The sequence below is a fragment of the Telluria sp. LT2P80 genome, assembly GCF_059685955.1.
In genome coordinates, this window is sequence record NZ_JCASIO010000014.1 from 1 (window position 1) to 46769 (window position 46769).

Sequence of the window (46769 nt, forward strand, 5' to 3'; positions counted from 1 at the left end):
TTCGGCGCTGGGCTATAAATCGCCGCGAATGTTTAGAAAAGAGCGACCGTGTCAGGCTCTGGAAACTGACGCTAACTAAGCATCAGACTGTGTCCGGGAATAGCGGGGCAAGATCAGTATCAGCATCATGGCAGCGCCGGCCTCGTTCGTCAGCGCGGCCGCTACACTTTTGAGTTGAAGCTTGAAGTGCTGCACCGCCTCGCCGCTGAAAACCTGTCCTGTCGCGAGCTGGCGGCTATGTACAATATCGGCAATCCACATAGCATTACGAGGTGGCAGCAACAGCATGAGCGTGAAGAACTTCATCCGCCGCAACGTATTCACCCATTGGATAATTCGGTGCCAACAAAGAAAAAGACCCCGCCTCGGTCATCAGAGCCTGAGCCGCCAGAGCAGGCAGAGTCCTTACAGCGCGAGAATCAACGGCTGCGCGCGGAGGTTGCGTACTTAAAAAAAGTCAGTGCCTTGGTTCTAGCAAAGAAATTAGCGCAGCAGAAAGGGCGCAAATAGTGCTAGAGCTGAGGCGTGAGTTCGCCTTGCCCGACTTGCTGCATGCTGCGCAACTGCCGCGTAGTACGTTTTACTATCAGGTGAAGGCATTGGCTATGCCCGATAAGCATGATGAGCTCAAAGCATCGATTCGGGCTGTCTATGCGGAACATCGCGGCTTGTACGGCTATCGTCGCGTCACGGCGGCTATCCGTCGCGGTGGCCGGGTGGTCAACCACAAGACCGTACAGCGGCTCATGAGCGACATGGGAATGAAGTCGCGTGTGCGCCCGAAAAAGTTTCGATCCTATAGGGGCGAACTCGGTCAGGCCGTTCCTAACTGCCTTAATCGCGGGTTTACGGCATCGCAAGCGAACCAGAAGTGGGTCACCGACGTAACCGAGTTCAGTGTCGCCGGGAAGAAGCTATACCTGTCTCCCGTCATGGACCTCTACAACGGAGAAATCGTAGCTTACGAGATCAGTCGTCGGCCTGATTTCTCCCTGGTGATGAGCATGCTAAAGAAAGCCGCAAGGAAATGCAGCGGGATGGACGGACCTCTGCTCCATTCCGACCAGGGCTGGCACTACCGAATGCAGCCGTATAGGGCAGCCTTGGCTCGCTACGGGATGAAGCAAAGTATGTCGAGAAAAGGAAATTGCTTCGACAATGCGGCGATGGAGAGCTTCTTTGCGACCCTGAAAGCCGAGTATTTCCATCTCTCTGCGTTCAAGGATGTCGAGCAACTGGATGCCGGGCTAAAGAGTTATATCGACTACTACAACCGACATCGCATCAAATTGAAGCTTAGGGGCATGAGTCCGGTGGAATATCGACTTCAGGCAGCATGCAACTAAAATTAACCGTCCAACTCTCGGGGGTCAGTTCAAACCCGGGGCGATTCAACTTCGTCAGCAGCTTTGCCGAGCACACGAGCCGCGCCGCTACCGTGTATAGCGACGAGGTCCCCCTTCTCTCCGCACGGTTGAGCGCAATGCGCGACGCGGATAAGTTTTGCCTTCCCATGACCGTCTACCGCAACGAAACCTCCTACGGGTGGACATACACAAACTCGCTGGCCCCCCTGCTCCGCAAGGCTGAGGTCTTCGTCACGATCCTCCCAGCTCGCTTCTTCCAATAACCAGGAGAACCACAATGAAAGAACCATCGCCGGCGCCGGAAGGCGGACAGGATAAACCGAGCCGCTGTGCAAAATCGCTTTCCCGGGTTTTGAACTCGACTTCCAGCCGCCTGCAGGATTCGAAGACACGTCCTGGCATCACAACGAAACGCCCTCGTTCGACAAGGTGCAGCCGGACGGCACGGTCTTACGGCTGAGGGTCGACTATGTCGACAGGGCACTGTCGCGCGTCACAGAAGAGGTGCCGTACTTCCGCTTTGCGCTTGCGCGGTATACCGGGGATGACGAGTGGATTGCGAATCTCGGCTTTGCGCAAACCCCAGAAGAGGCGTTGAGATTGATTAACGACTATGACCTTATGGCGCAAAAACCTCAAGACGTAGTGTGAACACAAAGTATTTGCACTCGGAACGCAAATAAATTGCTTTTTGTGTCAGCGGCAAGATTTTCGACACCATGCGTTGCTATACGCTACTAAGAGGTGATGGACGATGCACCGACACCCCGAACAAGAAGCCGCTCCCACAACTTAATCCTGAAAGAAAAAGATGGAAAAACTTGAAAATCCCGATAACGCATCGTCCCCGAAAAACTACACGACCGACGTGAAGATAGTTGCATGGGCCTACGTTATTACCGCCCTACTCTACTTACTTGCAGGCGGGCCGCCAATGCTCCAGGAGCTGTACTTGGTGATGACCTTCGTGGCTGGCGCTGCAATCTTCCTGACGTCAGATCGGTCTGAACAAGTGGCGATTTCGTACGTGATGGTTGCTTTCCTGCTCCTAAATGCCTTCTCTATGGCGTTTGGGGATTCTGGACGTCCGCAGCCTGCAGAGAATCTCGTTGTAGGCCTGTGGATAGTTAACAAGCTCCTCTATGTGTTCGGCCTGGCACTATTCTTCCCCCCTCTGGTCAACCCGTGGGTGGAAAAGAACATCCATCGGCCGATTAAGGCAATCGTCATCGCGTTCTCCATGCAGTTTGTGCTCGTTGTGTTCATGTTTTACGAACGCCAGCATGCGAGCGGCGCCGCAATTGAATGTGGGTCCGTCGTCGGGATGATGTGCACGCCGAAACAGGCTCCGAATGAAGCTTGGTACACCTCTGCAACCGCCATGGAAGACTTGATGTTCGGCCTTCAGGTAGCACTGTTGATGGCTGCGTTCAATTGGAAAAAGGCGGAAGAACAGGTCGTGTCTGCCGAAGTTCAAAGTTAGTCCCAACTCATTGACCGGCCGCCCTCTGGCGGCCGGTTTTTTTTGTCTCTTGTCTGCTCATAAGCCAAAACAAATGACCTCAACTGGGACATATCAGGACAAAGGCAGGAAGGAAAGCTGAGTATCTGAAGAACATACCGTCCTCGTTAGACCTCATATGGGACTAAAAGGACCATATGAGGCTTGCACGCTATATTGCGTTGATGTAAAGTAACTAGTGCAGCGAACCGAGCTGAGTCGCTGGAGCCAAGCAGCGAACAACATCATCTAACAAGGGATCGAGATGGGTATGAATGAACAGCCAAAGACGTTACCGGTAGTCGGATGCGACGACGGACACGATACGAACAAAACGTGCCTTGGGTGGGATGCCTCCACAGGCCGTTTTAAATATGGGTATCACAAGTCCCGCGCAGTCCAGGGGCTGGAGCAGGTCATGGCTGTAAGCCGTAATGGAAGCGCCGGCGGTGCTTACGCCACTGATGAGCATCGTTTCACCATCGCCGACGGTCAGAGCCTGCTGCGCTCCCTCGACACCCGCATGGACAACTACGCACTCTCCCCGCTGAACCGCACCTTGGTCAACCATGCGCTGGCCGACTGTGGACTCGCAGACACGCCGATCTATTTAGTGACTGGGTTGCCAGTCGACCAGTATTACCAAAACGGGGCGCCGAACACCAAAATGATCGACGCGAAAATCGACAACTTGTCCAAGCCTGTCCATCGGATCGGCACTGGCCCAGGGCTGGCGACGATCGTCAAACAGGGAGTGGTAAGCGAAGCTATCGCTGCTTTTTACGATGCGTTGATTCAGCCCGATTGGTCGTACGATGCCGAGGTAGAAAAGTTAATTGCGCGACGGCCGGTCGGCGTCGTCGACATGGGGGGCAAGACCCTCGACATCGTGGTAATCGCAGAGAACGTGCGGTCCGTGTACAGCGCCCGCAGCGGCACCGCAAACATTGGGGTGCTCGAGCTGCTGGATAAGGTTGGTGAGCGTATCAAGTCGGAATTCCAGCTCAACACGAACCCTCCGACTCCTTATGTCGAGGAAGCGTGCCGCACGAAGAAGTACGAGCTGTTCGGTGAGGAAAAAGACGTGAGTTCGATCGTCGAAGCAGCGTGCCGCGACTACCTTGCACAGGTCCAGAACTACTTCGTCTCCAAGGTCGGCGACGGATCGGATTTGGGCGCTATTTTGTTTGTTGGCGGCGGAACAGCCCTAATTCAGTCGGCGCTTGGCATGGAAGCATTTGCCAGCGTCTACAAGGGACGGCGGCTGATCGCGCCAGAGCCCGAGTATGCCAACGCGAGAGGAATGTGGAAATATGGTACCTTCGTCGTTTCCGCAGATGAGCGCAGTGTTCCGAAGGCCGAGCCGGTCAAGGCGGGCCGCAGTAGCTCGGTAGCGCTGACAGCATAGGGGTAGGAAGCGATGACGAAGGACACACAGGCTCGGGCCTCTAGACAGGAGAAGGTAACGCTTCGTGCGACGCCAGTCGGAGCGCGGGTAATTGAGCGTCTGTCGCTTCCGAACATAGACAAGAGCGCCGAGCTGCGTCGCCTTATCGAGTTAGGCTTTGCATGTGAGCAGGCGGGATTCATCCTTGATGGCGAAGTTCTGCGCCAAGCGGGTCGTGCATGGGACATGCAACCTGACTTCGATAGCACTACAAGTACCGCACCGGCCGCATCCGCGGGCTCCAACTCTGCACCCGCGCTGGTTTCGGAAGAAGCGATAACGCAACCGGTACGAGCATCCAGTTCCGAACTGATGAAGGACAGTGACCCAGCGCACGACAGTAAAGGTGAAGCGAAAACCGGCGAGTCGCCACTACTGGCTAACCTGCGTAGCTTGTCCGGCTAGGCGAAACCTGCGAGTGATCCTAACGGCCTTCGGGCCGTTTTTTTTTGACTAGCCCGAAGCTAACCGCAAAAAAATTCAGAATCTGAATTTTTATCCATTCGCCGTTCGATCAACTGTACGAGTCGCGAGCTGGTCGTAGTTCAAAATCAGAACGCGCATGCCTGTTCTACATGTCAAGCTGAGGCCTCAAAAAAAATTCAGAATCTGAATTTTCGTGGAGCGCACCTAGGACAAGGAGGTGCCAACCACCTGGCCTACAGTACTGAATAGGAATAACCGAGGATGTCGATGTCGAAAAATTCAGAATCTGAATTTTTTGCCAGTATGCATCCAGAACCTCACGCCAACGGAATCGGCCCCGCCGGTTAGCCAGGAGCGGGCGGAGGCAAACAGGCCGAAAAATTCAGAATCTGAATTATCCATCACGACTCCGTGGACAGGCGAAAGGCTACCTGCCTGGGCTCGTCAAGCATCATCATGGCCTACAGGGGCACAGCTTTATCGCGCCGGCCGGATACGCAAGGCGGTGGATAAATCCTGCCGAAGTCGTTTATCCGCTAGTCGAATGCCTCTACAAGGTTGCCCGCAGCAATTCCACGGTAGATCCCTTCCATTTGGGTTTCATCGTAGGAGGAACGTACAGAGCCATGAACCACGTCTGCAGTGTCCTCGTAGATCCGAACGATCATGTCCTTCTTGATGTGCCTGAAGCGCTTAAAACGGCTCTTGACGGCGATTGCACGCAGATCCTCCTGGGTGATCTCACGACCGTTAGGAGGCGATTTCACCTGCTGTTGACCGTTCCGTGCACGTGGACTTCCGTTCGACGCTCCTGGGCCCGCAAAACGCGTCCTAGCGAGATATGCGAAGTCATCGCCTGAACGCAGTAAGGCTTTTAGATAATTGACGGCACGACCACCAGTCATGCCAGAGCCGGTAAGTAGATGGTTTTTGCATTGCCATACGTCTTGGAGGCGCTGTCCCATTTCCTTAGCCAGACGCATCAGCGCACACATGCCTCTGTGTTCAATGCCCAGTGCGCGTTGTAGCGGTCGCAGGTCAGCAGGCAACCCGGCTGGTTTTTCTGCTTCCTTGTTAAAAGAAGCTTCTTTTTTTAAAAGGCAGTTGTTAACACCTATTAGGCCGTGCGACATTTCTGCCGCGCTTCCAGGGTCGTCAGAAGGCATCTCATCTGGCGGACTAGTGCCGGTCGATTCTGCCGGTTTGTTCGACGCTCCTACCGTCTTTTTCAATGGCAGGCCCACCAGGTCGCGGAGGTTTGAGCTGATGACGTACTGTTGCGCGGCGAAGCGGCCGCGCCGATTACGACCATCGTATCCAGGGTTTGGATGCAGCCATCCAAGGTTGAAGAAGGTCGAGATCGCCCTGGTTACGGTGCGACGGTCCACGGACAGCTCGTTGGCGACTCGCTCGAGCTTCACCTTGATCTCCTTGTCAGGGTTCCTTATGCCGGCCCGGCTCACCAGATCGATCAAGATACGTAAGTGAGATTTGGAGAGAATCTCGCGGATTCGCGGATGCGTATCCGCACGTAGAAGGTAAGGGCGAATGGCTTTCGGATATGACTCGTATGCACTCAGGGTGTCATTGTAGGTAAGCTCAGGCATCCTGACCTCCTTCAACAAGCAAGGAAAGGGACCCAATAGACAACAAGGTGACCTCTGGCTTAGCCGGATATGTAAATTTTGCGCGCACAGCAGCTCCTGGGTGCTCACGCACCTCAAAAGTGTTTGACTACCGTGCTAGAGGGGGCTAAGATGAGGTTTCCTAGACATCACCTGTAGGTCCGCTCCTAACACGGGACTGAAAAGAAAAAACCCAGCTTGCAGGCTGGGTTTTTTTGTTTAGCTCGTCACATCTTGAGCTCCCTCATCATTGTTCGGTCCGAAAATCGGTAATCTGAACCGGGCAGCGGTTCGCGTGAAGCCAATTCCTTGGTTAGTTTCGCGAAGATAATTCAGATTCTGAATTACTTGCGTCGTCCTGGATGCTTTCCCCAAAAATTCAGATTCTGAACTTTCTGTGGCAGAAAACAGGCCCAAGTCAAAAAAATTCAGATTCTTAATCTTGGCGCGAGCATTTGGCCCGAGCATGAAAAATTCAGAATCTGAATTTTCTTCGCCGCGTCTGGCTGGAGAAGAAAAAACATTGGCGCTCGTATTAGTATTATCGCGCGAACAAGAGAACACGCATGGCGACGTTGCCTGGGAGGGCAGGGGGGTGCTAGCCACCATCATGTACTCTGCAGTGTTCATTTCTTGGCGCCTGTGGCTTCTGGGCTGGAGTCGTCCGGCAGATCAGGGCTTAACACCTGTGCGCGCTCATCCAACCATGCCTGTAAGTCCTTCTCCAGCGCGGCAAGATCCATATCCGGGAGCTTGCAGTTGACCAGGATGGCACGCTTGTCGGCGTTCACTTTCGTCGTGAACACCAAGCGACGGCCGCGAGTGATCAGGTTTGGTTCAGCGCCCGCACTCGACTCTTGACCTTTGATTGCTTGAAGAACCCAGGCCTTGAGTGACCCCTGTGTCGCACCTTCTGTAAGCCGTTGAACGCCGCGTTCGATTTCCGCGAGCTTATCTGGATACTCTGCGTACAGTTTCTTTATAACGACAGCGGTTTCATACCCAAACAGCTTAGGGCGGGCGTCGAGAAAGCGCACGATACTGCGGGGCAGCTTAAGCATGTCCAGGCAACCGTTAACCTTCGTCGTGCCGAAGCCAAAGTAACTTGCAACAGCGCGCTGGTTCTTGCACAGCTTGTCCTCGATCGCAGTGTTGAACATCTTGGCTAGCTCGTAATCGGACAGCGAGACACTGCCGACGGCAAGTACCATCGTCTTCGCTTGCGCTTCGACGTCACTCAACACCTCGACATAAGAAGCGATATGGGTCCAGCCCAGGATACGAGCTGCCCGCACACGACGGTGGCCAGAGATAAGCTCGTACTTCCCGTTCTTCATACGGACGCGAATCGGCTCACCCTGAGTTGCCTCACGCATCGTTTCAGCGAGCTGATCGATTTCCTCGGGGTCGTACTGGAGACGCGGCTGATACGGCGAATCCACGACCATCGACAGTGGAACACTCACCACATTGCTCGCGCTGGCGCGCGTTGTAATTGATGCTGGCGTATCGGAGCCGTTGGCGTCCGAGTGGCCCTGCTCAGCCGCTGCAGGAACATCTGGACCATGCGTATCGCTTGCGGTTGCAGACGCTGCGTCTTCGGCCCCGGCTTGATGCGGTTTCGTAGAAGCGTCGTCGCTGACCTCGTGCGGAGCACCCCCAGCTGGAGCTGGGGGCGCTGAGTGGTCGAGCGTTACATCCGACTGCGGCGCGGATTCGTTGACTGGCGCCGGTGCCGGGTCACCTATCTCCCGAACCTGCACCCGTCCTGATGCCACCAGGCCGCTTACTTTAAAACCAGCCTTCCTGTTGCTTCCACCGCTCATGCAGCTCTCCCTACGCTAGCCAATGGTGCAAGGCTATTTACGTCAGCTAATTTGATACCGAACATCCGAATAAGTGACTTGGTCAGGTCGAGCACGTCGCGTGCGCCGACAGAATTCGGCTCCTTTTCAAGGACCGGCCCATTGTTTTTTTCGTCAAATGAGTCGGTCTGCCGCACGAAACCGATGAAGTCGCGGATGATCGTGTCGTTAAGCTGGTTCGGGTATTTCGACACCAGGCGGGACAGCTCATCGTTATGCGGCTTCTTCGTCTGGTTGTAGCGATTCACGATCACATGAAAGTCCAGATTGAGACCTTGCTTCACGAACGCGTTGTTCAGTTCTTGGATATTCGAGTCGAGGATTTCCAGCGCCTTGGTACTTGGGCCCTCCGGCACCACGACAGCAAGCAGCTTTTTGCAGGCAGTCATCAAGGTGTTCGTGAGCAGCGAAGTCGAAGGCGCGGAGTCAACCACGATTACGTCGTATTCGGCGAAGAACTCGACGTGCTTTTCCAGTAGGCGCTGGAACACAAATTCGCGGTTGGTCGAACCCATCAGCCACGAATCGGTGTCAGCGAGCGTAATGTCCGAAGGAATGATATCGAGCATGCTGCCCTGGTAGATCGGCCACACTGCAGCTTTCAGATCAACCGGCTCTTTACGTTCGCTACGACGCATCAGCTCGCCAATATGGACAATGTTTTCCGTGACCCAGTCGATACCGAACAGTCCGGTCAACGAGGCCTGGGGATCGCCGTCGATCATCAAGACCTTATGGCCCATCATCGCTAATGCAGAGGCGATATTTCCGCTGATCGTCGTCTTGCCAGTGCCCCCTTTGGCCATCCTAAAGTTGAGGATAGGTGGGAGTGTTTTGGCGCGCACCGTGTCGAGAGGAAGCGAGAGCATCATCATACGAATGCGACGAATGTCTTCAGGCGTATAAATGCGGTGGTACTGCCCTTGGTTCGCAACGGCGAAGCGCTCGCGGAAAGCTTTCGGCGACCCGGAGAAGCCACACAGCTCCTGCGCCATGCGCGCTTTCATACCGGTAAATTCGCGGGTCGACATAATGCCTCCATGTGTAATGTTGAGGCATCATACAATCGACTAGGGAACATTGCAACGAAAAATCAGTGAAAATCTACCCTGATCGTAAAGATGTTGCGCTGAATGATCTAGCGAGCGGACGCCAGCTAATGTCGGGTAGAACTTCTACACGACGAAGTGCGAAAGCACGGAGGAAGGACTGTAGCATCAAGATTTATGCCTGTGGCATTGATTCCTGCCGAAAAATCGCACGCATTCACATAATGCCCGGCACGCGTGCAGCGGAGCGCACCGAATGGCAGAGGTCGCGCGACGGAGTCGCATTTATCGTACGGCGGTCATCTGGGCCATGCGGTCGACCATGGCGCGAATGTCATCGATGCGCAAATGCTGCTCGTTCCGAAGAAGCTGCTTATAGATCAGCGAGACAATCTGGAGAGAATCAACCGCACGCACCTGGACCGCCACGGCGGGCCGGCCGCGCTGGATCAGCCGGAAATAGTAGTGCGAGTCTTGAAACTCGATCTGGAGCGATTTGTCGTGCTCGCGCCCGTGACCGTCGAAGCGAAGCGACCGGATCTTGTTCTCCAGCAGAGCCAGCACCTGGTAGGCTTCCTGCACGGTGAGCTGGACCACAATCTTGTTCGGCCAGTCGAACGTCTTGCGGGCGCCGCCGCCGGCGAGCGCCACGGCGCCCTCGATGTTGATCGTGTGCTTGCGCTCGGCCCTGGTGGTGGCCTCTGCGATGCAGAGCGCCGCTGTCGACGAAAATATTTTAAAGCTGTAGTACGGTGGATCCGCCACTGGTGCCGGCGTATGGTCGGACACCGCAGCTGCTGCGCCCAGTCCGGCCAGATAATTTTGGGCGGCCGCGGCCCGTGGCGTGCGCATGGCGATCGCGTCGATCGCGTCGAAGAACCGACGCTGCTCCTTGCACGCGAGCGTGACGAGCTGGTCGATCGGCAGCTGGCCACCGATGCGCTGCATGGTCGACCGGGTCTTCGCATCGAGCACGCGCACGGTCGCCTCGAGCTCGTCGCGCTGCTGGCGATCGCCGGCGCCGAAAGCGATGAGCGCCGCTTCAAACCGTTTGCCCCCGCCTGAGCCTGCCAGCTCGAGCAGCTGGTCGCGAGAGAGCGCCGGCAACCCGGCCGTAGCCAGGATGCTGGTGATTTCAGAGAGCTTCATCGGACTTTTTCTTCCTTGGCTTGGCGGTTTCGTAGATTTCGGCTGATCGTTCCAGCGCCAGGCCGAGATAGCCTATGACGTCGTTTTTCGTGCGGCCGTGCTCCTTCAATTGTTGCGCGGCGAACGTGTTTCGCAAGGTGCGGCCGCCGCTCCGGTTGACGTCGATGCCGGCCCGGGCGAACGTCGCCTTCACTTGCCGCCAGAGCGTTACCTTGGACATCGGCTTGCCCTCGGCGTCGCCGGGGAATACCAGGTCCCCTTTGATCAGGCGCTGGCCCTTGCAGTCCTCGGCCAGCCGTTCGATGAGCCAGTAGCGCAGGGCGTCCGCGCCGTAGCCGTGCACGATGGTTTCGTGCTCGTAGCTGGTGGCATGTTTGTCTTCTGGATTGATTTTCAGCCGGATCGGTAGAGGGGCGAACGAATCTTCCACCTCGCCCAGGTGCAGCCCGATCGCTTCGGCTACCTTCAGGCCTCCGAACAGCAGCGTCGCCTGTACGGCGTGGTCGCGCCGGCGCTTCCACGCTTTGGGTAGTCGTCCCGGCCGATTCGGGCCTGGCGGCTCGCGCGGGGGCAGGGCGGCTACAAACGCGTCGACCTGCTCCGGGTCGAGTGCTTCGGTGCCGACGTTCTGAGCGAGATAGTGGTTCTCCGTGGCGAGCTTGGTGGCCAACGTTGCCGGGTTCGGCGTGATCTGCAGGTGGCTGAAGCAGCGTTCGAGAAGACGCAGATACCGTTCGGTGATCCCGCTGTTTTGCTCGCCGCGCCGGCGCAGCTGGCTGATGAAGCGCACCAGGTCGCGTTCCTCGACTTGCGAGAAGCGGCGGTTCTGGCCAGCGAGCCAGGCCGTGAACTTGCGGAACATGAAAATGTAGATCTCGGCCGACTTCGTGGAGATAGCCTCGGGCTCGGCCTCGCCAAGTCGCCGGCTGGTGCTGGCGAAAGCTGGTGTCGTGACGAAGGCCGTGAAGGCGGCAAGGGGATCGTCGTCCCACGATTTCAGATTAGGCATAGGCACCTTGTTATTTGCGCTCACCGCGGCGGCCGGACGGAGGGCGCCGAAGGCGCGAACCGTCATGGTTTTTTCGGTGTGGAGTTCGCCAAGTATACCATAACTGAAACTAACAGACAGACAAGTTGCTTGACCCCAAGGAGACGCGAATGCCGGTGGCTTCGGCCCGTGGCCGAGGGGGCTCTCTGGATTCTCTTTGTTCTTTTTGTTCTCTTCACTTTTTTAGCACCTGACGAGGGGCGAGCAGGCGAACGGCTGAGCTTGAATAGTCCGTAGCGTGTCTGGAGGGATGCTTTGATCCAACTTCTTCTGTGCGTTAGTTTCAAATGCGGCTGACGCTCGAGGTGTGTCTGGAGGGGAACAAATACGGTTTCTAACGGTGGGTTTATTACTTTTCATGCTGCCTTCTCACCCGTCTGCGGTGATGGCAACCGAATTTTACTCCGATTATCTCCACACGCGCTGGTTGAAAGCTGGCCAACATTAGACCGAATTTGAGTTAGTCGTTGCTTTTCAGCAAGATATATCGTTAGATGTTGGCAGGTCTCGTTTTGTTGCAACGGCCAGAACAACCGGCACGGTATCCACCTTGCGCGGCATCTCTCGCAACCTCACCGCGAATATGATCCCTACTGGAATCAGGAAATCTGAAATGAAGTTGTTCCTCAAGAGCGTCCATCTAAATTTCTACTTCGGCGTCGGCACACTCATTGCCATCCCGAGGCGCATTCGATCTGCAAAAAGGGACCGCTTTCGCCCACGTCGAAGGCCTTATCAGGGGCATTACCGGCAGCGTCATAGATAGCTATTTGCTCTTCTGTGCCCTAGTGATCAACCACGGCGACGTCACGTTGCTCGAAACTCGGAAGGTCCAGCGAATTGGCTTCTCCGTCCTGGCTATTTTTTCCGCCGGCTTCCTGTCCGATATATCAACGACACTACAACTAGCTTTGTAAGCCGGACTGAACCGGCCAAAGGGTGAAAGTCCCATCGCTCTGATCTCACACGATGGACACAGTGTCCATCATTGCCACCGGCTAAGTCGTTGTTAACGCAAGAATCACGGGGACACGTGCAGCAAAAACGGGGTCGAGTTTTAGCTGCTCGTGATATTCCACAACGACATGCTAGATAGGTCAAGAAAGTTGCTTAAATTAACGCTGTCGGCATCCGGCATTTTTGTACCCGCTACCGCTTCTCTATGTACGCATAGACAAGTGACGCCCCAGTCACCGACTCCTTTTTTAACCCGCTACTCGGAATTTATTAGGAGTAGTGCATGTTCCAGTGGCACGCGGGGGCCGGCGCCCGAAGTACAGTAAGGCGGCGATCCTAGTTCTGCTTGGCGACGATCAAGGGCTTGTTCAACTTGGCCCTGCGCCAGGCGATGGGCATGGCGCAAAGCCTGTTCAAGCTTGCTGGCCTGGACCGGCAGGTACCCGACTTCAGTACCATTAGCCGGCGCCAGAAGTATCTTTCGGTGACGGTCGGAGTGCAGCCGACGACAACGGGATTGCACCTCCTGATCGACAGCCGGGCATCAAGATGCTGGGGGAAGGCGAGTGGAAGACCAAAAAGCATGGGGCCGACTATCGTCGCCAGTGGCGCAAGGTCCACCTTCGTAATGAAAAACGCCCGGATAACTCCGGGCGTTTTCTTTTGTTGCTGCCGCTCTACCTGGCTATTTGCGCGTCGTGCAAAGATTCACTCATGAACGAGTCGTGAATTTCCACTCTTTGTTAACTACCACGTTGTTGACGCGGCCTGAGAATTTGGCGGTATAAACCGTGCCTGCTTTCAGCGGCGATTTAGCGATTAAAAACGCGACGTTTGACGACAGATAGCGGTTAGGATCGTTGTCCTTGGTCACGATACGAGCATCCATTGGCTCGGCCGCGCCAGCCTCCGTGAGCGTGAAGGTGACGACTTCAACAGTCGCTCCTTCTTTGCCAAGGACGCTAACTGGATAACCTGTTTTGGTCGGAAAGTCGGCATTGGCCGTCGACAGCTCTGGGAATGGGTTCGGAGTTTCGACGCCCGCATGCAGTCCGACGGCAGTTTGGTTTGCTGCAGGGCACAAGCCGACGAAATCGCCCGCTTGCCTCTGCGCCTTAGTGGTGCCTATTTCCATCACTACCGTTTGCGAACGGTCTTTACCAACAGCGACGCCGATATCATTGACGCTTTGCATCATGAGTCCTGCGCGGTGATACACGGTCGAAGCGAGTCCATCAAAAGCTACTTGGGCTCCCCTACCGCCGGCGAAGGCAAGTTCCTCGCCAACATAGGAGCCGGCGTAACCAGCGAACTTTGCACGATCGAGTTCCTGAATACCAGTGAACAGCAGTTTGTCTCCCTGCTCGATGTGGAACATTGACCGACCAGTTGCTGCGTCATTGGTACGCATGTTGACAGTGCCGCCGTTCAGAATGTCATTCTTAAGAACGTAGTCCAAGTGCTTCGCCGCTACGGTATCCAGCAACGTGTTTTGCGCCAACAAGCCTAGGCCGATATCAGAGCGGAATTCGTTGAGCGCGGTGACGAAAACGTACTCCTCGCTTGCAACTGCATAGGAAAAAGCCGGGACACTGGTTTGAATGTCCGAAGGCGTAACCGTCGGAACCGGCGCTGGCGCAGGCGTCCACACAGGAGGGATCACCGCAACCGGAGGAGTCACAGGAGCGTTGCTTCCACCGCCGCCACCGCACGCAACGAGGGTCAGAGCGATAGCGACAGCGGTAACGGAAGTTTTGAATTTCATCATGGTCTTGCCTTTAGTGAGAAGTTGAGTACGTTTCTTTGATGAAACTTATAACCATGATATGGCAGCTTCCGATACATGCAAGCCGACAATTGAGCCGGAAATCCCATCGATTTCTGAGCCGCTTTCATGAACTGAGAAACCTTCGATATTGGGACAGTGCAGCATATCCTCTCCGATTGGAGTGTCCTGATGAGCCGTACCATCATTTCAACCGCAACCCGATGAGCTGCCATTGCAGCAGCTGTTACAACCGCTTTGGCAGTCTCCGCGCGTGGTGGTGGCAGCGGTAACACAGTCAACGAAAAACCTGGAGTCGCCCTGTTCACGGATGCGGGTTCCGCGGTGACGGTAACGCTCGGAACGATTGCGGAATTCAGCATCGGCGGTGGCGCACAAAAATTCTTCAGCTACAGTGATGCGAACGGTACTTCCGTGAACATCCTCGTCGAAGTGCGTTAATCCAGCTGTACCAAGGCCTGCGCCGAAACGCGCAGGCCTTTTTTTATTGAGAGATTCCGAGTATGCGTATGCCCCTTTTGTATAGCGTGTCGGCAGTGGCCATGTTGATCGGCAGCGTAGCTACGGTCTTCCCCGCGCACGCAGCGCCTGGTACGCTAACCCAGCAGCTCGCTCCTAAGCTAGAACCAATTCTTGGACCCAAGATGGTCGAGAAGGTCATGCCTTCTGCTCACGCAGGACTATACGAAGTGCTTACGCACCCAGGCATTGTCTACACCGACAAAACGGCTTCGTTCGTGAGCTTCGGTCTAATTGTGGCCACTGCCACAAAAGTCAACCTGACCGAAAAGCGACTACAGGAATTCAGCAAGTTTGTTTTTAAGGGCCTGCCTTTCAAGACATCATCAAGATGGTCAAGGGTAACGGGTCGCGTGTAATCGCCACGTTTGAAGACCCCAACTGCAGTTTCTGCCGCAAGCAGATGACCGAGGTGGAAAAGCTGGACAACGTGACGATATACACTTTCCTGATCCCGATCCTGGAGTCCGATTCGATGGTTAAGTCCACTGCGATTTGGTGCGCGAAGGACCAGTCTGCTGCTTGCAATGGTTTCATGACCGGTAAGGCGCCGCTACCGGCAGCGCCGGCAGGGCGTTGCGAAACCCCATTCGAGCGCAACACCGCGCTGCAAGAGAAGCAGCGCATTACTGGCACACCGGCCGTTTTCTTCCCGGACAACAGCAAGACACCTGGCTACGTCACGGCCAACGTCATCTAGGCCAAGTCAAGAAATAACGCATTAAGCTCCCGCCCGAAGAAGCAATGCTCTCCGACCGCAACATACATCCAACGTTCACCGCCGGTGCCGCCCTGGTGTTGGCGCTTCTTGCCCCGATCCCTGCGGCGGCCGACTCTTTCGACGACGCAGCCCGGTTTTACAATGTCAACCCGTGGATTCTTCGCGCGATTGCTGCAGTCGAATCCAATTTCAATCCAGCCGCCAAGCACCCGCGCAATATAGACGGGTTGGTAGACGAAGGCATGATGGGAATTAACAGCGTGCACGGGCCAGACCTTGCTCGGTACGACGTTAGCACCGGCGACATGCGCGATGGTTGCAAGTTTGTATTTTTGGGAGCTTGGCACCTACGAAACAGGATCAATGAACGGGGTAATGACTGGCAGGGGATCGGAACCTATCACAGAAAGACCCCGAGCAAACGTGATGCTTATGCTGCAAAGATCCAGCACATTATCAACTTCTGGATTGAGCGGGGCATCATTCCCCGGTAGGCAAATACTACGACGAAAAAAGGGAAGACAGCGTGTTTTCCGTTCTGTATTCCTACACGCGCTCTAGCGTTTCATCTCTCGCAGTACCGAATTATAGGCAGCTACAAGCACACCTTTCTCCTCGATATCTGCAGCTGCTCTCGCTACCGACTGCGCAAAACCGAGTCTGGAAAGAGTCAGCGCATGGTAAAGGCGATGGAATGAAATCATCGCAAGTTCAAGCGTAGCGCCCGGCACTGTGGCCATGTAGACCGAGCTGTATAGGTTCCACCAGGTAGCGCGGAGATCACCCGTACCAGCAAGGTATGCCTGAACCAAGCGTGGGTTTATCTTAGCGACGTCGGCGCCCCAACCGCTCGAGGTAGTGGCTGGCGCCTCCGGCGCACAGCCAGCGTGTAGGGAACTGAGCAAGGTGGCGCGGTCGCGGCGGGCCAAATCATGCTGGTGGATGTCGGCGTTGTTGGACTTCCGGTTAAACATGCTGTACTCCTTCGGTGGTTAAGCCAAGAGTAGCAACGGAAAGTGGCGGCCCAAGTCGGGTTTGCGACGCCAGGGTTATCCAGCTCTCTTCCTCAGATGTTCCATCAAATGCTCGCGTAGCTTTGGATCAAGTGACGGGACGACACGCGAGAATGCCCGGCCTACTGCCGCCTCTTCAGAGCGGGCTGTTCCCTGATCAATTCCAATCTTCCACGCTGCCGCCAGCGCCACCGCTCCAATCAACGCACCGACAACCGCATACCACGCAGGAACGTATCGGAGGACGGCAGGACCCGACATGCTAGCGTTCGCGAGTTTCACACTCTTAGATACCTGAGCGTCGATGGCCTTCAACAAATGGGCTCGCTCAGCCGTTTGGAGTTCGAGCTGCACCGCTGCAGCGCGTGCTGCGGCATCCGCTCTCGCAGCGACCGCAAGTGATTCGGAAGCGCAGCGCTCGCCGGCCTGGGTGAGAACCAGCGAGGCATTACGTCCGGCTTCATCCACTGCGGCAGCTGCGAGCCTACCAGCCGATTGCATTTCCTCCGCCGACAGGCGGGCAACCTCATTAAGCTTGTGGGAAAAAAGGATTGCCCCCGTGACGATGGGATCGTCTTCTGGAATGCTTTCGCCAGTCGCTGTGAACAGCTCTAGGACGATCGCTTTGCGGATCGCGAGATCACCCATCGTTACAGATCGATCTTGTCGAGTTGGCCATCGATATCGCGACGCATGATCTTCAGGCGGTTACGTTGCATCGTCATAAATCCGTCGTCCTCATCTGCTTCGTTCCAAGTCAATCGGCGGGCATGCATCGAACGCAAATCGGCTTCCGCAGTTTTGTGATCTTTCTTCTCCAGTAACACTACGCCAAGCACACGGCTTTTAAACTGCTCGTACCCGGTAGTTTGGAGGAAGCGCTTCCCGTTCAAGGCAACAGGGCCAAAAAATTCATTTTCCCAAACCACGATCGGACAATCGCTCATTTGCAGGAGTGCCTTTAGTCCGCTGACGGTCTCATGCATTGCAACGCCACCAACAAGTGGCGAGTGAATTACGACGCGGCGGCCCGACTCGACCAGGAATGAGAACACTTCGTTCGCGGCAAGGTAATTCACCAGCGGCAAAAACGTAGGTGCGCCAGTGTCGATTACCCAATCCGTGTCCGACTTCAAAATATTTTCCATCAAGACATCGAAACGAGTTGGGTCAATATTGGCTTCGTTGTCGGCAATGCTGATGTGCTCGACATTAAGAGCGCCGAACTGCTTGAAGGTTGGACTGGTCGGATCGAGGTCGACGCAATTCAAAGGACGTTCTAGCTTAGCCAAATACTGCGCCAACGTCACGGCGATTAGTGACTTACCGACGCCGCCTTTGCCCATCATTACGAAGTGAATAGTATTCATTGCTCATCCTTATGAAAAAAAATCGTCTATCGGCCCGAGTAAAATCTTTTGCGCTTTACTCATTGGCGCGGCGATGGTTGGTACTACTTTGACGGACCCTACGGCACCCTTAACCTGCTTCGATCTATAGAGTGGTAGAGGAACTTCTACAGTTATATTCTTCACATCGCGTCTCCGTCTGATCCGGTGTATTGTATTTTTGTAATATCCAAATGTAAGGTCGAGTCCTATCGTATTTTTGATGTTTTCGAAAATTGCTGTATGGCTGTGCCCAGCCGAGAGGGCTGCCTCAATCTCCGGGAGCAGATCGGTGATTTCTGCAGATTTTGATTTCACCTTCGGCAATGGTTTAGTTAGAGAAATGGAAAGACGTGTCATTATTTGATGCCGTTAAGCTGCTTGATTTGAACGATGACGTTGTGGGGCACAGAATTGAAAATGCTATCTCAATGCTACCCCAATGCTCCCAAGATGCCATACCGACGCTATCGCATTGCTACCTTAGTGCTATATACGGATTGGTTGCTACTTTACACAGCGAACGATATGACTTTACGACGAAAGCGCCATGTTTTTCGCAAGGATTAGCTTGCACTTTCGTCGCCGCTACCTATAGAATTCCTTTCGTCGCTATGCGGCATTGTTGTAAACCTCCCCTTTTCCGTTCTGTTGAATCGAAAAGCACCAATTAGTACGCCGCCTTAGCGGCACATCTCCTGACCAGGGAAGTTCGGCCTGGCACTAATAAGGCAATCCCTCCATATCCTTGTACGCCCGTGGCTCTCTTGCCACTTTTTTTTGGCACAGTGCAGGAAATACGGTGGAACACAGAGTGTCGACGAAAGCTAGGCTACATCAGCGTTTCGAGACATTTAGGAACACAGATTTCCCACAGATTGGAACTGCCACTCACTTGGGAGGCACATTTCAAGGGTTCTCAGTGTTCTAGCAACAGCAGCTCGACAGCAGCTGCGCCCATGGTCCGGGTCTGGACCGCATCAATATCAAGAGACGAAGAAAGGCGGATATCGGGAATGCTCCCCGACGCATGAATCGCTGGCCCTGTGGCCGGTGCTAATGCAGCCTCCGCGGCACCTACGGGTGTGAGTAAGACCATCGGGTGCGAGCGCCACCACAGACCTGCCTACGGGCGGGAAGCGCTACGTGAGAAACCACGTGAGAGTTCAGGGCCTGGCAGCAGCAAGTCAGGCGATCGGTAACCGAAAGGTGCCGGCGTATTGTCTCTTTGCCAAGAGGGGAGACAAGGCGAAATCAAGGTTCTTACGTTTGGGTCCCTCTCCCCGGCAATAATTAATAATTAGTATTTTGTTAATATTCCGTATCTCCTTGTGCGTAGCGAAATGCGCAATGAGATGCGGCTTCCCGAACGCATCTTTTTCTTAGACTGGAGATATCAATGGACTCGCTCAAAACACAACTGGACGCTATTCTGGCGAAGCATGCTGGGACGCGCGTAAATGGCTCGGTCGCCAGCGATCGAACAAGCGAAGCTGCCCGTGATTCATTGCATGCGAGTTTCGCCCGCTTGGTCAAACTTGGGTTTCGCCTCCAAAACCCGGAAAACTTAGGGGAGAAGCACATTCAGGCGCTGTGCAATTTTTGGCACGAGAATGGATACAAGCCAAAGACACTCCAAGGGAACCTGTCTCAGCTGCGCATCTTCTGCCGCTGGATCGGAAAAGGCGAAATGGTGAAGGATGCGGCGCATTACCTGCCTGATGTCCCTCGGGAAGAATTGCGTGTGAAGACCACCGCGGAGAAAAGCAAAAGCTGGGCTGCCAATGGAATTGACGTAGCCGAGAAGGTACGCGAGGCCGATGCCATAGATTGGCGATTCGGGGTGATGCTTAGAATGGCAGTCGCATTTGGTCTGCGCCGTATGGAAGTCGTTCAATGCGTTCCATGGAAGGTAGATCGCGTGAACAAGTTTGCGGCCTATAAAACTAAGGGTGGCCGCCCACGCGATATTTATATCGATACCAACGAACAGCGAAAAGTGCTCGACCATGTCAAGGCTTTGCTAAAGCCGAACGAACGAATGGGTTGGCTCACGCAATGCGATGGCAGTAAAGCCAGTCTGAAATATTCACTTGCGAAATGGAATAAGATGCTGGCCAAAATCGGAATAACAAAGCAGGCAAGCAATTGCACAGGTCATGGACTGCGCGCGCAGTATGCTGAGAACGCTGCTCTAATTGCCGACATGATTCCGCCTACGCTGGGCGGGTCGGGCGGACAGATGCCCAGAGAGGTTCTAGACGTCAAACGAGTCCAGGTGAGCGAATTGCTTGGCCACTCCCGAAAGAGCGTAACCGGTGCTTATTACGGCACTTTCGGGCGAGACAATGGTCATGACGCTCCAGGCCGTACTAAGGATGCTATCTCGGCTGCCGTCCCATTGATTCCTGCGGAGAAGCTGAAAAGCGTTCCGCAGGATCGGATGAATGATTGCATTCGTCTTACCGCGGAACTGATGACGGCCAGCGCATTTGTCGAGCCGAGTGTGACGCAAGCGCTGTGGGAGCATCACAGCAGCCGGCATTGCACGAATTGGCTGGTGCCGGGAGTGCATAACATCGCGGCTCTCGAAGCGGCCGCCAATCATTTCGCTACCGCTCGTTAAGGCCTCAAGCAAAAATGCCTGGGGTTGACCAGGCATTTTTCTTCTTGCTTGATTCAGTTACAGTCACTCAGTAGGGTATGAGAGGTTAGCCGGTCGGTCGTGGCGCTCTGCGCGTCCTTGAGGCTGATTTGCGCGTTGGTCAGCATTCGCTAGCCGGGGTTGACTAGGGCCTTCATGCTTCAAGGCTACCAGTCCCATTTATTTGTGACTGTAGCGCCTGAAATGCGCGGATACCATTGAAATATTGAAGCTGCGGCACGGCAGGGTGCTTGGAACTGGCGCCGGTATGCTCGCGATAGTCGCCCATCAGAGCCCGCAACTGGCGCAGGGACAGGGGCAGCGGCAGGGGCAGGCCAGTCTCCTCGTGCATACTAATAAGCAAGGCCGGCGCCACGGAAAGCCGACACTTCCGGACCTTGCAAATTTGCTAGGGATTAACGTCAAGTCTCGTCGCGAGCTGCCGATCGTTACGGGCACCCAGCAGTTGCATGAGGGTATCCAGAAGTAGTGTGGGATTGTAGTGCGGATTGTCTGGTTGCACCGCCTCGTGAGTGAACATATACATATCAGCTCTTATAGCGAGTTTTCTTGCTCTCGCGCTTCGACGCAGAGTGTCGTCGTTGGACAGATGAGTAGGCGGCCAACGCCGATCATCTCGCCTGTTTCGGCGCACCATCCAAACTCGTCAGCCTCGATCCGCTTGAGCGCTGCGCGAACGTCGAGCAGCTGCGCCGCGTCACGAACCCGCGCAGCAATCGCGAGTTGGTGCTCTTCCTCGGCGCTTGCACGATCGATCGGATCCGCACCCGCGTTGCTGTCCCTGATCTCGGCCGCGGACAACTTGGCCCTGGACTGTAGCGACTCTTCAAGGGCCATCAGCAATCCGTGGAAGCATCGCTTCTGCGCCTCGCACAGCTGGCAATCCGTATTGAAAACAGCCTACGACCGCGCAGATTTGCGCTGCGGATGCAAGGGAAAAGGTTCGAGGCGCCTAACGGTGAAATATCACGAGGGGAGTGATCTATTCTCGCTCGCACGATTCAGTCTGATCGGAGGGCAGCATGCTGCTGATTGCCAGTACTACGCGCGAATCCTGCGCAGAGTCGCGGAGGCGTGGATAACTTCGGAGTAATCGATCAGCAACCCGATGGCTCAGTCAAGATCCGCCTGGAAATCGGGATGCTCGAGCGTGGTGATGCTGCCGGGCCGGCCGGACCCACCGGGGCGCCAACGGACAGCGTTCCTTCGGTCAAGCAGTCGTCAATGAAGCTGCTCGGGTTGCTCTACTATCTGTGGGAAGAAGCCGGCCTGAACTAGTGGAAGCCAGCGTTCGCGGGAAAGCGAAGGGCCTCGCTGTCCTACAGGTGGATCAACAATGCAGCCGACAATGTCTGGGGGGGCAGGTAAAGCTGGTCGACCAGTTGCTGTTGCCGGCATTTGGTGCGGATGCACGTGAGGCGGAGCGCAATCGCACGCGCGCTGCTTTGGCGTTGCAGGCCAAACATCGAATGCTTGTAATCGCACCGCTGGCCAGTTTCACGCAGGAGCACTTTGATGCAATGGCTCGACAGTTGAAGATTGGAGGCTTCCACGGGATTCCTATGACGTTCATGCAGAATGGCCTGTGGGACAGCACTGTCCGACGGTTCCCGAATGCAATAGCGGCGTGGCGCGGCGGACGTGGACCAGTTGCGATCGCGCAGGTAGAACTGAGACAGGGCGGAAAGGGCGTGTATGCCTTCGTTATCGACATGGCGCTCATGAGTATTACGGCCGAGTTCTTTCCAGTAGAGTCGAGTTGTGAACGCATAGTGGCCGATTTCCTGGTGATGCAGGGCCGCTCATTCATGAAACCACTGTGCTACCAGGCCAGCACCGACCTGGTGCTGCCGGACTTTATTTTGACGGATACGCTTCGGGAAGTACCAATGGAGGTCTTTGGTCGTGACGACGCGCGGTACCTCCAGCGCAAAGAAGAGAAGAGCGCGCACTACGACGAACAATACGGAAAATCAGGGTGGTGGATTTGGGATGCGGCTTCCCATGGCGGCAACGTGTCGAACGTGCCCTCATTCCCACCTGCGCGTGGATCAAGTGGGAAATACGGCGACAAGGCTGATTAGCAGCGCCAGGGAAGCAACTGCAATAGAATCTGGAAAACGAAGCCCGGTTCCTTGCCCGACTACTTGCAAGTTACTCCCAAGATGCGATACACCCCCATGATCCGTCTTTTCAACTATTGGCCTCGTGCACACATAGAAAAAAGCCCGACACTGCGGACTTATACCCTAAACATACATAGGATTTAAGCAAAGAAGCGTAAAGCGCTGTTAGAGCTGACTTTTATTGATGATGCATTATTATGTAAAATACATCGTAATGCATCGTAATGCATCGTAACTCCCGAGCGCCGACCGCAACGTCGGTGCTTTTTTCATGGTGGCCTGGGAATAGCATCACCAAGTACCTTGCGGACAGCACTAGCGAAGCCCACCTCCAACACGTGCCGTCCGCGCTCGTTGACGATTTCGCCGTGGCTGCCTTCCTTCCAGCCGCGTTCTTCAAGGTAGCTGGCCGACACGGCCTTCTGCAAGGCTTCGCGCTCGGACGCCGTCAGCTGCGCCGAGACGGCCAAGACCATTGCTGGCTGTGTTCCAGGAGCAGTGGAAACCATTGCGCCCTGCGGACGTCGGTCCACGGTCACGTGCGTGTTGGCTTTCAGCACGTTGAGCTGCGCTTTTAGCTTGTCGCGCTCCGCAATGGTGGCCTGCATGATGGAGCGGATGGCTGGGTCGTCAATGCGCATCAAGTAGTCGTGAGTCGCCATGGTTTTAGGCGTTTTGGGCAAAGCGGGGCCTGCATAGGCTGCCCAGGCCACGATGAGCGCACGATAGTCGGCCGACGGGGCGTTGTAGAGCGCTCGGCCCTTCAGGATGCCTTCGGCTTCAGCCAAACGGCCAATCGCCGGCAGCGAGAAGTCGCGTGAGCCAGTTGCGTGCTGCTTGCGACAAAGCTCGTGGATCTTCGTCAGGTTTGCCCTCCGGTTCGAGCGAGCGCCCTTGTCAAGCAGCGATGCCAGCACGGCGTCCGGGTGGATGTCCGTCATGCCGTTCATGCTTCAGTTCCCGTCAGGGTGTGCCGTCCGATGGGGAACGCCTGGATGGGGCGGTCGGTGGGCAGCAGCAGCGCAAGGTCCATATCGAAGTGCTGGCTGAGGCGCGTGCCAGCGTCCATCAGGCGAATCACTTCCCTCTGGCCTAGAGCGGGATTAGAATGATCAATCTGCAATGCAAGCCTTCGCATGAAGGCGTTGCCGGCGAGAAGTTGTTCCTGTTCGCTCAGGAGCATGAACACGGGTGGCAGGTTGTCGCGGTAGAGAACGGCATCGAGGAGCTGACTACGGCGGAAGACCGCCTTGCCTGGCTCCAGGTCGGGATAGACCTCGACGCTGTCGCAGACACCAGCCAACTGGAGTAGCTCCGACTCTGTCTCTTCAAAGGCGACCTGCACATCGCCCACAGCACCAGGAGTGACCAACTTGGTACTGTCGCCCAGCGGGGCTTGGAACGCCGCCTTGCAACGCTCGATGAGACGCCAGCAGGCCACCAAGTCTTCGGCCAGGTCGCTGAAACGCTTCATCGCGCTTTCCCATACCCGCTCGGCCTGTCGGTAAGAGTCTTGGCGAGCGAACGGTTGCCCCGCGATCTCCGCGTCCAGCTTCTGCTTCTTCAGCTCCTGCAGTTCCCCTTCTCGCGTAAGGCAGACATTGCGTGCATCGTCGAAGTGATAGGCCAGGGTGTTGAAGTGGGCTGCCAGCGCAGGCAGGTGGTGCGGTTCTGTCACGAACCAGCGACAACGCACGCAGTTGCGGCTCCCGCCTGGAACCGCTTGGTACTTCGGAATGGAAGGAGAGCCTATATTTACTCCACCGTTATAGCAGCCGCCCACCGAGCCGTTGTCCTCGCTCTCGCTGGTGTTGCCACCGACCAGGCACATTCCGTGGTGCATTGGCATCCAGCCCACAGGATTACGCGCGGCCGGATGCTGCGGAACGGCGGCGGCAAGGCTAGGAACACTGTTGCATATTGCTTTTTGCAGCAGATCGTCGTGTGCGGTGTCCAGAAGGAAGTTCTGGATGCTCGCTTCTTTTTTCGCCTCCAGCCGCTCCGCCGCACCGAGCAGTACGCCGCGGATGTGGGTCGCGCCGGGCTTGGTGTAGTACAGGGTCATTAGCAGGCGGCTATGGCCGACGAGCTTCTGCAGGACAGGGAATGGCACCTGTCCTTCCAGGCCCAGCGCAGTGATGAGTGAGACGCGCAAGCTATGTAAGGGGAATAGAGTTGTCTGACCTGAATTCTGCTGTTCCAACGGTGGCAGGAAGCGAATCGGTGAGCCGTTGCCATGCGATTCACCTCGCTCAGCTAGCTGCACTTCCAGGGCTTCAAGCAATCGGAACCAGCCTGTGACCATCAGTCCATCCGATAGGGTGAGATGACGCTCGCCGTCGCGCGCCTCCGGCAACCTAAAGAGGAAGCAGACATCCGGATAGCTCGCGAGTTGCACCTCGCTCTTTGCGTTGAGGTGGCGGCCATCCAATTCCGTCCAAGACGTGCGTCGTGAGATGGGATTGTACTTTTCCTGCCAGTTCCGCAGCTTCTCCAGCCAATGGAAAACGTCCTGATACACTGGCCCTCCAGAGGACAAAGGCAGCACGTAGCCCTTGTCGGGACCTGACTTGGCAATGTCGGCAGTCTTGTTGGTGTTGACGTAGAGCACGGTCGGGACGGCCTCGCCATCATTGAGCAGGTTGCTGCGGCGCAGCACTCCCTGCTGGAGGGGGCGGCGTTCGCTGCCTTGCGCAAGCCGGCTCTGGTTCAACGCCCAAGCGCCCGCCGCATAGCGCCAGGTATCAGCTTCGCCCGAGTCGAGCATGCGGACTTGGAAGGTGCGCAGCGGCAGGATGAGCTTCACGAGCAGCGCAACCCAGCGCACCGGGCTCCACATCTGAAGAAGAATACCTTTGCTCGTTACGCGCCTGCGCCACACGCAATCCTGGTCGTTCAGGTCTATTTTCGCCTCGGTGACCTCGAACCAGTCGGGCCCGCCCTTGCCGAATTCCCTGCCCAAGGCGCTTTGCGCCCAGTGCCAATCCTGGAAGTTCGGGCCCGCGGCAAGCCTGCGCCGCAGTTCGTCGATATATCCGTATGGCAAGGGCGAATACACGCTCTCGTCACGCGTGGGTAGGCCATCGCTGGACATCCGTGGCACCGGGTTACCGAAGGCCGGCGATACCACCAGCTTGCCGTCATCGGCCGCTTCGCTGAACTCGCGCAGCAGCACGAATTGCAGGAAGGCGTGGATATGATTGTTGTAATAGGTGCCGTGCTTTGAATCCGGGCAGGCTGTGCGGTAGAAGTCGGGCACGACCGTGCTGCGTGCCAGGAACGCCGCCGGGTCTGTCGGCAGTCCCTGCTTGATGAGGTAGCGCTCGAAGAAGGCCACAAAGGCAAGGAGCCTCCCACCGACCCCACGTGTTTCCCCTTTGAGCCATTCCACGGCCAAGGCACGCCAGGCAGCCAGTTGCGGATGCTCACGCTCAACCCACCCGAGGGACGTGTCAGTATCTCGCTTCACCCCTTTCACCTTCGGGGCCGAAGCGGCAGAAGCCTTGGGCTTAGTCGTTGTTATCTCTTGAGTCATGCGGATTCTTTACTTGTTGAGTTCGATGCCCTGCATCAGTCGGCCAAGCACGGACTCCGTGCCGGCCTGCCTGTCTCGCAGTCGCTGCGCTGCCGCTTCAAGGGCAGCCAGGGCCTCGCGAGTGGTCGGCTGCGTGTAGACCTTCTGGCTCTCCTCGGAGGCGTGGTGCATGAAGCGACGGATGTCTGGGTTGTCAACGCCGGCACTGCGTAGCCGGCGGCCGTAGGCGTGACGATGGCCATGAGGAGTCGTTCCCAGTGCCTTGCCTACGGAGAGGCCAATACGCTCGCAAGCGGCGGCATGCGCCTTGTTGTATTTGGCCAGCTGGTACATCGCGCCCACGGGCTCGCGGCTCAGATTGATGAAGGCGAACGGATGGTCACGCTCGACACGTGCGACCTGTTCCAGGTAGCGGTGCCACAGATGAAGGAACCACTCGCCATACTCGGGCAAGAACCAGTACGCCTGCTTGTAGTACGGCGCATCGTGCATGCCGCCCTTCCAGCCGGCGTGGCGCCGGGCCATCACTTCAGTGCGGGGCACTAGGCCGAACTGCTGGGCGAGGTATGCCGCCCGGTTGCCCTTGCGCGGCTTGCCCCTTTCATCGCGCCAGTCGGCGGGGGCTGCACCGTGGCTTGGGTGATGGATGAGTACCTTAGCCTGGCGCGGATTGGGAGGGTCCGGGAACACGTCGGAGATGTAGAGGTGGAAGGGCTCCGACTCGCGGAAGCCCGCCCCGTGGAGCAGTAACGTGATGAGCATGCCGCGGTAGTCCTGTCGTTCTGCCGCTCTGAACCCCTTGGCAAGCAGTTCCTCGAAGCGTTCTTCTGGGAAGGCCGGCGGCTCGCCTTTCTCTACTTTTGGCAGGCGCTGCCCCCTGACACGGTGGCCGGTTTCGGCGGGGGATGAGTTTGCAGCCCAAGTGTGCCCGAGGAAGGCCTTGTTGCGCCGGAACTGATAGGCGGCCTCGTCGGTCTGCCGGTCGAAGGCACCGCCTGTGTAGCGGGGGTTGACTCGTTTAGCTTCAGGTCGCATTTCTCCGAGCCAGTCGAAGAAGTCCGTCAACTGGGTGATGATGTGTGAGGCATCCTCCGGCGAGCGTGGCATCCAGCACAGGCCGCTGGAGTCCAGTCCAGTTGAGCGGTCGAAGGTGCCCGTATAAAGCCGCTGAGCGAAGTTCTGGAACAGACGATAGGTGTCGCCCTCAGATGGGTTCGATTGGAGGTATTCGAGGAACATCCGGACCGAACGAGTCACTTTCGACATCCAGGCCAAGCTACGGTTGTGACTGCGATACAGGAAGTAGTCGAGCAAGGGCTCTAATAGGCCAGCGGGCGTCAGCAGCGCTGGTATCTCTGTTGGTACTCCAGTCGTATCCGTGAATACTTTGCTTCGGACGGTAACGAACATCAGCTGCCTATCGTGCGGAACAGTATGAGAACTTTAGATTGGTGTAAGCGGACTGAATCCGCCAGGAATGGACGTGCCAACGCGAATCTCCTTGTGAGAGCAAACAATTTGAAGGGATTTGCCCGGCTTAATGATCGCCCGAGTTCGAGTTGCGGGCGTAAGGCAGTCTATTAGAGCAGGAGCAATGTGCTGTAAGTCAGGTGTCCCCCTCACTGCCCCTTTTCCTAGGTTAGAACAGTGCTGGTGTCATCGCAGACAATTAATCAGATATTACTTTAACACAAATATTTCCCAGGGAAAACTTAAGGCGTCTAACAAAACCACGCTAACTCGCCAACATAGCAACATGAGACGTACACTGATCTTGACGAACTTCCCCAACCTGCCAAAAGCGGACCTTGCTCAAACTCCGCACTTCCTAACCTTCCTTTATGAACCCACTGACTTGGAACGACCTATTTGTTGAAGCATCTCTACTCCACTTCAACGCACTACTGTCGGAATGGCCGGGTGTGGAGAACGGTGAGACCCGTCCTATTGGCGCTTCTGCCTTTGGCGATCTGTTCTATGAGCGTAGGTCAGGCGATGAGAATTGATCGGTTGAAGCCACGGCGAAACGCGTTTCTGTGGTAATCCTTCAGTCAAACGCACTTAATTACCTTCATCTGTGCACAATATTTATACAGCGACTGCATGCAGTCGTCTTCCACGACTCGACCCGAATGCTCAAATAGCTATCGAGTTTCGTCGAACTCGGCATATTGCAACACCTGCCATATTGCAAACAGTCTTGCGCCGTTGTTTACTGGACAATATTTAGAAAGTTTGGTCTTGAGCTGGCCGTCCGTCGCTTCAATCATTTGACAAATTAGCGCCGCATCGTCGTTGTTGACGATAGCGAGCGGATGGGCCCAGCGTGGCCGGCCTGGTTCACGGTCGAACAGCCAGACTAGGAGAATGCTGAGGAATAGTGGAAACACGACGGGTATTAAGTAGGTCCACCACGGCGACCAGAATGTACCAATCAGATAAGTCAACGCAAGACTTGCAATGGTCGTTACGCAATAGAGTTGCGAGCCGCGTCGCTCAAGCCAATCTGGCGGATATCTCCTTGCTATCCTGAAGACCACACCTCGCAAGTACATACGGTCGGCGCGCGACAGACCATTGCCGGGAGGGTCGAGCCTTGTTCGGTGCATGCTCATGGTTCTGCATTCTGCAACATTACGATCAGCGCAAGAACAATGACGCATGCGATCCAGATCGACCAAAGCGTATGCGTCATGAAATGGGCACCGCGCATCTGTTGCAAATAGCCTACCATGCCGCCGAACGCGATCGCCAGCAATGCAGCGCGGCGTGCATCCCTCGGGCGCGCTGGTAGCCACCACACGGCGAACGCCAGAAGCCAGAGTGCGCTCGAGGCATGCCCTGCAGGAAGGCACTGGCCAGGCGCCGTGTGAGCCGAGAACGCTCCGAATAGGCGCACGTAGGGATGCGCGCCGCCATAGCGTTGTAGATCCCAAGGGCAATGAGATGAGCTGATCTGTTTCAATGTGCTGGTCACGACCGGCACCAGGATGGCCGAGAGCGCGACGATGCGAAGCTGCAGGCGGCCGATGTCGCTTAGACCGGCATAGGGTCGGCAGGCGTCGATGCCTGCATAGCCGACGACGCACACTGCAAGCAGAATCAGCAGCCATTTCAGGATGACGTGATTGAGCGTGACGGTCAGCCACGTGTCGCGCCATGGAAATGCGCGGCTAGGCACGTCGAACACGGCATCGCCCAGCATCAGGTCGATATCGGTGAACCACCCGAGCCACAGGATCGCCAGCGCGCCGGCCGCCAGCATGACAGATAGGTGCCGAATGGTACGCGGTGGCAGCAGCGCCGAACTCAAGGCAGCTTCGACCCGCATCTTAGACTCCCCGGATGCAGGCATGGAACATGTCCAGACGGGGATTTAACACCGCCGTGTTCACGTCAAGCATCCCAAGCACGGAGTGAAACACATTGTCATGCGAGAGCGGTTCGCTACTTCGCGCAGCCATGCAACGCCGGTCGATACGGAAGCGCTCGCTGAAACCTTCCGACATCCACAACATCATCGGCACCTCAGTCTGCTCACGCGGTGCGAACATGTAGGGCGTACCGTGTAGGTATACATTGTTCTCGCCGAGCGATTCGCCATGATCGGAAAAGTATAGCATCGCCGTATCGGCGTCTTGTCCGTCGGCCATCGCGCGCAGCGCCTCGATGGTTTTGTTGAGGAAATAGTCGGTGTACAAGATGGTGTTGTTGTAGGCAGCCTGGATCGATTCGCGCGAACATTTTTCGAAGTCATTGCCCGTGCACACGGGCCCGAAACGGCCGAAGCCACGTGGGTAGCGACTGGCATAGGCCGGACCGTGGCTGCCCTTCTGATGCAAAATCACGACGAGGTCCTTGCTGCTTTTTTTGAATAAATCCGGCAAGCCGTCGAGCAGTCGCTCATCGTAGCACTCGTCGCCACCGCAGTAGGGACTTTTGCCGTCGGGTCTGGACAGGTCCTCGTAGCCGACGCGGTCGCACACACCCTTGCAGCCCGAATTATTGTCCCGCCATAGTACGGCGAAGCCGGCGTGCGACAAGACGTCGAGCAATCCTTCTTGGCTCGCTCCCTTCGACTGGGTGTAGTCATTTCGACTTAAGACTGAAAACACGCAAGGCACCGATACAGCCGTCGCGGTTCCGCAAGAGCTAACGCGCGAGAAGTTGATCAACGCGCTCTGACGCGCCAGCAACGGGTTTGTGTCGCGACTATAACCGTTGAGCGAGAAATTTGCCGCCCGTGCGGTTTCGCCGACGACGATTACGGTCAAGGTCTTTCGGTGATGACCAGCCCATGCGGTACCCTTGACAGCGTCGCGACCGAGGGGCGCGACCACGACTGGGATTGCCCAACGGTTGCGCAAATAGCCAACTGTAGCTTGGATGAAGTTGGTAGGTGTGAGCAGAAAGCGTAATTCACGGTGCTCATGCAACGTCGGTGCTAAACTCTTGAACAGCAGTACCAGTAGTAGGAACGCCAAAAGAAGCGAGCCTCCGACAGTGCTGCTACGCTTGAGCAGTCCTCTCAAGCCGGTGGGGAACTGGATGTTGGAGCGGGCAATTAACAGCGATGGCAGCATGCCGAGCAAGCCGATCCTAGTTGCCATCTGCCAGCTAATCAGCTCAGCCGCTTCGCGGGTATCGGTTTCAAAGACGTTCTGGATCATCGCTTTATCGATCACGATACCGTAGGTCGCAATGAAGTGGCCTGTCGCGGACGCCACCACCACGAGGGCGATCAGCACCGGCTTAGCGACATAGCGGAAGCTAACCAGTGTTAAGCAGGCGTTAAAGAACAGGGCCACGATTAGGAACGTGCCCACCAGCATTGGAAGGCTGGCCAGCGAGACACCACCGGCAGCGCGGGCTAACACGGCCCAGAACGTTAGGTTGCCGAGGCTTGCTAGTAACAGCGCTACGATCAACACGAGCAGCGACGCATCGATACGTCTAGCAAACAATTTATCCATGTCACCTTCTTATCATCGGTGCAGCGGAGTACACTGCAGTGCGCCAAGGATAGAATGGACGGCATCAAGTCACTGTCAAAGCGACGTTAGGTTGGCGTGAAAGGCACAGGAAAGCAATCGTCAGGGCACTACCCCAAATGACCGGGTTTCGTGCACCCTCGACGCGTCCAATTACTCGCAGATGTGTTTGGCAAGCGGAACTCTCAGTCGGTGCAGACTAAAATCTTTAGCCGGGATTGGCGGTGCTCCGTCGATCGAGCTCCTTTGAATGTATGGACATTCGCCTTGTTTATGTTCATTTAGTATATGAACTTCTACCAGTTCCCAAGGTAAGTACTGATTTCTTGTGGTGGATGGGATTGGCCATGTAAAAAAGCGGCCGGCACAGCCTTGGCAGCTGCACCTGAACCACAACCGCGGGGTACGGCGAGGATTTAGAACGAAGTGGGGAATTTCATTACAGGCAATAACCACCGCCATGAATAAATTATTGCTCCCATAGGGATGAGATGATCAGTAAAGTATCTAGGCAAATCAGGATTTTTAGTGGCACAATTAATGCCCAGTTTCGATCTCGTTTTCAAACGTCGAAACTGCGGCTCTTCTACTAATGTGGTCGCTGCCCCGTCGCTGCGCGGTGTTGTCCGAAGCGGTCAATGCCATGGTGCTATCACCGAATCGGCGCGCCGTTTACAGGATATCGTTTACGTTATTGACCGCTTCACCCCCAGACCAAATTCTAGCCCTGAATGCTGCTGTCTAAGCAGCCTAGGACGGCGAGCAGGCCTGCGGTTTCGCCGTAGTTGCCAGCCAAGTGCGAAATTTGATCCAGCGCTCGGCAGCTGTGGCCCGCGTGATCAGAGGATTTTGTTTCAGTCGAGAATACCGCTGGACCAATCAGGTAAACTGAGGTGCCCAAACAGAGTACAAATCGATATGCTCAGTTCTTAGAGATGATCTTTCGATGGATGTCATCTTGATCTGCACCCATTGGTATTCGTCCCACCCTTTTCTCATCGGCACATCGAAGAGATGATGGTAGAACTTGGCGTGCGGGCCGATCATTTATTGATCAACGAGTTAGCGATCCTCATCCATGCCGGCAGTCTATTCGCCTGGCCGGACATGCTAGACCACGACTTTTCGTCTTACAATGCACCAATGCTTATCCTGATCGTAGAAGACAATCCCGATATCCTCTTAAATTTGTATAGCTTTCTGGAACCAAAAGGGTACACGGTCGATTCTGCCCGTAATGGCTACGGCGGGCTCGCCCTCGCTTCGGAAAACCTGTATGACGTCATCATTTTGGACGTTATGCTTCCCGGGTTAAACGGCCTTGACCTGTGCAGGAAGCTGCGTTCCGAGCTCCGTGCATCGACACCGGTCTTGATGCTAACGGCGCGTGACAGTCTGCTCGACAAGGTTGCAGGCTTTGACAGTGGTGCAGACGACTACCTAGCCAAGCCTTATTCCTTAGTAGAGCTTGAAGTTCGGCTAAGAGCATTAGTGCGTCGTGCCAGCGGTTCTGTTACGTTCAACCGCGAGTTGCGCTTTAGCGGACTGGTCTTCGATCCAGATATGCTCGACGCTTCTCGAGATGGCAAGAAAATCGTGCTCACCAAGATAGGCTATGTCTTGCTACGCTGCCTGATGAGTGCTGCTCCGAGAATCGTGCTACGCGAATTTCTTGAGCACGCTATCTGGGGCGATAACCGCCCTGACAGCGATGCCTTGCGTAAGCACATCCACACGCTACGACAAGCGCTGGACAAACCTTTTGCTTTCCCCATGGTCCATACTGTTCCCGGCGTCGGCTACAGGCTTGTTCTTCCCGATGCGCTAGGCTGACTGGTTAAGCAGGCTAGTTATCGCAATGCCATCGATATGTTGCGTGACATCGCTAGAAGCAGGGCTTCGATACGAATGTACTGCATTTCTCAGACCCTGGAGAGTCTCTCTGAGAAAACAACGTGTACCGGTGCCGGTGACGAGCAGATGGTGCTCGTCATTTGGTATCGAGTCAGTGGAGGATATCTTTCTTCACCGGTACGTATCGGTAGGGAGGCCGATCGGCAGCCGCATCGCAACTCTTATGTACCGACAAGTTGTCCAGTAGCACCCAGCTTCGCCGATGGGCTTCGCCGATAACACGTTTCTTCGTAACGTCGAAGCAGCGTAACGCTAGGTCGTCAGAGAGTAACAGCACGCGCGTCGGATCATCGCGCATCCAGCGCCAGGCGTTCCATTCCTGCTCCGGCACAGGCGCCAGATAGCTGAAATGGACCAGAGGCCGTTCTGCGAACAACAGGAACTGTTCCTTGAACTCGAGCATGCCCACTTCCGTTTCAGGGGCAACGCGCCGTTCGAGTTCCTGCATGATTGTACGCGGTGTCCGGTGTGTATTCAGGATGGGCCATAGCCAGAAAGAGACGAACAGCCAGGCCAGCATGCTGGCCAGGGCGAGCTGTTCGAACAATGGACGTTTGCGCAACAGCCAGACACTGCCGAACACCGCTAGTCCAAGTACTAACAAGCCCGGTGCTAGTACCGCGACGGCGTCAGCATAGTCATCCGCCCGGGAAGGCAGATGCTCTGGAGCAAAAAGCGCGACAGTCGCGATGAGGATTACGAGCAGCCCCATGAGCGCGAGCGCCGCACGCAACAGAACAGTCGCCGTGCGACGCCCTTCTGCGGGTACCTGTTCCCATACGTAGGCTAGCGCCAAAGCGAACATCGGCAGCGCGGGAAGGATGTATACCTCGCGCTTGCCGGGGCTGATGGAAAAGAAGAGCAATACTAGCGCAACCCAGCTCAGCATTACGCGCAGTGCAGCGCTGGACGGCCAAAGCCTCCTGATGCTGCTCAGCTGCAGCAGGAAGAGCACGGCCAGCGGAAACCACATGCTCGGCGCCGCAATCGTCAAGTAGTAGTGCCAAGGCTTGATGTGATGCCAAGCGTTTGCATAGCGTTCAGCTGTTTGCCTGAGCAGAATGTTGTCGCGGTAGGCCAGTAGTTCCGGACTCTGGATGCGTTCGACTGCCATCCACATTGGGACTAGCCAAAGTGCCAAAGTGCCCAGCAATAAGGCTGGCCCCCACCATGCGCGCCTACACCAAGCCCGCTGCCCTGACACAGTGACGGGGATGCGCCAGATCGCCAGCGGTATCAGCATCAGCACCGGTAGGAAACCAACGCCCTTCGTCACGATACCTAGTGCCATCGCCACCCAGCTGGCGGCATACCAGCCCCAGGCCGGACCGAGCTGGAAATGACGGAGCAGTCCGTAGCATCCGAGCGTGATCCAGAAGCAGACCATTGCGTCGATTTGCGCGCCCTTGGCCTGTAGCAGGAACTGCGGCGTGAACGCGAGGGCAAGCACTGCCGAACGTCCGACCTTTTCTCCCCACAAACGTCGGCCCAGGTCGAATACCAACCACAGTGTGCCCAGCCCCGCTAACGCACTAGGCACTAGAAAGGCGATTTTCAGCTGTCCGGTAAGTTGATAGAAGATCGCGATCAGCCACATGAAAACCGGCGGCTTATCTGGATAAAACTCGCCCCCGCGTGTGGGGAACAACCACTGGCCCGATTCCACCATTTCGCGGGCAACTTGCGCAAAGCGCGGCTCGTCGGCAGGCCAGGGGTCGCGCAGCCCAATTCCGGCGAACAGAACTACAACCAGTAGGGCAGCGATCCACGGCCACCAGCTTGTGTCTTGCCTAGCACTAAGATTGGATGGGACTTGCATGCGTTTATCCTCGAATTTCTTGTAGCCGCTGCTTGAAGCCATGATGGTAGAGATAGAGTACGAGCGCCGTGGACAGCACCAGCATTAACAGGCTGATCCAGAGCTGCTGCTCGTCCTGCACAGCAAGGCCTGCGCCGACAAAACTGAACAGCAGCATTTGCGGAAGGTAGCCTAAAAGGCTGCCCCAGAACACTGCCGGTATGCTCAGCCTAGCCAAGGCCACTGCAATATTGGTTGCCAAGTTGCTGCCGATTGGCATCAGGCGCACCGTGCAAATCCATAGCCAAGTGTCTTGCGCTAGTAGCCGGCGGATGAAAACGACATGTTCGCCGTGGCGTTTGAGCATGCGCTCCATGCCGATATTTCGCACCCAGTAGATCGCGAGCAGCGCGCCGAATCCCGTGAGCGTGGTGCTCAGCAGCGCACCTACTAAGCCTCCCAACAGGTAACCGGAACTAAAGGCAAGCAGCTGGCGCGGGCCGCCGAGTGCAGTATAGACGACGCCGGTGATCACGAAGATAGGCCAGGCGACCGCCCAATGTCGCTCGAACAACCGGTTCAGTAAGTCCATTTCGGAGAATGATCCCCACCAATGGAAATGGAGCGAGGCAAAGCCCAGCGTTAGCAGGCAGGTCAGAACCAGCGGCTTGAACAGTAGTTTTAGTTCGGTTTTCACTGTCGCACTTCCATGCGTTCGATCAGCGGCAGCTTGCTGCGCCGGATTAGCCAGCTCACTCCCCACATGTCGACGATGCCGACCCACAACCGGTTCCATGCAGTGTATTTCGATACACCAGCGATACGGTGCCGATGGTGTACCGGCACTACCGCAATCGCGCCGCCTAGGCGCTTGACCATCGCCGGCACAAACCGATGCATGTGGTCAAAATAGGGCAGGCCTAGCCAAGTTTCGCGCGGTACCAGTTTGAGGCCGCAGCCAGTATCCGGAACGCCGTCGTCGAGTATAAGGCGACGCACGGCATTGGCGATGCGGGACTGAATTATTTTCCAGCGCGTGTCACGCCGGTTCTTGCGAAAGCCAGCAATGCAGAAATGCCGGTGCTTCCCTTCCAATATCAGCGCCTTTGCCACCAATGCAGGGATGTCAGCTGGGTCGTTTTGACCGTCACCGTCCATCGTGACAAGAAAACGCCCGGCAGCGTAACGCGCGCCGGTCCACAGCGCTGTGCTCTGCCCAGCACTGTGCGCGTGGCGAATCAGCCTCGCAGGCGTGCTTAATTGCTGGCAATGTTGCAAGAATACAGCACCGGTGTCGTCGGTGCTTCCGTCGTCGACCAGTACTACTTCATGGGGAAAACGACCGGCGAGGGCGCGATGAATCTCGTTCACCAGGACCCCGATGTTGCCAGCTTCATTCTTCGCTGGAATTAAAACTGAGATCAGCAATGCTTGCTTGTGGTTTGTTTCATCACACATGTTATTTGATCGTCTATGGAGAAAATTTTTAGGTCAAGAGTCGATTAGGGTAAGAATGAATTGATCTTATATTTACCATCGCAGCATTCTGCACTAGTGTCGTTAAAATTATGTTAAATCATACGAAGAGCACCAGCTTGTGTGACTAACGACCGCACTGGCATTGCTAGCATTGAGCCGGATCGATGTTGCTGCACCGAAATTTGACCTACTTTCCCCAGCAATTCGCAACTGGATCTGACCCACGCGAATAGCGTAATTCGACCTGGCTTGTCGGCTGGAGAACGGAGTGATCAACGTGGCCCTACTAGGCACAATTCGACGCTGGCACATTCGTGGCCAGATTCCACTGCGGCAGATCACCAGAAAGGCTGGGCATCTTACGTAACACCGTCCGGCGCTATTTGCGTCCGGAAACCACCGAGCCCACCTATGCGGAACGCCGTATAGCGAGCGGGCTAGACAAGCATTCCATGCAGTGATCAGGATGGCTCAATGCCGAGACGAGCAAGCCGCGTAAGCAGCGCCGTAGTTTGAAGCAGATCCACGCGGACCTGAAAGAGCTGGGAATTTAGGGATCTTACGACCGCGTGGCAGCATTTGCCAGACAGTGGAAGAAGGGTCAAACCCAGTGGGTTAATTCATCGAGCAAACGAACACAATTACGTCAACCGCTTAATCAGCCATCATTTAGGTTTACATGAGGTTGCATGCCATGTCGAATTATGGGGAAATATGGCAAAAGAGTGCACGAAAAAACACCCCTGCATGAGGGGTGTAAGGGTTGTTGCGCATGTCCCGGTAGCGTTAATGTCTCAACTATGTATCTATAAGTGGGGGTAATAACATTCGCTCGGGCTTTTTTTCGATTACCAGGAAAGCGCCAGTGCGTATTCGCGACGTCCCCGTTAGAGGACGCGGATCAGCCATTGTAATTAACGCTGCTTGGGTTCCAGCTCGCGTTCTGGTAATCGCTATCGTCGATGGCTTCATCGTCTTCAACGCTACTGCTCGAACTGCCGTTGCACATAATGAAGAGTACGCCCACAGCCAGAAGGATGTGGATCGGGTTGGTATTCATGAGAGTGTTAAAAAATTCCATCACTTAGTGCTCCAGAAATGCTGTTCGGTAAAGTACGATCTATATGTCTATAGTAACCCTCAAACTTCATGGCGCAAGCCAACAAACCGAGCAACGTGAAGAAGCTGGCCGCTCGTGTTGGAGTCCTGGTTGCCGCAACCTTCTGTGTCAACTTACTTTTGAGCCCGGCAACGGAAACGCAGCTCGATGCGTCGGCGTTGAGCGCAATCACGACCGATGCCACATTCAAGACCACCCTGGGCAACGGATCGCGAGCTATACACGTTTTCCTGAGCACTGAGTGTCCATTCTGCCGGCAGATCGAGCATGAACTGGATCAGCTCGACAACGTCACCGTGTACAGGCACATGCTTCCTGGCACCACCGAGTCAAGCCGCCGCTTGGCCGTGAACGTCCGGTGTGCGGTGTGCGGCCGATCGAGTGAAGGAGTGGAAGGAAATCGCGGCAGGCAGACCATCAAGCTTTGCGAAATGTGATGACACTGCCTTGGAAAAAAATCTGCTGCTGGCGCGGCGTTTGGAATTGACTACGACCCCGAGCATTGTGTACAAAGATGGGCACGTCTCTACTGGAATGCTTTCGTCCGTCGAGATTGCCAGCCGCATTTCTAAGTCAGCAATGCGCTGACAACGCCCCGTGGGGTTCGTCCAAAGACGAACGCAAGGGAAGGTGGGAAGCGCAACAGTCTCCATATGCAGGCTGCGGCATTGGCCCTACGGATCGAAGGGGTCAGCCCTGCCGCCCTGAGCAGGTTCGGTCGATACCTGGCAGGGGGAGGGGTGCGGTACTATCCATCAAAAGGTTTTACGCACCTGGACCGAGGGCGCATCAGGAGCTGGGTAGGCTGAGAACAAAAAGATATCCACAGTTATTGTGGATAAAAAAGCAAAGTGGCCCTTACCTGTCATAGGTAAGGGCCACCGTCGCTTCGGGCCCAACAAAAATTAGGCAGCAATTTTTTGCTGGGTCGTGAGCAGCCGCTGCGTCGAAGATGGTCGTCTGCTTCGAATGGTCGACCGCGCCGTCGTCCTTCGCCTTCTCCAGCGTCACCATGATTTCCAGCAGCTTTTCGCGGCTGGCCGCGTTCAGTTTCGCGAAAGCCGGGTCCTTCTTGACGTTCGCAAGCGCGTCATACATCGCTGGCGCCGAACGTTTGACCTCCTTCGTGAACGGGTTGTTGGGCTTAATGTTCTTGCGGGTAAGCTTGACCGGCTTGCCTTGGGCCTCCTTCTCGGATTCCGCTTCCTCAATCATCTCTGCGGCCTCTTCGCTGCCATGCTCTTTCAACAGCTGAACCGCGAGCGTGACTGTCAAAGCATCATTGGCCACCCGACCGCGCAGCTCCTTTGGGGCCGCCATCAGCAGCAGGAGACTTTTGCCCCATTCACCGGACAACGCCAAGCGACGCGCGATCTCACTATTTGGCCTGCCTTTATCGGCCGGCCGTTTGCACGCGATAGCGTACTCATAGGCTGAGTGTGGATTGCTCTTATTGCCCTGAACCATGGCAACTGTCAGGTCTTCCATGTCAATAGGCTCTTGCCTTTCTCCTTCTTCGATGGGATCACGATCACAGTTACTTCAGTGATCGGAGGCAGGGCTGCCGCCACCCTGCGGGCGTTTGCGATCGGAATCGCCAGGAGCCGGGTATGTCCATCGAAAATGTAGATTAGGTCTTGTCCGAAGCTTCGTCCCACTGGACGGTGCCCGACATCGGTTTGTGAGGGATCCAGCCTTCTTAGAAGAGCGATTCGGCGTATTCGTCGATCTTGGCTTGGTATGCGTCATTGTGGACGCGGATATTGAAGCCTCCAATAATCCGCAGTTGTTCCACTGGTAGTTTCCAGAGCTCCCTGGAGCCGGCGCCGGCGGCCTTCTTGGCGTCTTTGAGGACGTCAGGATTGATCGTTGCGGTGAAGTCGGCTTCCAGCTAATCCATGTTGTGCATGAAGGCGCTCCTGATTGATATACGAGTAGGTACAGCGCCAATGAAGTTTGGCAAGCGATGAAACTGCGCGAGCAGCTAAAACTCGACCCCGAAATTGCTTGACAGGGGTACGTGTTTTGAATGGAATCAAAAACTTAGCCGATTAGAGTGATGGACACCGTGTCCATCGTTGACAGCGCTCGAGTAAGCATTGGCCACGCAACCAGACGCCACTCAGCTTAATCGCCGGTGTCAGTCGAGCCTAGCGAGGGCTGGCGCTTGTCGCCCTGAAAGCCGAACACTTCCTTGCGCAGTATGGTGAACGAACGTAGGAACGGGCCCATGTTTTCCTCTGCTACTTCGGCCATGGGACTGTGCATGAGCTTGTACAGTGCGCGGTCGGCGGTGATAAGGGCGTCGAAAAGTAAGTCGGCCTCATCCGAAATGATCCGCATCGTGCAAGTCGCCGCTGGAGTAGCCTCGGGCAGTTCGTAAGGGCGTGCAAGATCTTCCAGGCTGTAGTGGTCAAGTAATTTCGGACACGGTGAGAGGTCCTTTCTCTGCCATTGTGCGTTCATAGACGCTGGGCGGCAGATTGCCCAATACAGAATGCAGGCGCTCGCAGCTGTAGAAGCCGGCGACGTAATTGGCCACGTCGAGCTTGGCCTCTGCATGGTTCGCGTAATTGCGTTGCCAGACACGTTCCATGTTCAGGTTCAGGAAGAAGCGCTCAGCAACAGCGTTATCCCAGCAGTTGCCCTTGCGGCTCATGCTGCAGACGAAGCCATGTTCGTCGAGCAGGGCTTGGTACTGGTCGCTCGCGTACTGGCTGCCGCGGTCGGAATGGACGACAGTCCGGCTGCTGGGCGACGCGCGTGGATTGCCATGCGCAGAGCATCGCAGACCAGGGTCGCCGGCATGCTCGGCGCCATCGCCCAGCCCACAACTCTGCGCGAGAACAGGTCGAGCACGACAGCCAAATAAAGCCAGCCGGCGCCGGTCCGAATGTACGTGTTATCCAAGGCGTAAGCCACGTTCGGCGCCGCCGGGTTGAATTGCCGGGCAAGCACATTCGATGCAATTGGCAGTGCATGCTTGCTGTTAGTCGTGTGCACGAACTTACGCTTCCATACTGGCTTCAGGCCGGCCTGTTGCATCATGCGGCGCACTTTGTAACGGCCGACCTGGAGGCCGCTACTGGCCAGCGCCGTGACAAGCCGGCGGCTACCGTAGCTCTGACCACTGCTCATGAACGCGGCACGCAGATGCACGCTCGCTTTGCAAAGAACCGGCTTGGCAGTACGGTGCTTCGCTTAGTAGAATCCGCCCCGGCTTACGCCGAGCAGGCGACAGGTTTGTGCGATAGGAACGGCCTTCATTTGCAGCTCGTCGATGAGTCGGTAGCTCACTTGAGCTCGCGTGCAAAGAAGGCCGATGCCTTTTTTAACACATCCACATCACTACGAAGCTGCTGGTTTTCCTGCTCCAGCTGGCGAATGCCTTGCTGCTCAGCCGTCAATGGTTTGCCGATGCCGGGCTGGCCTTTTTGCTCGGCCTCGTACTGCTACATCCAGCGACGGATCGCCGTCACGCCGATATCCATTGTCTGGCTGACGTGCGAGATACTGAGGCCTTGTTTTGTAATCATACGGACGACCTCGAGCTTGAAGCTGGGGTCAAAATTGCGGCGCTGCCTGGTCATGTAAACTCCTTCGAAGGTGAATTATCCACCTATCGAAGTGTCCGGGGACATTAGACCACTACAAACGTCGCCGCTCGTGATTAGCTCGGAGCGCAGACTGGCGTCCGGACTCCTTCACTTCCCGACCTTAGAGATTTCAAAATGAAGTTCAGTGAATTCCAAACGCTACGCTCTGATGTCAACGGTCGCACAGAAGTGAATGCCTCGATGCTTCGTAACGATTCTGTACTGCGGCAGTCGCACCGCTTGCACGGGAAGTGGCAATTGATCGCCACGAACCTCCCTCTTTAGAGCAGGCGTTTGCCGAGGTAAGCGCTGACTCGTGGGAAACCTGGGGCGAAACAATGGCGCACCCAGACCGTGTAGAGAAAGTGTCCATGGTGCTTATGGAGACAATGACACGGACCTTAGCAGATCGAACGCTGCTCTCGTTTTTTATCAGGCCGCCGAAGGTCGCGCAGTTTTCATTGGTAGAAGCGAAGTCGTACAGTGGGTTCGGGCACCAGCTCCCTACCCATGTGATCACCTACTACGAGTATTCAGTGGAAATCCGCGTCGCTAAATATGACGAGGTTGCGTGTGCGGTGACAGCGTATGAATGGATGTCTAAGTTGACTCTGGCAGGCGCTAGCCAGCATGACGCTGCTGCATGCGGGATGGTATATGTCTTCGATCGGGTCAAGGAAACACCGACAGGAGACAAAGACGACCTGATATTTGCCCCCGATTCGATGGCAGATGATGATGTTTTACAGGTCCAATCTTTTCTTGACGAGCACGAGGATTCATCTCAAGTCATCGACCAAAGTGATTTGGCTTTTGTATGGCGGTGGGAGCGCCGCGAAGTACGGCAAAAGAGTTGGGCGCAACGTGTCTGGTAGAAGTAGTAGATGACCTTAAGCGTCGATTTAGAAGGGTGAAGACAGTGATACTGGACGCACGTCCTGCCCAGTTCGCGGATTGGGGATCTTACGCGATGCAGTAGCTTCTTTCAAGACCCGGGCCAAGCACCCGTCCAAAAAACTTTATATAACCACAGCCCCCAATCCAGAAGCAATTGGGGGCCGCAATTGGAAAATTACTTTATCTTGCGCTGTCCACTAGGCAGTCAACAGCGCATTTCCTAGTAAGGTTTCGCTCGTTCTTTCTCGAACTCTTTAACTGCAAGAGTAAAAGGCTCGAAAAACAGGTTTGTGTCGTAGCGTGCAACTTTTTTCAAGTGGGTCAGCAAAGTGGTGTGCACAGGATCAAAACGAGGGCTAGGGCCGATCGTCGATTTCCAAGTGAAGAATCCTCTAAAAAGCGCGATCGCCAGCCGCCCGATGCGTTTCAATCGAGAAATAAGGGACATTTTTACCTCCAATCCATATAAAGTATTAAGCCATGGGACCGATCGAGGTCATGGATCCTAGTGCAGCTTCGAATTTCGCTCTTGCGAATAATTATGGACCAGGAATGCAGGGCATTGCCTGATTTTCACGAGAGCATTAATTCTAGGCGTATCAAACAGCAAGCATAGATCACTCATTGTAATTGACGCTAGAAGGGTTCCAGCTCGCGTTCTCGTAATCGCTGTTGCCATCTTCTTCTTCTTCGATGACAGCCGAATTGTCGCCAAAGATAATGAGCAGGGTAGCGCCTGCGACGAAGATTTGAGCCAAGGATAAATCCATAATTGCAGTTATAAATTCCATTATTATTCTTCCGAGTTTGTTGAAAATAGGCCTGCCGACATTTAGCCGACTTATCTATAATAAAGCGTGAATTTCATCTCGCAAGTCAACATTCGCTTAGTCGATGAAGGTTGTTAGCTATGACAGCAAAAGGGGATCGAGCGGCGCTGGGGTTCCGTCGCATTAGCGGACACGGCGGCCGGTCGGGCAAACTGTACTGCCCCAATCTACAACGACCCACATGCTCAAGTTCAAAGATATGCGCTTTCCGATAGACGTGATTCTGGTCTTCATCCGCTGGGACGCCGCTTATCCGCTGAGTTACCGGCACCTTAAGGAGATGATGGAAGAACGTGCGTGTCGGTTGACCATTCGACGATTAACAGATCCGCAATCCGCTTCTTGCCAGGGCTGCCAGCTTGCGACGGATGGTGGCACCGATGAGATCGCGCAGATCCAGGCCAGCACGTGCGCAAGCGCCACATCGCGAAACGCTGGGGGATCAGTGATGCCGGCGTAGCGCATGAATTCCTCGAAATCATTCTGGTAGGCTTGGCGCGTCTGTCAGTTGTCGATGTTGGCGAACAAGGTCAACGCCGGTGGCATGTTGGCCAGCTGATGGAAGGCTGCACTCGTCAACGCGCGTGGCACCGGCGCGGCCTGGACTAGCTAATCGGCAACTTGCAAATCGTCACGCTAATTTTGTTGATGTCGACAGGCGGCCGGGCTCCTGCATGCCAGTAGGCTGGCCGTGCTACCCGCATGAGGGATATGAAGCGGTAGCTCGACAGCTTTCAGCACAAATGAGATAGGCAAGGAGAACACTACGCGGGGGTTCTGTGACCACACTGGGGATTTGTCCATTCCGCTTGTACTCACTTGCGACATGTAGTAACATAACTACATAAAGCAAGCACAAGAGAGGTTGCCATGACCATTACCACCATATCCAGCCGCGAGTTCAATCAAGGAGCGAGCGAGGCTAAACGGGCCGCAACCAATGGACCGGTGTTCATCACAGATCGGGGCCGGCCTGCCCATGTACTGATGAGCTTTGAGGACTATCAGCGACTTACAAAGCAGCGGCGCAACATTGCTGATGCGCTGGCTATGCCGGGTATCGCTGACATCGATTTTGAGCCTCCGCGTGTGACCATCGGAACACGGGCGCCTGATTTCTCATGATGTTTGTTCTCGATACAAACGTGGTTTCCGAACTCCGCAAAGTGCGGCTTGGCAAGGCCAATATGAACGTAACGGCATGGGCAGAGAGCGTTGACGCCGCTGACCTGTTTGTGTCCGCTATCACCATTATGGAACTGGAGTTCGGCGTTCTGTCGATTGAGAGAAAGGATGCCACCCAAGGGGCCATGTTGCGTTCTTGGCTCGAACAGCAGGTATTGCCCGAATTCGCTAGACGTACGCTGCCTGTTGATACCGCCGTGGCGCAACGCTGCGCCCGGCTGCATGTACCCGACAAGCGTAGCGAGCGCGATGCGCTCATCGCTGCAACCGCCCTTGTGCATGGAATGACGGTGGTTACCCGCAACACCGCTGATTTTGTGCCAACGGGGGTATCCCTCATTGATCCGTGGCAGGTATCGCAGTGATCGAAAAACGTTCGGCGGTTAAACCGAAACTTTAGGGATTACGGAAAACCGTGGACGGACAATAACTCGGACACGAACAATAATGTTTGACACAAGAGACCGAGGCAGACGAGTTACCAGAAACTTCCGCTTTCGGTCCAGGCTGTGTAAAGACGTAGCGTCGTGTAAACGGACGTGGCTCGGTACGCGTTGAGCCAGTATCTCATCAAGACGGATGCTCAACGAAGCGCTTTATCGAAGGCGAAGACCGTGACCAAGGCACGCTGTTGCCCGAACTCTTGGACGACTACGTGACCGAGGATAATCCGGTGCGGGTAGTTGATGTATTCGTGGATGAGCTTGACCTTGCCTTCCTGGGCTTCACGCGGGTGCAACCAGCAAAGACGGGCCGGCCGGCTTACCATCCAGCCGTGCTCCTTAAGCTCTACATCTATGGCTACCTCAACCGCATCCAGTCGAGCCGTCGGCTCGAGCGCGAAGCGCAGCGCAATGTCGAGCTGATGTGGTTGACGCAACGCTTGGCGCCCGACTTTAAGACGATCGCGAACTTCCCCAAAGATAATGGAAAAGCGATCCGCAATGTGTGTCGCAGTTTGTCGCGCTGTGCCAGCAGCTGGATCTGTTCTCTGATACGGTCGTGGCAAACGTCATGTCGCAGAAGGGTATTAAAGCGAACACGCTGGAATAGGCCCGCGAAGTCGGCGTGGGCCGAGTAGACGCCGTTCAAGGTATTAACATGCAATCTGGTTATGGTGCTTGCCACGCCATTCCCAGCGCCGACTATCTTGACGAGCTAGACCCGATGCTTTCCTGCTTCGCGTGCATCCATGCGAATTGGGTACTGCTGCAGCTGGACTTGAGTCGTGCTTTAGCGAAATTCTAACTTTTAGCATATTGCCTTGCCCTTGTCGCCTGTCACAACGGCTGTCTTCTATCAACGTCCGGTTTGGGTCGGTACCGGCCTCTCGCAGCCCCGACCCACAGCCTTGATCCTGTATGTTGCAAAGATGAAATACCTGTGTCAGTCTTATTGGCTGTTACGCCATTTTCCACTCTTTAGGAAAGCCTAGTTGTGAACAAGATCGTTCAAGAAGCAACGCTGTATTACAAGACACTCCCGCTGTCCGGCCGCGTGCTGGTCCACGCCACAATCATCGTTGTAGTGCTAAATTTGGCAGTCAAAGTTGGCGAAACAGTTGGACGCGCGTTTTATTATTTCACACACTAAAACCTGAAACAGTGAAACGTGCTCAAATGACTTAGCTTCAAGACCGGATGTCGGCTTTGGGTCGGTACCGGCCTGTCGAGACAGGCGGTGACTTTTCCAGCCCGGCAACCTGCTAAGCTGACGCGAACGGCCGAGTTCGGCCAAAAGCGGAAGTTCGGCATTGTGGAAATTCACGTATTTCTAAGATGCCGTACCTGCTAGGATGCAATTTTTCAATGTCCAAATGTCTATGAACCTCCTTGTTTGCAGCCGTCCGTTGAAGCAAAAATGCCACGACGCGCGCAGCAAAAATGCCACTACCCATACGCTGACCGCGAGGCCGCAGTCGCTAATTGGACTGACTGAAACCGACCTAGGCTGTGTAAAAACGTAGCGTCGTGTTAGCGGACGTCGCTCGGTAACGTTAAGTCAGTATCTCCATCAAGACGGATGCTAAATGAAGTGCTCACCCGCTGTCGCAAGCCCGGAAATTTCGCTTTAGTGTGGCTCGGTGCACTTGCTCGAGCTGTGACGCGCTCAGGAGGGATGCGTCACAGTTCGAATAGCCAGCTTCGCAGAAGCGATAGTTTTGGCTGAGTTTTGCATCCTGGGCACCCGCGTTTGCGGACACAAGAAGCAGCATTGAAAGCAAAAGGCGGAAGAGGTTCATTAGTCGGGGAGTGGGGAGAAGTTGCAATTAAGTGCAAGCGCAACATGATGTTGCTTAACACTATTACTTTGTTTGCACTTATGACAACTTTGGTTGGCCTGTAGCAGAATGTATGCATTTTTTCGGGGAGTCTACGACTTTTCTTGACCTTCCCCTTGTGGGAACCTGTATCGTTCGATTCAGGTCGTCTTGACGACATAGACGTCCGTGCTACACTCTCAACCAATGAATCGCACCCTGAAAACCTATCTGCTGTGGCTGCTGATTGCCGTGATGCCCTTCCAGGCATTTGCGGCAAATATGCTGCGCGCGTGCAGTTCTGGTCATCAGGGTATGACTATGGTCGCAGCCACCTTGATGGACCACGGTGACGCATCGGCAAGTTCACACGATGCCGTGATGGACCAGCAGTCAGGTGATGAGGAAGATTGCCCAGAAATGGCGTCCTCAGACGACCGAAATAACGATACGTCCAAATCGTTCAAGCACGGGTCATGCAGCGCTTGTGCTGCGTGCTTTGTTTGCGCCGT

General features: G+C 55.5%; 43 protein-coding genes and 6 pseudogenes. 22 read left to right on the top strand and 27 right to left on the bottom strand.

The genetic code is table 11. The annotated features are described in order from the left end of the window. Positions 1–99 precede the first annotated feature (99 nt). The 4 genes from AC56LW_RS22795 to parM all read left to right on the top strand — a co-directional run bounded on the left by AC56LW_RS22795 (position 100) and on the right by parM (position 4276). Complete coding sequence (locus tag AC56LW_RS22795; protein WP_499638007.1) at positions 100–510, top strand: transposase; 411 nt, start codon at positions 100–102, stop codon at positions 508–510. Continuing rightward, positions 483–1346 (top strand): IS3 family transposase, encoded by an 864-nt coding sequence (locus tag AC56LW_RS22800; RefSeq protein ID WP_499638010.1) that lies wholly within the window; start codon positions 483–485, stop codon positions 1344–1346. The genes AC56LW_RS22795 and AC56LW_RS22800 overlap by 28 nt, the downstream gene beginning before the upstream one ends. An 832-nt stretch (positions 1347–2178) precedes the next feature. Further along, complete coding sequence (locus AC56LW_RS22805; protein ID WP_499637942.1) at positions 2179–2850, top strand: hypothetical protein; 672 nt, start codon at positions 2179–2181, stop codon at positions 2848–2850. A 436-nt stretch (positions 2851–3286) separates the two neighbouring features. Further along, positions 3287–4276: a plasmid segregation protein ParM domain-containing protein gene (gene parM / locus AC56LW_RS22810; RefSeq protein WP_499637944.1), complete on the top strand. Its 990-nt coding sequence runs from the start codon at positions 3287–3289 to the stop codon at positions 4274–4276. 1001 nt (positions 4277–5277) lie between these two features. Here parM and AC56LW_RS22815 read toward each other — a convergent pair. The 6 genes from AC56LW_RS22815 to AC56LW_RS22840 form a co-directional block, all read right to left on the bottom strand. Then, the gene (locus AC56LW_RS22815; protein ID WP_499637947.1) at positions 5278–6348 is read right to left on the bottom strand and encodes a hypothetical protein; all 1071 of its coding nucleotides are present in this window, start codon (positions 6346–6348) and stop codon (positions 5278–5280) included. 237 nt (positions 6349–6585) lie between these two features. Next, positions 6586–6996 (bottom strand): hypothetical protein, encoded by a 411-nt coding sequence (locus AC56LW_RS22820; RefSeq protein ID WP_499637950.1) that lies wholly within the window; start codon positions 6994–6996, stop codon positions 6586–6588. Then, a complete protein-coding gene (locus AC56LW_RS22825; RefSeq protein ID WP_499637953.1) occupies positions 6993–8192 on the bottom strand; it encodes a ParB/RepB/Spo0J family partition protein in 1200 nt (399 codons plus the stop codon). Before AC56LW_RS22825 ends, AC56LW_RS22820 begins: the two co-directional genes overlap by 4 nt. Next, positions 8189–9262 carry a ParA family protein gene (locus tag AC56LW_RS22830; RefSeq protein ID WP_499637955.1) on the bottom strand — a complete coding sequence of 358 codons (1074 nt, stop codon included), beginning with the start codon at positions 9260–9262 and terminating at the stop codon, positions 8189–8191. The genes AC56LW_RS22825 and AC56LW_RS22830 overlap by 4 nt, the downstream gene beginning before the upstream one ends. 303 nt (positions 9263–9565) lie before the next feature. Beyond that, a complete protein-coding gene (locus AC56LW_RS22835; RefSeq protein ID WP_499637957.1) occupies positions 9566–10429 on the bottom strand; it encodes a hypothetical protein in 864 nt (287 codons plus the stop codon). Then, positions 10416–11504: a tyrosine-type recombinase/integrase gene (locus AC56LW_RS22840; protein WP_499637960.1), complete on the bottom strand. Its 1089-nt coding sequence runs from the start codon at positions 11502–11504 to the stop codon at positions 10416–10418. The genes AC56LW_RS22835 and AC56LW_RS22840 overlap by 14 nt, the downstream gene beginning before the upstream one ends. Positions 11505–12737: 1233 nt before the next feature. Here AC56LW_RS22840 and AC56LW_RS22845 point away from each other — a divergent pair. After that, a pseudogene (locus AC56LW_RS22845) lies at positions 12738–13058 on the top strand (transposase); the annotation flags it as partial. Positions 13059–13146: 88 nt separating this feature from the next. On the opposite strand, the gene AC56LW_RS22850 reads toward AC56LW_RS22845, so the two are convergent. After that, on the bottom strand, positions 13147–14202 hold the full coding sequence (locus AC56LW_RS22850; RefSeq protein WP_499560867.1) for a CAP domain-containing protein: 1056 nt from the start codon (positions 14200–14202) through the stop codon (positions 13147–13149). Positions 14203–14457: 255 nt separating this feature from the next. On the opposite strand from AC56LW_RS22850, the gene AC56LW_RS22855 reads away from it, so the two are divergent. The 4 genes from AC56LW_RS22855 (at position 14458) to AC56LW_RS22870 (ending at position 15954) form a co-directional block, all read left to right on the top strand. Beyond that, positions 14458–14661, top strand: coding sequence for a hypothetical protein (locus tag AC56LW_RS22855; protein WP_499560865.1), 204 nt, complete (start codon positions 14458–14460; stop codon positions 14659–14661). A 101-nt stretch (positions 14662–14762) separates the two neighbouring features. Then, a complete protein-coding gene (locus AC56LW_RS22860; protein ID WP_499637962.1) occupies positions 14763–15098 on the top strand; it encodes a disulfide isomerase DsbC N-terminal domain-containing protein in 336 nt (111 codons plus the stop codon). Next, complete coding sequence (locus AC56LW_RS22865; protein WP_499638013.1) at positions 15065–15439, top strand: DsbC family protein; 375 nt, start codon at positions 15065–15067, stop codon at positions 15437–15439. Before AC56LW_RS22860 ends, AC56LW_RS22865 begins: the two co-directional genes overlap by 34 nt. 44 nt (positions 15440–15483) lie before the next feature. Beyond that, positions 15484–15954, top strand: a complete 471-nt coding sequence (locus AC56LW_RS22870) for a lytic transglycosylase domain-containing protein (RefSeq protein ID WP_499560861.1) — start codon at positions 15484–15486, stop codon at positions 15952–15954. Positions 15955–16017: 63 nt separating this feature from the next. On the opposite strand, the gene AC56LW_RS22875 is transcribed toward AC56LW_RS22870, so the two are convergent. From AC56LW_RS22875 to AC56LW_RS22890, 4 genes are all read right to left on the bottom strand, one after another. Beyond that, positions 16018–16434, bottom strand: coding sequence for a hypothetical protein (locus AC56LW_RS22875; protein WP_499560859.1), 417 nt, complete (start codon positions 16432–16434; stop codon positions 16018–16020). 75 nt (positions 16435–16509) lie between these two features. After that, positions 16510–17121, bottom strand: coding sequence for a hypothetical protein (locus tag AC56LW_RS22880; protein WP_499560857.1), 612 nt, complete (start codon positions 17119–17121; stop codon positions 16510–16512). A 2-nt stretch (positions 17122–17123) separates the two neighbouring features. Continuing rightward, a complete protein-coding gene (locus AC56LW_RS22885; RefSeq protein ID WP_499560855.1) occupies positions 17124–17843 on the bottom strand; it encodes a nucleotide-binding protein in 720 nt (239 codons plus the stop codon). A 9-nt stretch (positions 17844–17852) separates the two neighbouring features. After that, positions 17853–18221, bottom strand: a complete 369-nt coding sequence (locus AC56LW_RS22890; RefSeq protein WP_499637964.1) for a hypothetical protein — start codon at positions 18219–18221, stop codon at positions 17853–17855. Between the two features lie 1039 nt (positions 18222–19260). On the opposite strand from AC56LW_RS22890, the gene AC56LW_RS22895 reads away from it, so the two are divergent. Then, complete coding sequence (locus AC56LW_RS22895; protein WP_499637967.1) at positions 19261–20487, top strand: integrase domain-containing protein; 1227 nt, start codon at positions 19261–19263, stop codon at positions 20485–20487. A gap of 573 nt (positions 20488–21060) precedes the next feature. Here the strand turns inward: AC56LW_RS22895 and AC56LW_RS22900 are convergent. Beyond that, entirely contained in the window at positions 21061–21402 is a 342-nt protein-coding gene (locus AC56LW_RS22900) for a TraR/DksA C4-type zinc finger protein (RefSeq protein WP_499561100.1), read from the bottom strand. Positions 21403–21600: 198 nt separating this feature from the next. Here AC56LW_RS22900 and AC56LW_RS22905 point away from each other — a divergent pair, with 198 nt between their 5' ends. Further along, complete coding sequence (locus AC56LW_RS22905; RefSeq protein ID WP_499637970.1) at positions 21601–21804, top strand: hypothetical protein; 204 nt, start codon at positions 21601–21603, stop codon at positions 21802–21804. Continuing rightward, positions 21804–22610 (top strand): DUF1173 family protein, encoded by an 807-nt coding sequence (locus tag AC56LW_RS22910; RefSeq protein ID WP_499637972.1) that lies wholly within the window; start codon positions 21804–21806, stop codon positions 22608–22610. The genes AC56LW_RS22905 and AC56LW_RS22910 overlap by 1 nt, the downstream gene beginning before the upstream one ends. Before the next feature lie 311 nt (positions 22611–22921). Here AC56LW_RS22910 and gmtX read toward each other — a convergent pair whose 3' ends face one another. The 6 genes from gmtX to AC56LW_RS22940 all read right to left on the bottom strand — a co-directional run bounded on the left by gmtX (position 22922) and on the right by AC56LW_RS22940 (position 31160). Then, positions 22922–23602: a gamma-mobile-trio protein GmtX gene (gmtX, locus tag AC56LW_RS22915; RefSeq protein WP_499637974.1), complete on the bottom strand. Its 681-nt coding sequence runs from the start codon at positions 23600–23602 to the stop codon at positions 22922–22924. Then, positions 23599–26187, bottom strand: coding sequence for a gamma-mobile-trio integrase GmtZ (gene gmtZ / locus AC56LW_RS22920; protein WP_499637976.1), 2589 nt, complete (start codon positions 26185–26187; stop codon positions 23599–23601). Before gmtZ ends, gmtX begins: the two co-directional genes overlap by 4 nt. 9 nt (positions 26188–26196) lie before the next feature. Further along, positions 26197–27597 carry a gamma-mobile-trio recombinase GmtY gene (gmtY, locus tag AC56LW_RS22925; protein ID WP_499637978.1) on the bottom strand — a complete coding sequence of 467 codons (1401 nt, stop codon included), beginning with the start codon at positions 27595–27597 and terminating at the stop codon, positions 26197–26199. Between the two features lie 734 nt (positions 27598–28331). Continuing rightward, positions 28332–28802: a hypothetical protein gene (locus AC56LW_RS22930; RefSeq protein ID WP_499637981.1), complete on the bottom strand. Its 471-nt coding sequence runs from the start codon at positions 28800–28802 to the stop codon at positions 28332–28334. After that, entirely contained in the window at positions 28799–29518 is a 720-nt protein-coding gene (locus tag AC56LW_RS22935; RefSeq protein WP_499637984.1) for a phosphatase PAP2 family protein, read from the bottom strand. The genes AC56LW_RS22930 and AC56LW_RS22935 overlap by 4 nt, the downstream gene beginning before the upstream one ends. Before the next feature lies 1 nt (position 29519). Beyond that, on the bottom strand, positions 29520–31160 hold the full coding sequence (locus tag AC56LW_RS22940) for a phosphoethanolamine transferase (RefSeq protein WP_499637987.1): 1641 nt from the start codon (positions 31158–31160) through the stop codon (positions 29520–29522). 1161 nt (positions 31161–32321) lie between these two features. Between AC56LW_RS22940 and AC56LW_RS22945 the strand changes: the two genes are divergently transcribed. Further along, positions 32322–33011 (top strand): response regulator transcription factor, encoded by a 690-nt coding sequence (locus tag AC56LW_RS22945; RefSeq protein WP_499638016.1) that lies wholly within the window; start codon positions 32322–32324, stop codon positions 33009–33011. 172 nt (positions 33012–33183) lie between these two features. Here AC56LW_RS22945 and AC56LW_RS22950 read toward each other — a convergent pair whose 3' ends face one another. The 3 genes from AC56LW_RS22950 to AC56LW_RS22960 are packed head-to-tail and all read right to left on the bottom strand — an operon-like array spanning position 33184 to position 36348. Then, complete coding sequence (locus AC56LW_RS22950; protein ID WP_499637990.1) at positions 33184–34911, bottom strand: ArnT family glycosyltransferase; 1728 nt, start codon at positions 34909–34911, stop codon at positions 33184–33186. A gap of 4 nt (positions 34912–34915) precedes the next feature. Next, positions 34916–35587, bottom strand: coding sequence for a TVP38/TMEM64 family protein (locus tag AC56LW_RS22955; RefSeq protein ID WP_499637993.1), 672 nt, complete (start codon positions 35585–35587; stop codon positions 34916–34918). Further along, a complete protein-coding gene (locus tag AC56LW_RS22960; RefSeq protein ID WP_499637995.1) occupies positions 35584–36348 on the bottom strand; it encodes a glycosyltransferase family 2 protein in 765 nt (254 codons plus the stop codon). Before AC56LW_RS22960 ends, AC56LW_RS22955 begins: the two co-directional genes overlap by 4 nt. Before the next feature lie 289 nt (positions 36349–36637). On the opposite strand from AC56LW_RS22960, the pseudogene AC56LW_RS22965 reads away from it, so the two are divergent. Further along, a pseudogene (locus AC56LW_RS22965) lies at positions 36638–36920 on the top strand (IS21 family transposase); the annotation flags it as partial. 350 nt (positions 36921–37270) lie between these two features. Here the strand turns inward: AC56LW_RS22965 and AC56LW_RS22970 are convergent. Continuing rightward, complete coding sequence (locus AC56LW_RS22970) at positions 37271–37450, bottom strand: hypothetical protein (RefSeq protein ID WP_499560849.1); 180 nt, start codon at positions 37448–37450, stop codon at positions 37271–37273. Positions 37451–37518: 68 nt separating this feature from the next. On the opposite strand from AC56LW_RS22970, the gene AC56LW_RS22975 reads away from it, so the two are divergent. Both AC56LW_RS22975 and AC56LW_RS22980 read left to right on the top strand, forming a co-directional pair. Beyond that, entirely contained in the window at positions 37519–37926 is a 408-nt protein-coding gene (locus tag AC56LW_RS22975) for a thioredoxin fold domain-containing protein (RefSeq protein WP_499560847.1), read from the top strand. Positions 37927–38073: 147 nt separating this feature from the next. Then, positions 38074–38298 carry a YcbK family protein gene (locus AC56LW_RS22980; RefSeq protein ID WP_499638019.1) on the top strand — a complete coding sequence of 75 codons (225 nt, stop codon included), beginning with the start codon at positions 38074–38076 and terminating at the stop codon, positions 38296–38298. Between the two features lie 49 nt (positions 38299–38347). On the opposite strand, the gene AC56LW_RS22985 is transcribed toward AC56LW_RS22980, so the two are convergent. The 3 genes and pseudogenes from AC56LW_RS22985 to AC56LW_RS22995 form a co-directional block, all read right to left on the bottom strand. Beyond that, positions 38348–38977: a hypothetical protein gene (locus AC56LW_RS22985; protein WP_499637998.1), complete on the bottom strand. Its 630-nt coding sequence runs from the start codon at positions 38975–38977 to the stop codon at positions 38348–38350. 639 nt (positions 38978–39616) lie between these two features. Then, a complete protein-coding gene (locus AC56LW_RS22990; protein ID WP_499560841.1) occupies positions 39617–39832 on the bottom strand; it encodes a hypothetical protein in 216 nt (71 codons plus the stop codon). A 70-nt stretch (positions 39833–39902) separates the two neighbouring features. Continuing rightward, positions 39903–41079, bottom strand: a pseudogene (locus AC56LW_RS22995) (IS3 family transposase). 257 nt (positions 41080–41336) lie between these two features. Here AC56LW_RS22995 and AC56LW_RS23000 point away from each other — a divergent pair. Beyond that, positions 41337–41960 carry a hypothetical protein gene (locus AC56LW_RS23000; protein ID WP_499638001.1) on the top strand — a complete coding sequence of 208 codons (624 nt, stop codon included), beginning with the start codon at positions 41337–41339 and terminating at the stop codon, positions 41958–41960. Between the two features lie 242 nt (positions 41961–42202). On the opposite strand, the gene AC56LW_RS23005 is transcribed toward AC56LW_RS23000, so the two are convergent. After that, positions 42203–42430, bottom strand: a complete 228-nt coding sequence (locus AC56LW_RS23005) for a hypothetical protein (RefSeq protein ID WP_499560837.1) — start codon at positions 42428–42430, stop codon at positions 42203–42205. A 169-nt stretch (positions 42431–42599) separates the two neighbouring features. After that, on the bottom strand, positions 42600–42740 hold the full coding sequence (locus AC56LW_RS23010; protein ID WP_499638004.1) for a hypothetical protein: 141 nt from the start codon (positions 42738–42740) through the stop codon (positions 42600–42602). 253 nt (positions 42741–42993) lie between these two features. Between AC56LW_RS23010 and AC56LW_RS23015 the strand changes: the two are divergent. The 5 genes and pseudogenes from AC56LW_RS23015 to AC56LW_RS23035 all read left to right on the top strand — a co-directional run. Further along, positions 42994–43160 (top strand): annotated as a pseudogene (locus AC56LW_RS23015) (IS6 family transposase); the annotation flags it as partial. A gap of 522 nt (positions 43161–43682) precedes the next feature. Next, on the top strand, positions 43683–43937 hold the full coding sequence (locus tag AC56LW_RS23020) for a type II toxin-antitoxin system Phd/YefM family antitoxin (RefSeq protein WP_499560833.1): 255 nt from the start codon (positions 43683–43685) through the stop codon (positions 43935–43937). Next, positions 43934–44362 carry a type II toxin-antitoxin system VapC family toxin gene (locus AC56LW_RS23025; protein WP_499560832.1) on the top strand — a complete coding sequence of 143 codons (429 nt, stop codon included), beginning with the start codon at positions 43934–43936 and terminating at the stop codon, positions 44360–44362. Before AC56LW_RS23020 ends, AC56LW_RS23025 begins: the two co-directional genes overlap by 4 nt. 233 nt (positions 44363–44595) lie before the next feature. Further along, a pseudogene (locus AC56LW_RS23030) lies at positions 44596–45005 on the top strand (transposase); the annotation flags it as partial. 1459 nt (positions 45006–46464) lie between these two features. Beyond that, positions 46465–46769, top strand: a pseudogene (locus tag AC56LW_RS23035) (hypothetical protein); the annotation flags it as partial.

What these genes read in the sequence shown, in the direction of transcription:
- AC56LW_RS22805 (WP_499637942.1), top strand. Translation starts at nt 2,179, where the DNA reads ATGGAAAAACTTGAAAATCCCGATAACGCATCGTCCCCGAAAAACTAC.
- parM (WP_499637944.1), top strand. Translation starts at nt 3,287, where the DNA reads ATGGCTGTAAGCCGTAATGGAAGCGCCGGCGGTGCTTACGCCACTGAT.
- AC56LW_RS22815 (WP_499637947.1), bottom strand. Translation starts at nt 6,348, where the DNA reads ATGCCTGAGCTTACCTACAATGACACCCTGAGTGCATACGAGTCATAT.
- AC56LW_RS22820 (WP_499637950.1), bottom strand. Translation starts at nt 6,996, where the DNA reads ATGAACACTGCAGAGTACATGATGGTGGCTAGCACCCCCCTGCCCTCC.
- AC56LW_RS22825 (WP_499637953.1), bottom strand. Translation starts at nt 8,192, where the DNA reads ATGAGCGGTGGAAGCAACAGGAAGGCTGGTTTTAAAGTAAGCGGCCTG.
- AC56LW_RS22830 (WP_499637955.1), bottom strand. Translation starts at nt 9,262, where the DNA reads ATGTCGACCCGCGAATTTACCGGTATGAAAGCGCGCATGGCGCAGGAG.
- AC56LW_RS22835 (WP_499637957.1), bottom strand. Translation starts at nt 10,429, where the DNA reads ATGAAGCTCTCTGAAATCACCAGCATCCTGGCTACGGCCGGGTTGCCG.
- AC56LW_RS22840 (WP_499637960.1), bottom strand. Translation starts at nt 11,504, where the DNA reads ATGACGGTTCGCGCCTTCGGCGCCCTCCGTCCGGCCGCCGCGGTGAGC.
- AC56LW_RS22850 (WP_499560867.1), bottom strand. Translation starts at nt 14,202, where the DNA reads ATGATGAAATTCAAAACTTCCGTTACCGCTGTCGCTATCGCTCTGACC.
- AC56LW_RS22860 (WP_499637962.1), top strand. Translation starts at nt 14,763, where the DNA reads ATGTTGATCGGCAGCGTAGCTACGGTCTTCCCCGCGCACGCAGCGCCT.
- AC56LW_RS22870 (WP_499560861.1), top strand. Translation starts at nt 15,484, where the DNA reads ATGCTCTCCGACCGCAACATACATCCAACGTTCACCGCCGGTGCCGCC.
- AC56LW_RS22875 (WP_499560859.1), bottom strand. Translation starts at nt 16,434, where the DNA reads ATGTTTAACCGGAAGTCCAACAACGCCGACATCCACCAGCATGATTTG.
- AC56LW_RS22880 (WP_499560857.1), bottom strand. Translation starts at nt 17,121, where the DNA reads ATGGGTGATCTCGCGATCCGCAAAGCGATCGTCCTAGAGCTGTTCACA.
- AC56LW_RS22885 (WP_499560855.1), bottom strand. Translation starts at nt 17,843, where the DNA reads ATGAATACTATTCACTTCGTAATGATGGGCAAAGGCGGCGTCGGTAAG.
- AC56LW_RS22890 (WP_499637964.1), bottom strand. Translation starts at nt 18,221, where the DNA reads ATGACACGTCTTTCCATTTCTCTAACTAAACCATTGCCGAAGGTGAAA.
- AC56LW_RS22895 (WP_499637967.1), top strand. Translation starts at nt 19,261, where the DNA reads ATGGACTCGCTCAAAACACAACTGGACGCTATTCTGGCGAAGCATGCT.
- gmtX (WP_499637974.1), bottom strand. Translation starts at nt 23,602, where the DNA reads ATGAACGGCATGACGGACATCCACCCGGACGCCGTGCTGGCATCGCTG.
- gmtZ (WP_499637976.1), bottom strand. Translation starts at nt 26,187, where the DNA reads ATGACTCAAGAGATAACAACGACTAAGCCCAAGGCTTCTGCCGCTTCG.
- gmtY (WP_499637978.1), bottom strand. Translation starts at nt 27,597, where the DNA reads ATGTTCGTTACCGTCCGAAGCAAAGTATTCACGGATACGACTGGAGTA.
- AC56LW_RS22930 (WP_499637981.1), bottom strand. Translation starts at nt 28,802, where the DNA reads ATGAGCATGCACCGAACAAGGCTCGACCCTCCCGGCAATGGTCTGTCG.
- AC56LW_RS22935 (WP_499637984.1), bottom strand. Translation starts at nt 29,518, where the DNA reads ATGCGGGTCGAAGCTGCCTTGAGTTCGGCGCTGCTGCCACCGCGTACC.
- AC56LW_RS22940 (WP_499637987.1), bottom strand. Translation starts at nt 31,160, where the DNA reads ATGGATAAATTGTTTGCTAGACGTATCGATGCGTCGCTGCTCGTGTTG.
- AC56LW_RS22945 (WP_499638016.1), top strand. Translation starts at nt 32,322, where the DNA reads ATGCTTATCCTGATCGTAGAAGACAATCCCGATATCCTCTTAAATTTG.
- AC56LW_RS22950 (WP_499637990.1), bottom strand. Translation starts at nt 34,911, where the DNA reads ATGCAAGTCCCATCCAATCTTAGTGCTAGGCAAGACACAAGCTGGTGG.
- AC56LW_RS22960 (WP_499637995.1), bottom strand. Translation starts at nt 36,348, where the DNA reads ATGTGTGATGAAACAAACCACAAGCAAGCATTGCTGATCTCAGTTTTA.
- AC56LW_RS22970 (WP_499560849.1), bottom strand. Translation starts at nt 37,450, where the DNA reads ATGGAATTTTTTAACACTCTCATGAATACCAACCCGATCCACATCCTT.
- AC56LW_RS22975 (WP_499560847.1), top strand. Translation starts at nt 37,519, where the DNA reads ATGGCGCAAGCCAACAAACCGAGCAACGTGAAGAAGCTGGCCGCTCGT.
- AC56LW_RS22985 (WP_499637998.1), bottom strand. Translation starts at nt 38,977, where the DNA reads ATGGAAGACCTGACAGTTGCCATGGTTCAGGGCAATAAGAGCAATCCA.
- AC56LW_RS22990 (WP_499560841.1), bottom strand. Translation starts at nt 39,832, where the DNA reads ATGCGGATCATTTCGGATGAGGCCGACTTACTTTTCGACGCCCTTATC.
- AC56LW_RS23005 (WP_499560837.1), bottom strand. Translation starts at nt 42,430, where the DNA reads ATGTCCCTTATTTCTCGATTGAAACGCATCGGGCGGCTGGCGATCGCG.
- AC56LW_RS23020 (WP_499560833.1), top strand. Translation starts at nt 43,683, where the DNA reads ATGACCATTACCACCATATCCAGCCGCGAGTTCAATCAAGGAGCGAGC.
- AC56LW_RS23025 (WP_499560832.1), top strand. Translation starts at nt 43,934, where the DNA reads ATGATGTTTGTTCTCGATACAAACGTGGTTTCCGAACTCCGCAAAGTG.